Origin of the sequence: Labrys sp. (in: a-proteobacteria) (assembly GCF_047605565.1) — a bacterium.
GTDB lineage: Bacteria > Pseudomonadota > Alphaproteobacteria > Rhizobiales > Labraceae > Labrys > Labrys neptuniae.
Genome location: NZ_JASGFM010000001.1, coordinates 393,651 through 438,933 on the forward strand (window position 1 = coordinate 393,651; position 45,283 = coordinate 438,933).

General features: G+C 63.8%; 44 protein-coding genes and 1 riboswitch. Of the genes, 24 read left to right on the forward strand and 20 right to left on the reverse strand.

The annotated features are described in order from the left end of the window. Nucleotides 1-91 precede the first annotated feature (91 nt). Together QM672_RS01885 and QM672_RS01890 are read right to left on the reverse strand one after the other, a co-directional pair. Nucleotides 92-1,012, reverse strand: coding sequence for a 4-(cytidine 5'-diphospho)-2-C-methyl-D-erythritol kinase (locus tag QM672_RS01885; protein WP_367624237.1), 921 nt, complete (start codon nt 1,010-1,012; stop codon nt 92-94). Next, on the reverse strand, nt 1,002-3,131 hold the full coding sequence (locus QM672_RS01890) for a tetratricopeptide repeat protein (protein ID WP_415080461.1): 2,130 nt from the start codon (nt 3,129-3,131) through the stop codon (nt 1,002-1,004). Before QM672_RS01890 ends, QM672_RS01885 begins: the two co-directional genes overlap by 11 nt. Nucleotides 3,132-3,318: 187 nt before the next feature. On the opposite strand from QM672_RS01890, the gene QM672_RS01895 reads away from it, so the two are divergent. Both QM672_RS01895 and QM672_RS01900 read left to right on the forward strand, forming a co-directional pair. Next, complete coding sequence (locus QM672_RS01895; protein ID WP_415080462.1) at nt 3,319-4,635, forward strand: MFS transporter; 1,317 nt, start codon at nt 3,319-3,321, stop codon at nt 4,633-4,635. Nucleotides 4,636-4,823: 188 nt separating this feature from the next. Beyond that, entirely contained in the window at nt 4,824-6,641 is a 1,818-nt protein-coding gene (locus tag QM672_RS01900; RefSeq protein WP_415080463.1) for a tetratricopeptide repeat protein, read from the forward strand. A gap of 40 nt (nt 6,642-6,681) precedes the next feature. On the opposite strand, the gene QM672_RS01905 is transcribed toward QM672_RS01900, so the two are convergent. Continuing rightward, nucleotides 6,682-7,896, reverse strand: a complete 1,215-nt coding sequence (locus tag QM672_RS01905; RefSeq protein ID WP_415080464.1) for an N-acetylglucosamine-6-phosphate deacetylase — start codon at nt 7,894-7,896, stop codon at nt 6,682-6,684. Between the two features lie 80 nt (nt 7,897-7,976). Here QM672_RS01905 and QM672_RS01910 point away from each other — a divergent pair, with 80 nt between their 5' ends. Continuing rightward, on the forward strand, nt 7,977-8,738 hold the full coding sequence (locus tag QM672_RS01910; protein WP_311933813.1) for a DeoR/GlpR family DNA-binding transcription regulator: 762 nt from the start codon (nt 7,977-7,979) through the stop codon (nt 8,736-8,738). A 49-nt stretch (nt 8,739-8,787) separates the two neighbouring features. On the opposite strand, the gene QM672_RS01915 is transcribed toward QM672_RS01910, so the two are convergent. Both QM672_RS01915 and QM672_RS01920 read right to left on the reverse strand, forming a co-directional pair. Further along, nucleotides 8,788-9,156: a hypothetical protein gene (locus QM672_RS01915; RefSeq protein ID WP_311933811.1), complete on the reverse strand. Its 369-nt coding sequence runs from the start codon at nt 9,154-9,156 to the stop codon at nt 8,788-8,790. Between the two features lie 15 nt (nt 9,157-9,171). Then, nucleotides 9,172-10,848 (reverse strand): electron transfer flavoprotein-ubiquinone oxidoreductase, encoded by a 1,677-nt coding sequence (locus QM672_RS01920; RefSeq protein WP_311933809.1) that lies wholly within the window; start codon nt 10,846-10,848, stop codon nt 9,172-9,174. A 455-nt stretch (nt 10,849-11,303) separates the two neighbouring features. On the opposite strand from QM672_RS01920, the gene QM672_RS01925 reads away from it, so the two are divergent. The 11 genes from QM672_RS01925 to QM672_RS01975 all read left to right on the forward strand — a co-directional run bounded on the left by QM672_RS01925 (nt 11,304) and on the right by QM672_RS01975 (nt 21,742). Continuing rightward, entirely contained in the window at nt 11,304-12,320 is a 1,017-nt protein-coding gene (locus QM672_RS01925; RefSeq protein WP_311933808.1) for an SPFH domain-containing protein, read from the forward strand. 78 nt (nt 12,321-12,398) lie between these two features. Next, nucleotides 12,399-13,079: a DUF4178 domain-containing protein gene (locus QM672_RS01930; RefSeq protein WP_415080465.1), complete on the forward strand. Its 681-nt coding sequence runs from the start codon at nt 12,399-12,401 to the stop codon at nt 13,077-13,079. After that, nucleotides 13,079-14,647, forward strand: a complete 1,569-nt coding sequence (locus QM672_RS01935; protein ID WP_415080466.1) for a DUF4178 domain-containing protein — start codon at nt 13,079-13,081, stop codon at nt 14,645-14,647. The genes QM672_RS01930 and QM672_RS01935 overlap by 1 nt, the downstream gene beginning before the upstream one ends. Continuing rightward, on the forward strand, nt 14,644-14,847 hold the full coding sequence (locus QM672_RS01940) for a hypothetical protein (protein WP_311933804.1): 204 nt from the start codon (nt 14,644-14,646) through the stop codon (nt 14,845-14,847). Before QM672_RS01935 ends, QM672_RS01940 begins: the two co-directional genes overlap by 4 nt. Nucleotides 14,848-14,856: 9 nt before the next feature. After that, nucleotides 14,857-15,084, forward strand: coding sequence for a DUF350 domain-containing protein (locus QM672_RS01945; RefSeq protein ID WP_311933802.1), 228 nt, complete (start codon nt 14,857-14,859; stop codon nt 15,082-15,084). Nucleotides 15,085-15,221: 137 nt separating this feature from the next. After that, a complete protein-coding gene (locus tag QM672_RS01950; protein ID WP_367624230.1) occupies nt 15,222-16,730 on the forward strand; it encodes a polyamine aminopropyltransferase in 1,509 nt (502 codons plus the stop codon). Between the two features lie 105 nt (nt 16,731-16,835). Next, on the forward strand, nt 16,836-18,488 hold the full coding sequence (locus tag QM672_RS01955; protein ID WP_415080467.1) for an FAD-dependent oxidoreductase: 1,653 nt from the start codon (nt 16,836-16,838) through the stop codon (nt 18,486-18,488). Nucleotides 18,489-18,514: 26 nt separating this feature from the next. Next, on the forward strand, nt 18,515-18,922 hold the full coding sequence (speD, locus tag QM672_RS01960; RefSeq protein WP_311933796.1) for an adenosylmethionine decarboxylase: 408 nt from the start codon (nt 18,515-18,517) through the stop codon (nt 18,920-18,922). A gap of 59 nt (nt 18,923-18,981) precedes the next feature. Next, nucleotides 18,982-19,371, forward strand: coding sequence for a GntR family transcriptional regulator (locus QM672_RS01965; RefSeq protein ID WP_311933793.1), 390 nt, complete (start codon nt 18,982-18,984; stop codon nt 19,369-19,371). Continuing rightward, complete coding sequence (locus QM672_RS01970; RefSeq protein WP_415080468.1) at nt 19,368-20,261, forward strand: ABC transporter ATP-binding protein; 894 nt, start codon at nt 19,368-19,370, stop codon at nt 20,259-20,261. The genes QM672_RS01965 and QM672_RS01970 overlap by 4 nt, the downstream gene beginning before the upstream one ends. After that, nucleotides 20,258-21,742 carry a hypothetical protein gene (locus QM672_RS01975; protein ID WP_415080469.1) on the forward strand — a complete coding sequence of 495 codons (1,485 nt, stop codon included), beginning with the start codon at nt 20,258-20,260 and terminating at the stop codon, nt 21,740-21,742. Before QM672_RS01970 ends, QM672_RS01975 begins: the two co-directional genes overlap by 4 nt. A gap of 109 nt (nt 21,743-21,851) precedes the next feature. Here QM672_RS01975 and QM672_RS01980 read toward each other — a convergent pair whose 3' ends face one another. From QM672_RS01980 to ctrA, 8 genes are all read right to left on the reverse strand, one after another. Next, nucleotides 21,852-22,253, reverse strand: coding sequence for a hypothetical protein (locus QM672_RS01980; protein WP_311933786.1), 402 nt, complete (start codon nt 22,251-22,253; stop codon nt 21,852-21,854). A 59-nt stretch (nt 22,254-22,312) separates the two neighbouring features. Next, nucleotides 22,313-23,878 carry an aminomethyl-transferring glycine dehydrogenase subunit GcvPB gene (gcvPB, locus tag QM672_RS01985; RefSeq protein ID WP_415080470.1) on the reverse strand — a complete coding sequence of 522 codons (1,566 nt, stop codon included), beginning with the start codon at nt 23,876-23,878 and terminating at the stop codon, nt 22,313-22,315. Further along, on the reverse strand, nt 23,878-25,218 hold the full coding sequence (gcvPA, locus tag QM672_RS01990) for an aminomethyl-transferring glycine dehydrogenase subunit GcvPA (protein ID WP_311933782.1): 1,341 nt from the start codon (nt 25,216-25,218) through the stop codon (nt 23,878-23,880). The genes gcvPB and gcvPA overlap by 1 nt, the downstream gene beginning before the upstream one ends. A 3-nt stretch (nt 25,219-25,221) precedes the next feature. After that, nucleotides 25,222-25,593, reverse strand: coding sequence for a glycine cleavage system protein GcvH (gene gcvH / locus QM672_RS01995; protein WP_394310420.1), 372 nt, complete (start codon nt 25,591-25,593; stop codon nt 25,222-25,224). Nucleotides 25,594-25,840: 247 nt separating this feature from the next. After that, on the reverse strand, nt 25,841-26,992 hold the full coding sequence (gcvT, locus tag QM672_RS02000; RefSeq protein ID WP_415080471.1) for a glycine cleavage system aminomethyltransferase GcvT: 1,152 nt from the start codon (nt 26,990-26,992) through the stop codon (nt 25,841-25,843). A 157-nt stretch (nt 26,993-27,149) separates the two neighbouring features. Beyond that, nucleotides 27,150-27,255, reverse strand: a riboswitch (glycine riboswitch). A gap of 92 nt (nt 27,256-27,347) precedes the next feature. Further along, a complete protein-coding gene (locus tag QM672_RS02005) occupies nt 27,348-27,938 on the reverse strand; it encodes a hypothetical protein (RefSeq protein ID WP_311933778.1) in 591 nt (196 codons plus the stop codon). A 96-nt stretch (nt 27,939-28,034) separates the two neighbouring features. Further along, nucleotides 28,035-28,817, reverse strand: a complete 783-nt coding sequence (locus tag QM672_RS02010; RefSeq protein ID WP_311933776.1) for a 5'-methylthioadenosine/adenosylhomocysteine nucleosidase — start codon at nt 28,815-28,817, stop codon at nt 28,035-28,037. A 165-nt stretch (nt 28,818-28,982) separates the two neighbouring features. Then, complete coding sequence (gene ctrA, locus QM672_RS02015) at nt 28,983-29,684, reverse strand: response regulator transcription factor CtrA (protein WP_105861513.1); 702 nt, start codon at nt 29,682-29,684, stop codon at nt 28,983-28,985. An 853-nt stretch (nt 29,685-30,537) separates the two neighbouring features. On the opposite strand from ctrA, the gene fliJ reads away from it, so the two are divergent. After that, complete coding sequence (gene fliJ, locus QM672_RS02020) at nt 30,538-30,897, forward strand: flagellar export protein FliJ (protein ID WP_105861515.1); 360 nt, start codon at nt 30,538-30,540, stop codon at nt 30,895-30,897. Between the two features lie 157 nt (nt 30,898-31,054). On the opposite strand, the gene QM672_RS02025 is transcribed toward fliJ, so the two are convergent. Genes QM672_RS02025 through chpT form a run of 3 tightly spaced genes read right to left on the reverse strand, consistent with a single transcriptional unit; the run spans nt 31,055 to nt 32,448 of the window. Beyond that, a complete protein-coding gene (locus tag QM672_RS02025) occupies nt 31,055-31,357 on the reverse strand; it encodes a hypothetical protein (protein ID WP_311933774.1) in 303 nt (100 codons plus the stop codon). 55 nt (nt 31,358-31,412) lie between these two features. Beyond that, nucleotides 31,413-31,793 (reverse strand): RidA family protein, encoded by a 381-nt coding sequence (locus QM672_RS02030; RefSeq protein ID WP_311933773.1) that lies wholly within the window; start codon nt 31,791-31,793, stop codon nt 31,413-31,415. Between the two features lie 10 nt (nt 31,794-31,803). Beyond that, entirely contained in the window at nt 31,804-32,448 is a 645-nt protein-coding gene (gene chpT / locus QM672_RS02035) for a histidine phosphotransferase ChpT (protein WP_311933772.1), read from the reverse strand. A gap of 246 nt (nt 32,449-32,694) precedes the next feature. Between chpT and cysQ the strand changes: the two genes are divergently transcribed. From cysQ to QM672_RS02055, 4 genes are all read left to right on the forward strand, one after another. Continuing rightward, the gene (gene cysQ, locus QM672_RS02040; RefSeq protein ID WP_311933770.1) at nt 32,695-33,501 is read left to right on the forward strand and encodes a 3'(2'),5'-bisphosphate nucleotidase CysQ; all 807 of its coding nucleotides are present in this window, start codon (nt 32,695-32,697) and stop codon (nt 33,499-33,501) included. 333 nt (nt 33,502-33,834) lie between these two features. Further along, nucleotides 33,835-34,428: a DUF1134 domain-containing protein gene (locus tag QM672_RS02045; protein ID WP_068286233.1), complete on the forward strand. Its 594-nt coding sequence runs from the start codon at nt 33,835-33,837 to the stop codon at nt 34,426-34,428. 221 nt (nt 34,429-34,649) lie between these two features. Further along, nucleotides 34,650-35,822: a hypothetical protein gene (locus QM672_RS02050; protein WP_311933769.1), complete on the forward strand. Its 1,173-nt coding sequence runs from the start codon at nt 34,650-34,652 to the stop codon at nt 35,820-35,822. Nucleotides 35,823-35,892: 70 nt separating this feature from the next. Continuing rightward, a complete protein-coding gene (locus tag QM672_RS02055) occupies nt 35,893-36,282 on the forward strand; it encodes a VOC family protein (RefSeq protein ID WP_311933767.1) in 390 nt (129 codons plus the stop codon). Between the two features lie 44 nt (nt 36,283-36,326). Here QM672_RS02055 and QM672_RS02060 read toward each other — a convergent pair whose 3' ends face one another. Both QM672_RS02060 and QM672_RS02065 read right to left on the reverse strand, forming a co-directional pair. Continuing rightward, nucleotides 36,327-37,226: a pseudouridine-5'-phosphate glycosidase gene (locus QM672_RS02060; protein ID WP_311933766.1), complete on the reverse strand. Its 900-nt coding sequence runs from the start codon at nt 37,224-37,226 to the stop codon at nt 36,327-36,329. Further along, nucleotides 37,223-38,161 (reverse strand): carbohydrate kinase family protein, encoded by a 939-nt coding sequence (locus tag QM672_RS02065; protein WP_415080472.1) that lies wholly within the window; start codon nt 38,159-38,161, stop codon nt 37,223-37,225. Before QM672_RS02065 ends, QM672_RS02060 begins: the two co-directional genes overlap by 4 nt. Nucleotides 38,162-38,399: 238 nt before the next feature. Between QM672_RS02065 and QM672_RS02070 the strand changes: the two genes are divergently transcribed. The 4 genes from QM672_RS02070 (at nt 38,400) to ftrA (ending at nt 42,466) form a co-directional block, all read left to right on the forward strand. Further along, nucleotides 38,400-39,398: a lytic murein transglycosylase gene (locus QM672_RS02070; protein ID WP_415080473.1), complete on the forward strand. Its 999-nt coding sequence runs from the start codon at nt 38,400-38,402 to the stop codon at nt 39,396-39,398. A gap of 174 nt (nt 39,399-39,572) precedes the next feature. Continuing rightward, complete coding sequence (locus tag QM672_RS02075; RefSeq protein WP_311933761.1) at nt 39,573-40,385, forward strand: transporter substrate-binding domain-containing protein; 813 nt, start codon at nt 39,573-39,575, stop codon at nt 40,383-40,385. A gap of 169 nt (nt 40,386-40,554) precedes the next feature. After that, entirely contained in the window at nt 40,555-41,388 is an 834-nt protein-coding gene (locus QM672_RS02080; RefSeq protein ID WP_415080474.1) for an amino acid ABC transporter permease, read from the forward strand. 70 nt (nt 41,389-41,458) lie between these two features. Continuing rightward, nucleotides 41,459-42,466, forward strand: coding sequence for a transcriptional regulator FtrA (ftrA, locus tag QM672_RS02085; protein WP_415080475.1), 1,008 nt, complete (start codon nt 41,459-41,461; stop codon nt 42,464-42,466). An 18-nt stretch (nt 42,467-42,484) separates the two neighbouring features. Here ftrA and QM672_RS02090 read toward each other — a convergent pair whose 3' ends face one another. Then, the gene (locus QM672_RS02090) at nt 42,485-42,784 is read right to left on the reverse strand and encodes an ArsR/SmtB family transcription factor (protein ID WP_367624215.1); all 300 of its coding nucleotides are present in this window, start codon (nt 42,782-42,784) and stop codon (nt 42,485-42,487) included. A 145-nt stretch (nt 42,785-42,929) separates the two neighbouring features. Between QM672_RS02090 and QM672_RS02095 the strand changes: the two genes are divergently transcribed. After that, entirely contained in the window at nt 42,930-43,994 is a 1,065-nt protein-coding gene (locus QM672_RS02095) for an alkene reductase (protein WP_415080476.1), read from the forward strand. Between the two features lie 78 nt (nt 43,995-44,072). On the opposite strand, the gene QM672_RS02100 is transcribed toward QM672_RS02095, so the two are convergent. Then, the coding region (locus QM672_RS02100; RefSeq protein ID WP_415080477.1) for a peptide chain release factor 3 at nt 44,073-45,283 on the reverse strand (1,211 nt) is incomplete at its 5' end.

Genomic DNA, 45,283 nt, shown 5'->3' on the forward strand with positions numbered 1-45,283 from the left:
AGCGCGTGGCGGGGAGGGCGGACATCTTGTCCGCTCTTGGAAACGCCGCGAAAATGCGGACAAGATGTCCGCGCTCCAAGGGCCGCCGCCCTCAGCCGATGACGGTGTCCACCACCCACCAGCCAGGCCGACGCTCTGCAATCGCCTGTCTTGCTGCAACTGCCGCCTCGGCCGTTTCGAACAGGCCGAACACGGTGGCGCCCGAGCCCGACATGCGGGCGAGGCGGCAGGTGGGCTGGCCGCGCAAGACGGCGAGCGCCTCGCCGATGGCTGGGCGCAGCACAAGCGCCGCCGGTTCGAGATCGTTGCGTCCCCGATCGAGATGGCGGATCAGTGCCGTCGGGCTTTTCTCGCCTTCGATGGCCGCGGCCAGGGAAAGGTCGGGGGAAATGGCCGTCCCCGCGGGAAGGGCGAGGGTTCGGAAGACATCCGCTGTCGGCGTGGCAACACCCGGATTGAGCAGGACGGCGGGCAGAGGGGGCAGGGGAACCGGAGCTGACAGCGTTTCTCCTGCGTCGCGCATCCATCGACCCACCACTTGCAGGCAGACCGGCACGTCGGAGCCCGTGGCGCGGGCAGCGGCCAGGACTTTTTCGTCCGTTAACGGCAGCTCATTGGCGCGGGCGATGAGGCGCAGGGCAGCTGCGGCATCCGAGGAGCCGCCGCCGATGCCGGCTGCCGCCGGCAGGCGCTTGTCGAGCCGGAAATGCCCGAGTGTGAGGCCATCATGCCTCTCGGCGAGCGCCTTGGCTGCCTTGAGTACGAGATTGTCGGCGACCGCGCCGGCCTCCTTCGCGCGAGAACCATAGACTTCCAGGGAGAGGCCGGGGCCCGGCTCGAGACTGAGCTCGTCGGCGATATCGGCAAAGGCGACCAGGCTGTCGAGCAGATGAAAGCCGTCCGCTCGACGCCCCAGCACGGCCAAGGTCAGATTGACCTTGGCACGGGCTTTCTCGTTCAGCCACACAGGCGAGGCTCCCGCCCCGCCGGCCGCCGTGACGTCAGCCGCCATTGCTGTTGGACGGCGAGGCGGGCTTCACGGGTTCCGCCGGCTTGGGAGCATCGGCAGGTTTGGGAGCATCGGCGGGTTTAGGAGCATCGGCGGGTTTGGGCGCATCAGCAGGCTTAGCCGGATCGACGGGCTTGGGAGCCTCCACCGGCTTGGAGGTATCAGTCGGCTTGGAGGTATCAGCCGGCTTTGTTTCGCCTGCGGGCTGGGGATCATCAGCAGGCTTGGTTTGGTCAGCCGGCTTGGGGGCTTCCGTTGGCTTGTCGGCATCGGCCGGCTTTTCGGGCTGTGCATCCGGCGTCTTCGGTGCGTCGGCGGGCTTTGCCTCGTCCGCGGGCTTTGCCTCGTCCGCGGGCTTGGGCGCATCCGGAGACTTGGCCACGTCACTGGCCTTGCTGGCGTCGGCCGAGGCCGTGTCCCGCATGCCGTCCTTCAGCTTCTGCTCGATTTTGGCCTTCTCGTCCGGCTCGGGCTTGGCATCGAGAGCGTGGCGCCACTGGAAGGTCGCCTCCAGCTTGCGCCCGATCTTCCAATAGGCATCGCCGAGATGGTCGTTGATGGTGGGGTCGCTCGGCTTGAGAGAGACCGCGCGCTCGAGCTGCTCGACCGCCTCGTCATATTGGCCAAGCTTGTAATTGGCCCAGCCCAGGCTGTCGACGATATAGCCGTCATCCGGACGCTGATCGACGGCCTTCTTGATCATCTCCATGCCTTCCTGGAGATGCATGCCCTGGTCGATCCAGGAATAGCCCAGATAGTTCAGCACCGAGGGCTGATCGGGGAAGAGCTCCAGCGCCTTCTTGAAGTCGGCCTCGGCCTTGGGCCACTGCTTGATCCGCTCATAGGCGATACCGCGGTAATAGAAGGTGGCCCAGTCATTGCGGGTAGGCTTGCCGATCACGTCGACCGCCTGGGAGAACGCCACGGACGCCTCTTCCCAGCGCTTGCGCTGGTTGAAGATGCCGCCGAGCGAGATGATGGCGTCCAGATCCTGCGGATTGGCCGAAATGATCTTCTTCAGATGCGCCACGCCCTCATCGGTCTTGTCGAGCTCGTCCAGCGTGGTGGCAAGCTCGATTTCGGCGTTGCGCTTGAGTGGCGAGGAGGCGGGCACGCTCTTGAACAGGGTCTCGGCGGTCTGGGGCTGCTTGAGGTCGCTATAAAGTTCGGCGAGGCCGATCAGGGCTGTGGCATTGGCGGGCTCCAGATAGAGCGCCAGGCGATAGAACACCACGGCATAGTCGGCACCGCCCTGCTTGGCGATGCCGGCTGCGACCGAGACCAGGATATCGGCCGCACCCTGCTGGGCCGAGGTCACGGCCGGCCCGATGCGCTTGCCCGCCTTGATGTCGGCGATCAGTGCCGCGACGATCGGCTGGCGAGGCACCTTGGCCGAATAGGCTTCCAGCACCTTGAGCGCGTCGTCCTTCTTGCCGGCGCGCGCCAGTGCGCGGGCATAGGCGTCGACGATGGAGACGGCATTGGCATCGCGCTCATGGGCGTCCTTGAGCCGGGCGATCGCCTCATCGCGCATGCCGGCCATGTCGAGCATCATGCCGGTGGAGAAATTCTTGAAGGTGGAAAAGCCATCATTGGACGAAATGTCGTCGCTGGCCACCACGCCTTTCTTGGTCTGGCCGGCGCCTGCATAGGTCCAGGTCGAGATCAGGGGCGTCGCCAGCTGCAGGATAGGCTTGTCGAGCGTGAAGGCGAGTTCGTCGCGGGCCTTGGTATAGTCCCGCCCCTTCAACGCCCGGATGCCGAGCACGAGATGGGCGATCGGGTTCTTCTTGTCGATCGCCACCACGCGTCGGGCGAAGGTGACGGCCTTGTCCATCTCGCCCGAGGTCAGCAAGGCGATGAAGGTGCGGTTGGTCAACTCCTGCCGAGCCTGTTCGTCCTTGAACAGACCGCTGCTCAGCGCCTTGGCATAGAAGGAGGCCGCATTGTCGTCGTCACGCACATTGGCAGCCAGCCTGCCAGCCAACAGGCTGCCTGAAGCGGAAGTCGGCCTGAATGGACGTTCGAGCGCCTTGGCTGCCAGTGCCGGCGCTATCAGGGTCGTCGAGAGGGCGATCGCCAACAAGGCGGCGGAAAAAGACGTGCGGGAAGACAGGGGCACAGGGAAGAAAACTCCGAATCAGCCGGCCGCCTCGACACAGGCGACGCAGTCGCGAATTATTCGCCGCTACCATGGCTGCTTTGAGGCGAGGGAACAACCCACCCTCCGCGCTAATCTGCCGATTTTGCCGGGCCGTTTGGCCCATCTCCGGTCGGTCGCCGCCGGGCAGCAACCCTGGATAGCACCGGTGCCGGCAGGTATCGATCGCTCCTCCCGGAATGGCCCGGGATCGGTGCTTGACAAGCTGACGCTGGGATACGACCCCTTGGTGATGTCCGCTCCCGCCGCCTATGCGCCCCCCGTGCCCCATGTCGCTCGCGGGTCGGCTGCCTACCGTAAGATCAGTCTCGCTCTCTTCCTCGCCGGTTTCGGTACGTTCTCGCTGATCTATTGCGTGCAGCCCTTGCTGCCGTTGCTGGCCGAGGAATTCCATGTCGGTGCGGCGCAGAGTTCGTTCGCTCTCTCGCTGACCACCGGCGCGCTCGCCTTTGCAATCTTTGCGGCCGCCGCTGTTTCGGAGCGATTCGGTCGGCGCGAACTGATGTTCGCTTCAATCGGTCTTGCCAGCCTGCTCAATCTTGCCGTGGCTGTCACGCCGGGATGGCATGCCATCCTCGCCTTGCGTGCCGTTGAAGGGTTGGCCATTGGCGGTGTACCGGCCATCGCCATCGCCTATCTGGCCGAGGAGATCGAGCCCAATGGCCTGGGTTTTGCCATGGGGCTCTATATCGCCGGCACGGCGCTCGGCGGCATGGCGGGCCGGGTGCTGACCGGCATCCTCGCTGAATTCCTGACCTGGCGCCTTGCCCTGGCGATCGTCGGTCTCGGTGGCCTCGTCCTGGCCCTCGGCTTCGTCCTGCTCCTGCCGCCCTCGCGGCATTTCACGCCGCGCAAGGGTTTCGATCTTCGCTATCACCTCAGGGCATGGGCTTCGCATTTCGGCCGGGAGAGGCCCGGCGTTGTGCTGGCGAAGCCGCTCTTGTTCGCCATCGCCTTTTGCGGCTTCGGCAGTTTCGTGACCGTCTACAACTATGCCGGCTTCCGACTGATGGCGCCGCCCTTCGACCTCAGCCCGACGCAGACAGGCCTGATCTTCACCGTCTATCTGTTCGGCACCGTCTCTTCCTCGCTCGGCGGCATGGCGGCCGACCGGTTGGGGCGGGCGCCGGTGCTGATCGCCGGTCTCCTGACCATGGTTGCCGGTATCGGCCTCACGCTCTCCTCGAGCCTCGCCGGCATCATCGCCGGCATCGCCGTGCTGACGGCGGGCCAGTTCGCCTGCCATGCGGTGGCGAGCGGCTGGGTCGGCCGGCTGGGCGGTGCGAGCAAAGGCCATGCCGCCTCGCTCTACATGCTCGCTTATTATCTCGGCGCCAGCATCGTGGGCTCGAGCGGCGGCTGGTTCTGGACCGTCGGGGGGTGGCCGGCCGTGGTCGGCTTCACGCTGGTGCTGATCGTACTCGCCATCGCATGCGCGGTGCGGCTGATGCGCTCTGGAGGTTGATGGGGGAGCCGTCGGTTCGCAAGCACGCCTGCCTCGAGGCCGGATGCGCGAGACAGCGTCAGGCAAACAAAGGTGTCGACCCGTGCTCGATTGACGGCCATGTTCGGCACGATATGGACATGAGGCGAGCGGTTTTGCCGTCGCCATGTCGACGGCAGATCGAGCCGGGGGCGCCGGGGAGCGGGATCATGAACGCATATCGCCTGATGACCGTGGCTGCGGCGATGTCCCTGTGGCTGGCCGTGCCGGCGGCGGGGGCTCCGAAAGGCGGCTGCGCTTCGGATGACCCGGCCATCGCCATTCCGGCCTGCACCACCGCCATCAACCGCATTGCGGTGACGCCCGGCAGCCAGGCCACCGCCTATCTGCAGCGCGGGCGGGCCTATTACAGGAAGAAGCAGTATGGCCTGGCGATCAACGATCTCGGCGCCTCGATCCGGCATAACGACAAGAGTTATCTGGCCTATGTCTTCCGTGGCCTCAGCTATGCCGAGCTCGGCGACCACAATGCGGCGATCGACGATTACGACAAGGCCATCGCCATCAAGCCGGGATCGGCGGAAGTCTATTTCTACCGCGCCAATTCCCGCTCGGAGCAGGACGATATCGAAAATGCCATTGTCGACTATTCGCGTGCCGTCGATCTCGATCCGCGTATGGGGCCTGCTTTTGCCAATCGAGGCAATCTGCAGCAGCGGCTCGGCCGCCACGACAAGGCCGTCGCCGACTATACCAAGGCGATCGCGCTGAAGCAGGGGGTCTCGCTGGTCTACAGCAATCGCGCCAATTCCTATGTCAACCTCAAGCGCTACGACCTTGCCATGGCCGATTTCGACAAGGCGATCGCGGCCGATGGCGGCAATTTCAATGCCTATAACAACCGGGCGAATCTGCACTACGCCAAAGGCGAGATCGACGAGGCCATTGCCGATGTCAGCAGGGCGATCGCCCTGAATCCCGGCATGGCGGAGTTCCATTCGGGCCGTTGCGCGCTCTATCTGGCCAAGGGCGCGTTGCGGGAGGCCCTGGCGGATTGCGACACGGCCATCGCGGCGCGGCGTGACTATGCCGAGGCCTATCTCAATCGCGGACTGGCGCATTGGCGCCTCGAGGAGCGGGAAGCCGGCCTCTCCGACATGGAAATGGCCTTCTCGATCAATCCGAACCTGCCCAATGTCCAGCGCTATGTGACGGTGTTTCGTGCCTCGAAGGCGGTGCAGCAGGCCGAAGCCGGCAAGAAGGATGCGCCCGCCGCCTCCCAGAAGGCCGCTGCCGAAGGATCGCGGCGGGTTGCGCTGGTCATCGGCAATTCACGCTATGCGACCGTGTCGCAATTGCCCAATCCCAGGCGCGACGCCGACCTCGTCGCCGCGGCCCTGCGAACGGCCGGCGTGCAGGACGTCACGGTCGCCTACGATCTCGGTCGCGCCGGCCTGGTCGAGGCCCTGCGCTCCTTTTCCGCCAAGGCGGACGCCGCCGACTGGGCCATCCTCTATTATGCCGGCCACGGCATGGAGCTGACGGGGCAGAACTACCTCATTCCCGTCGATGCAAGGTTGCAGTCCGATCGCGATGTCCCTGATGAAACCGTCAGCCTGCAGCGCGTCCTGTCGGCGTTGAGCGGCGCGCGCCGTCTGAAGCTGGTGCTGCTGGATGCCTGCCGCAACAATCCCTTTGCCGCGCAGATGGCGATGACGGCCGCAACCCGCTCGGTGGGGCGCGGCCTTTCGCGGGTCGAGCCGTCGGGAGCGACGCTGGTGGTCTATTCGGCCAAGGAGGGCACGGTGGCCGAGGATGGCGACAGCCAGCACAGCGCCTTTGCCGAAGCCTTTGCCAGGCGGGTGGTGGAACCGGGGCTGGAGATCAACAAGGTGTTCCGCTTCGTGACCAGCGATGTGATGTCGCGCACCGCAAACCGGCAGGAGCCCTTCGTCTACGGCTCGCTGCCACCCGAGGATTTCATCTTCACCAGCGCGCAGAACCCGCCATCATCGGCAACGCCGTGACTCCGCCCGCGGCCTGCTGCGGGGCGAGGGCGGTTGGTGCTCAGGCCGCCTGATCGGGCCTCGCATCGGCGACGGGCAGGGGCTCGCCACCGATGAAGACGCGTTCGACCTCGAAATTCTCATCGAGAACCACGATGTCGGCACGCTTGCCCGGCGTCAGGCTGCCGACCTCGCCGGCAATGCCGGTAAGCTCGGCCGGCGTCAGCGAGGCCATGCGGATGATGGCCGGCAGATCCTGGCCGATGGCCTTCGCCATGGTCTTCACCATCCGGTCCATGCCATGCATCGAGCTCGCCAGGCTGCCGTCATCGCCCCGGACGGAATGGCCGTCGCTCCAGACCCAGCTGCCGTCTGCCTGCGATCCGAAGCGGTATTGGCCCGGCGGCATGTCCATGGCGCGGTTCGCATCGGTGACGAGACAGCAGCGCCGAGGCCCGATCAGGCGGAAGGCGAAGCGCAGGAGATCGTCCGAGAGGTGGATGCCGTCGGCGATCACCTCGGTGCTCATCGCCGGGTTGGCGAGGACATACTGCTCCATGCCGGCCTGCATCGGCGTGCCGAAGCGCTTGCGCAGGGAGGCGACCGAGCTCATGGCACACCAGAAATGGTCGACATGGCGCATGCCATGCGTGAAAGCCGCCTCGAGTTCATCCCAGCAGGCGTTGGAATGGCCGCAGGTGATGAAGCAGTCCCGTTCGCGGGCATGATCGAAGAAATCCAGGGCGCCGGGCAATTCGGAGGCGCAGGTGGCGATCTTGATGATTTCTCGGCCGAGGAAATATTCGTATTCCTCCCGCACCGGATCGCGCCGGCCTTCCGGTGCGTGGATGCCGACCTTGTCCGCCGCGAAATAGGGGCCGTAGAAGTGGATGCCGGCTATGCGGGCGCCGTCCGCGGGCGTCCACGAGGCCTGCACGTTTTCGCACGCTTTCACCATCGCATCGAGCTGGGCAAAGGATCCCGTCGTCGTGGTCGGAAAGATCGAGGTCGTGCCGTGCCGGGCATGGGCGATATTGGTCCGCCGCACGGCTTCCACCGTGCCGTCCATATAGTCGGCGCCGGCGCCGCCATGCACGTGGATGTCGACGAAACCCGGCGACAGGTAGCGGCCGCTGAAATCAAGCAGTCCTTTGCCTTCATGCTCGCGAGCATGAGGCTCGATCGTGGCGATCCGGCCGTCCACGCAGCGGATGACGGCGTCTTCGTGAATGGCGTCTTCGAGGATGACATTCCCCTTCAGGAGGAGCTCTTTCATGCTGGATCCATCGGCTGGTGCTGTGATAGGTGTTCATGTATCTACCGATATCGTCATAAACGTGCAATTGAGGAATCGTCATGCCGATCGAATCCACGCCTGACGAACGGCGGGCTTTCGTCCTGTCGCAGTTGGAGGCCAAGGGCAGGCTGTCGACGCAGGAGGTCTCGGCGCATTTCGAGGTATCCGAGGACACCATTCGGCGCGATTTCCGTGACATGGCGGCCGAAGGCCTGATCAAGCGCGTCCACGGCGCTGCCCTGCCGGTCTCGCCGGGAGGCTTGCCCTTCCAGGGGCGCTACAAGATCGCGGCGGCCTTGAAGACGCGCCTGGCCCGGGCGGCGGCTGGGCTCGTGCTGCCGGATCAGGTGGTCCTCATCGACGGCGGCACCACCAATCTCGAAGTGGCCAGACAGCTGCCGCGCGATCTGAGGGCGACCATCGTCACCAACAGTCCACTGGTGGCGACGGCCACGACCGAGCATCCGCATCTGGAGGTCATCCTGCTCGGCGGCGTCTTCGACAAGCGCAGCCAGATGGTCCTGGGTGCGCGCGTGCTCGACCAGCTTTACGCCATCAACGCCGATCTGTGCTTCATCGGCGTGCATGGCATTCATGAGGAATTCGGGTTGACTACCGCCGGCTATGACGAGGCTGCGATCAAGGCCGCGATGATCAAGGCCACTGCCGAGATCGTCGCGGTGGCGACCCCGGATAAGTTCGGTTCTGCGGCAGCACACCATTTCGCTGCGCTGTCGGCGATCGATACGCTCGTCACCGAAGATACGCCCCGCACCCGGGACCTGCTGGAGAAGACGGCCGTGAAGGCGCTCTATGCGTGAGGCGGTACTCGTGGGCGGGGTCTAAAGACCCGCCCCCATTTTTCCTCCGTCAGGCGGCCTGCTTTTTCGACTGGCGGAAGGCTGCGGCCGCCGCACCCAGGGCACCGATACCGGCACCGATCAGGGCGCAATTGATGAGGATGCCGACGAGATCGCTGCGATTGGCGGACGCAATCGCCTGGGCGGCCTGCTCGGCGCCGGCGCCGCCGATCCTCGTATCCATCATGGCGACCATGCCGGGCTCGTTGCATTTGGGCAGGAGCGTATATTTGGCCTCGTCGCTGTCGCCATAGACCTTCTCGATCGCCTGCTCGCAACGCAGCCTGTCGGCCGGAGAAACCCCGGCCGTGCCGAACTGCAGATAGAGGCCGACGCCCAGGAGAACGACCCCGAGGCTGGCGTAAAGAAGCGCCTTCACCCGTAGACGCTCCGCTTACATGTTCGGATAGTTCGGGCCGCCGCCGCCCTCCGGCGTCACCCAGTTGATGTTCTGGGCCGGATCCTTGATGTCGCAGGTCTTGCAGTGCACGCAGTTCTGCGCGTTGATCACGAAGCGCGGATCCTTTTTGGCCGCCTCGTCGCCATAGACCACTTCATAGACACCCGCCGGGCAATAGAGCCGGGCCGGTTCGCCATAGAGCGGCAGGTTCTTTTCGATCGGGACCTTGGGATCCTTCAACGTGAGATGGATCGGCTGGTCCTCCTCGTGATTGGTCGAGGACAGGAACACCGAGGAAAGCTTGTCGAAGGAGAGCTTGCCGTCCGGCTTGGGATAGTCGATCGGCTTGCTCTCGGCGATCGGCTTCAGGGTGGCATAGTCGGGCTTGCCATGTTTGAGGGTGCCGAACAGGGAGAAGCCGAGCTTCTCGTTGAGATGCATGTCGATGCCGCCGAGGATCACGCCGGCGAAGGTGCCGAGCTTGGACCATAGCGGCTTGACGTTGCGCACCTTGTAGAGGTCGCGGCCGATCTCGCTGGAGCGCCAGGCAGCCTCATAGGAGGCGGGCTCGTCATGCGAACGGCCCTCGGCCAGCGCCTTGGAAAGGTGCTCGGCCGCCAGCATGCCCGACAACACGGCATTGTGGCTGCCCTTGATGCGCGGCACGTTGACGAAGCCGGCTGCGCAACCGATCAGGGCGCCACCGGGGAAGGAGAGCTTGGGCACCGACTGGTAGCCGCCCTCGGTGATGGCGCGCGCGCCATAGGCGATCCGCTTGCCGCCCTCGAAGGTCGGGGCGATCAGCGGATGGTGCTTGAAGCGCTGGAACTCGTCGAACGGGGAGAGATAGGGGTTGGTGTAGTTGAGGTGGATGACGAAGCCCACCACCACCTGGTTGTTTTCGAGGTGATAGAGGAAGGAGCCGCCGCCCGTCTTCGAATCCAGCGGCCAGCCGAAGGAATGCTGCACCCGGCCCGGCACGTGCTTGGCCGGATCGATCTGCCAGAGTTCCTTGATGCCGATGCCGAATTTCTGGGGTTCGCGGCCATCGGCCAGATTGTACTTGGCGATCAGCGTCTTGGTCAGGCTGCCGCGGGCCCCCTCGGCGAAGAGGGTGTATTTGCCGTGCAGTTCCATGCCGCGGGTAAAGCCGGATTTGGGCTGGCCGTCGCGGCCGATGCCCATGTCGCCGGTGGCGATGCCCATCACCGCGCCCTTGTCGTCATAGAGCACTTCGGCGGCGGCAAAGCCCGGATAGATCTCGACACCGAGCGCTTCGGCCTGGACTGCCAGCCAGCGGCAGACATTGCCGAGCGAGCCGACGAAATTGCCGTGGTTCGACATCAGCTTGGGCATGCCGAAATTGGGCAGGCGCAGGGCGCCGGACGGGCCGAGATAATAGAACTGGTCCTCGGTGACCTCGGTCACCAGCGGGCGGTCCTCCGCCTCGCGCCATTCGGGCAGCAGCTTGTCGAGGCCGACCGGATCGATCACCGCGCCGGAGAGGATATGGGCGCCGACCTCCGAGCCCTTCTCCACCACCACCACGCTGGTTTCGGGATTGAGCTGCTTGAGATGGATCGCGGCCGCCAGACCGGCAGGTCCGGCGCCGACCACGACGACATCATATTCCATCGCCTCGCGGGGGCCGAGATCGGCACTGTCGGTCATCGAGTAGTCTCCGGTGGTTTGAAAGAGCTTGGAGTGATCGTGCTTTTTTCACGTTTTTGGAATGGGTGCAAACAATGCCGTGACGGTTTCCCAAACTAAGTAACCAATTGGTGCGTTAATGTCACGTTGGGCAGGGCCGTCGGTTCCATTCGCGGGCAGCAGGGTTCGGGATCACGGCATCTTCTCCCATTGCGGGGGGCGACATTTCGCCAGCATGGCCGGCAGCACACGAAAAGACGATATCGATCGCAACGATGCCCTTGATCCGTCACTGATTGTCATATTCTCCCGCAAAAGGCATGGAGGGGTTTCGCCGTTCTCCAAGAAGGCCGGTTCTGCGGCTCTATACTGATGCAGATGATGCTGTCTCTTGGGTTACCCTTTCCCATTGCCACGCGTGCTAGGTAGAGTAGGCTGTGTGCGGCTTGCGATCCGTCGGTATGGAGCATACGGGCATGGGCATTCTGGACTTCATCTCCAAGCAATTTATCGATGTCATCCAGTGGACGGCCGAGGAGCCGGGCCTGTTGGCCTACCGCTTCCCGATGTCCGGCATGGAAATCCAGAACGGCGCCCAGCTCGTGGTGCGCGAGACGCAGAAGGCGGCCTTCTTCAACGAAGGCAAGATCGCCGACATTTTCGGCCCCGGCACCTATACGCTCACCACCCAGACCCTGCCGGTGCTGACCTATCTGAAGAACTGGGACAAGTTCTTCGAATCGCCCTTCAAGTCGGACGTCTATTTCTTCGACACCAAGGACCAGATCGACCGCAAATGGGGCACCACCCAGCCCCTCACCATCCGCGACAAGGAATATGGCCCGATCCGCATCCGCGCCTTCGGGAATTATTCCTATGCGATCGGCGATGTCGGCGCGTTCTGGTCGCGGCTGGTCGGTACGGCCGAGCGCTGCACCTCCGAGATGATCGAGGGGCAGCTTCGCGGTGCCGTGCTCACGGCCATCGCCTCGACGCTCGGCCAGAGCAATGTCGCCTTCATCGACATGGCCGCCAACCAGGAGGCTTTCTCCCAGAAGCTGGCGGAAGCCATCCGCCCGGCGCTGCGTGACTATGGCATCGACGTCAAGAGCTTCTACGTCCAGAGCCTGTCGCTGCCGGAGGAACTCCAGCGTATCCTCGACAAGGCCAGTTCCATGAACATGCTGGGCGATCTCAATCGCTACGCCCAGTTCCAGACGGCCGAATCCATCCCGCTTGCCGCCGAGAATCCGGGCGGCCTGGCAGGAGCAGGGGCAGGGCTCGGCGCCGGCATGGCAATCGGCCAGGCCATGGCACAGGGCTTTGCCAATGCGGCGCCGGCGCAGGCTCCCTCGGCGCCGGCAGCGCCCCCGCAGCCGGCGGAGGATCCGATCCAGCTCCTCGAAAAACTCGGCGGGCTGCTGGCCAAGGGCATCCTTACCCAGCAGGAATTCGACGCCAAGAAGGCCGAACTGCTATCCCGGATCAAATAGACCGGACTTCGCCCTGCTCGCCGCGAAACTCTGCTTGGCCGAACAGGCCGGTCAATCCCGTGATCCATACGAGGCCCAATGCGTAAATTCGCCTGCCCTTCCTGCGGAGCGGATGTCGTGTTCCGGTCGGCGCAGTCGGTCTATGCCGTCTGTGCCTATTGCCAGTCCATGGTGGTGCGCACCGATGTCGACGTGACCTCGCTCGGGGTGATGGCGGCGCTGCCCGACGACATGAGCCCCCTCCAGCTCGGCACCGGCGGTGTGTTCGACGGCCAGTCCTTCACCGTCATCGGGCGCCTGAAGATCGGCTGGAGCGACGGGCTGTGGAACGAATGGCACATGCTGATGGATGACGGCCGGGAAGGCTGGATCGGCGAGGCTCAGGGGTTCTTCTCGGTGAGCCTGGAGGCGGAGGAGAACTCCTGGGGCGGCGTGCGCGAGGCGCTGGAGCGCTGCCGGCCGCTGCTGGAGGGGAACGAGACCGGTGCCGCCGGCATCAGGCCGGGTTTCTCGGTAACGATAAATGGCGTCCAGCTCAGGGCGGTCGACATCAAGCTGGCGACCTGCCTGGGCTCGGAAGGCGAACTGCCTTTCGCCGCACCCAAAGGGCGACGTACCGTGTCGATCGATTGCGTCGGTGCCGATGGCGAATTCGCCACGCTCGAACATGACGGCAAGGAGGCAAGTGCCTATCTCGGCCGTTATCTCGAATGGGACGCCTTGCGCTTCTCCAATCTCAGGCCGCTGGAGGGCTGGTGATGGACGAGCCTCTCGCGCCGCCAGCACCATCGCCGGCCGTACCCGCGCCAAGGCCGCCCGGCCGGCCACGAACCTTTGCCTGCCCCAATTGCGGTGGGGCGGTGACCTTGCGCGCCGTCGGCCAGTCGATCAGCGCCACCTGCAGCCAGTGTTCCTCGCTGATCGACGTCGCCGACGAGAATCTGCGCATCATCCAGAAGGCCCAGGCGGCGCTCGAGCCCTCGGAGGTTCCCATCGGTTCCCGCGGGCGGCTGCAGGACGTCGAGTGGGAGGTCGTCGGCTATATGCGCCGGAGCGATCGCACGGGATATTACGAATGGATCGAATATCTCTTGTTCAACCCCTATCGGGGCTATCGTTTCCTGGTCCGGGAGCAGGGCCACTGGACGCTGGTGAAGATGCTTACCCGCGACGTGCCGGGCGCGGGCAATACCATCGACCTTACGGTCGAGGGGCGGCGCTATGCCTTCTTCAGCAAGGGACAGGCGCTCACCAAATATGTCGCCGGCGAATTCTATTGGCGTGCTTCCACGGCGGACGTCACCGAGACGGCTGATTATATCGCCTCGCCTCACCGGCTGATGGTCGAGAGCAATGACGAGGAGATCATCGTCTCTGAAGGCGTCTATCTCGAACCCAGCCTGGTGGCCGAGGCCTTCAAGCTGCCGCTCGCGGACGAGCGCGACGGGCCCGGCGTCAACCAGCCCAACCCGCACCGGCGCTGGCTGAGGGTGCCGCTCGCAGCGCTCGGAGTGGCGACCTTGTTGCAGTTCGGCTCGCTCGCCCTCTCGCCCGGGCGTCAGGTCGCCTCGCAGACCTTCACCCTGACCTCCGCCGACAAGGGTAAGACCTTCGCCTCCGAACCTTTCCGCCTGGACGGCCGGGGTAATGTCGAGTTCGAGACCAGCGCCGAACTGAAAGACGATTGGCTGGAGCTCGACGTCGCCCTGGTCAATGTCGAGACCAACAGGAGCTATCATGCCTCCCAGGGGCTGGAGAACTACAGCAGCGGGCGGGTCACCGAGCGCACCAGCGAATTGCTGTCGCCGGTGCCGGCAGGCACCTACAAATTGCTGATCGACACCAATGCCGGCCTGTTCACCAAGGTGGCGGAGACCGTGCCGATGGTGGCGCGCGAGGATTACCTGCAGACCTGGTTGCGCAACAATGGCCAGGGCGGCAGCTTCCCCTCCTCGCAGCCCACCATTGCCCCTGCGCCCGCCAATCCTCTGCCTTCGGAGACATTCACCGTCACGGTCCGGCACGCCGTGCCGATCTGGTCGAACTATCTCGGTGCCGTCGGCCTCCTGGCTCTCGGCGCCGGCTTCGGCTTCTTCCGCGACCGGCGCTTCGAGCAGTCGCGCTGGGAGCAGGGCGGCATCGACGAGGAAGCGCCATCGGTGTCCGGCAACCTGGCGGCGGGCGGTTTCGTTGCCGCCGCCGGCAGCAGCAGCTCCGATTCCGGGACCGACAATTGGTGGTCGTCGAGCAGCGACGATGACGACGACAGCGGTGGTTCCTCATCGAGCGACGATTCCAGCAGCAGTTCCAGCAGCGAGGACACGTGAGCAGGATTCAGATGATCTTCGCCGGGGCCGTCGTGTTCGGCATGGCCCTCGGCAATTTCGGCGGTTATTCGCTGGCCAATATGTGGCACGCCAAGCAGACCACCAGTCGCGGCATCAGGAGCAGCGACGATGGCGGCTCCTTCGGCTGGTTCGGCGGCGGCAGAAGCTCCGGCGGTGGCGGCTATTCATATCATAAATAGGGGGCTTTCATGGATGTCTCTGGCCTGATCGAACTGAAATATGTGGTGGCCTCGCTGGTCTATTCCGGCATCGGCCTCATCGTCTTCGTCATCGCCTTCTGGCTGCTCGACCTGCTGACCCCGAAGGTGCAGGTGTGGAAGGAATTATGCGAGAAACGCAACACCGCGATGGCGATCTTCCTGGGTGCGGTGGCGCTCGGCATCGCAATCATCATCGCCTCGGCCATCCATGGCTGAGGGCGTCGATTCTCCTGGGACCGCAGGCGTCTCGCCTGCTCTTGGAAGCGTCGCGACAGGCCGATAGGAAGAGCAGGCGAGACGCCTGCGGTCCGAGGAAGAAGCAGTCTCAACGCAGATTGGTGTAAGGCGCGTACGTGGAAATCCTGCTGCTCTTCTCCGCCTTCGTGATCGCGACCTGCGGGCTGATCTACGAGCTGATCGCCGGCACGCTGGCGAGCTATCTCCTTGGCGATTCCGTCACGCAGTTCTCCACCATCATCGGCACCTATCTCTTCGCCATGGGCGTGGGCTCCTGGCTGTCACGCTATCTCGAGCGCGACCTTCTCGGCCATTTCGTCCGCATCGAGCTGCTGGTCGGGGCGGTCGGCGGCAGTTCGGCCGCTGCCCTCTTCATCCTGTTCGACCATGTCGCCTCCTTCCGCCTCTGGCTCTACTCCCTGGTCGGGGTCATCGGCATCCTGGTCGGCATCGAAATCCCGCTGCTGCTGCGCATCCTGGAAGGACGGCTTGCCTTCAAGGACCTGGTCTCCAAGGTCTTCACCTTCGACTATATCGGTGCGCTCTTCGCCTCCCTGCTGTTTCCGCTGGTGCTGGTGCCCTATCTCGGCCTGATCCGCTCGGCCTTCCTGTTCGGCATCCTCAATACGCTGGTGGCGATCTGGGTGCTCTACGCCATCAAGGCGCCCATCCTCCGCCGCGGCGCGCACAAGGCCGCCGCCTTCGTGGTCCTGGCCGCGCTCGGTGCCGGCTTCGTCTGGTCCGAGCGCATCCAGTCGATTGCGGAGGCGAGCGCCTATCCGGGCACGGTTGTTTACGCCGAATCCACGCCCTATCAGCGCATCGTGGTCACGCGCCAGCAGCGCGACATCCGCCTCTTCCTCAATTCGAACCTGCAATTCTCCTCGCTCGACGAATATCGCTACCACGAGGCCCTGGTGCATCCGGTGATGAGCGCCCTCAAGGCCCCGCGCAGGGTGCTGATCATCGGCGGCGGCGACGGGCTGGCCCTGCGGGAGGTCCTGAAATACCCGGCGGTCGAAGCGGTCACCATGGTCGATCTCGATCCGGCCGTGACGCGCCTGTTCTCGCACAACGAGATGATGACGGGTCTCAATGGCGGCTCGTTGTCCTCGCCCAAGCTGACCCTCATCAACGCCGACGCCTTCCTCTGGCTGCGTGAACAGAAGCCTGCCGAGATGCGCTTCGACGCCGTGATCATCGACCTGCCCGATCCGTCCAATTTCTCGATCGGCAAGCTCTATTCGCTCACCTTCTACCGCCTCCTGAAGTCGGCGGTGAACCAGGACGGCCTGGTGGTGATCCAGAGCACCTCGCCTCTGGTCGCGCGCAAATCCTTCTGGTGCGTCAACAACACGCTGGCAGCGGCCGGCTTCCAGACCGCGGCCTATCACCTCTTCGTGCCGTCCTTCGGGGAATGGGGCTTCATCATCGGCTCCTTCTCACCCTATCGCCCGCCGGACCGCCTGCCTGAGGGGCTGCGCTTCCTTGATCTGCCGACCATGCAGGCGATGTTCCAGTTCCCGCCCGACATGGCCCATGTCGCCACCGCCATCCAGCGCCTCGATGACCAGCCGCTGGTGCGCTATTTCGACGAGGAGTGGGGCAATTACCTCATTTATTGAGATATGGTGTGCCAGTCTTCTCAGCCCCATCGAGGGATGGGGCGGGACCGGTATCCTGGCAGTGGTTCCATGCCGGTCTGAAGACCGGCACACCATGGCGCTGCCATGACCCGGATCAGCCGCAAGCAATTCCTCGCTTTGGGGGCCGCCTCGCTCGGCCTGGCCGGCGCCGGGCTGGTGGGCGGAGACTTGCTGGCGGGCAAGGGGGTGCCGGGCGGCGGCGAGGGCGGTTCCGTGCCCGGGGATCTGGTGGGCGCGTCTTCCCGCATCGGTCACAGGCTGCGGAGCGGCGGCTTCCCGGCGCCGGGAGAGACGCTGAAAACCGGCATCCTCGTCGTCGGTGGCGGCATAGCGGGCCTCGGCGCGGGCTATCGTCTCGCCAAGGCGGGCTATGACGATTTCCTGCTGCTCGACCTCGAGGCTGCTCCCGGCGGCAATGCCGCCAGCGGCCGCAACGAGGTCTGTGCCTTTCCCTGGGGCGCCCACTACGTGCCGCTGCTCACCGAGGAGGCCAGGGCGGTCAGGGCGCTGTTCCAGGATTTCGGCATCATCACCGGCTACGACGCCAAGGGCACGGCCATCTATGACGAATACGCCCTCTGTGCGGATCCTTCGGAGCGGCTCTATCGCTATGGACGCTGGCAGGAAGGCCTGATGCCTGCCATCGGCCTCGATGCCGACGAGGAGGCCGACGGCAAGCGTTTCTTTGCGGCGATGAAGGCGTTTCGCCAGCGCATTGGCAGCGACGGCCGGCGCGCCTTCGCCATTCCGCTCGACCTGAGCTCGCAGGACGCCGATCTGATGGCGCTCGATGGCCTCACCATGGCGGCCTGGATGGAGTGGGAGGGTTATCGCTCGCCGTCCCTGGCCTGGTATGTCGACTATTGCTGCCGCGACGACTACGGCACGCGCTCGCGCGATGTCTCGGCCTGGGCCGGCATCCATTATTTCGCTGCCCGCAATGGCCGTGGCGCCGATGCCGAGGACCAGGGCCTGGTGACCTGGCCGGAGGGCAATGGCTATCTGGCGCGCCGCCTCGCCGATGCGCTCGGCCCGCGCATAAGGACGCGTTCGCTCGCCCATGCCGTCGAAGCGAAAGGCAATGGGGTGGCCGTCGACGTCTGGGACGCGGCTGAAGACAAGGCCCTCCGCATCGAGGCGAAGGCGGCCATCCTGGCGACGCCGCATTTCGTCACGGCGCGGCTGCTGCGCGACCAGAACCTTGCCGCCGGTTTCTCCTACGCGCCCTGGGCCGTCGCCAACATCACGCTGAGCCGCCTGCCCGGCGGCACCGGCGCCAATCTGAGCTGGGACAATGTCGTCTTCGACAGCCCCTTGCTCGGCTATGTCGTCGCCACCCACCAGATCACGCAGATGCGCCCGACCAGGACGGTGCTGACCTATTATTGGCCGATCAGCCACCTGCCGCCCGAGGACGCCCGCCGCGAGGCGCTCGCCCGCTCCCTGGAAGAATGGCAGGCGACCTTCCTGAAGGAACTCCTGGCCGTGCATCCCGAACTCGAAGGCCATGTCGAGCGGGCCGATGTCTGGGTCTGGGGCCATGCCATGATCCGGCCGGTGCCGGGCTTCATCTGGGGCGGCCAGCGGCGGGCCGGGCTGCAGCAGCGGCCGCCCATCTTCACCGCCCATTCCGACATGAGCGGCGTTTCCATCTTCGAGGAAGCCTATACGCATGGCGTGCGTGCGGCGGAGAAGGCCATGGCCTATAGTGGCCATCCTTTCGAAACGGTGCTGTGATGGCGCGGGCAGATCAGGGAAAGCCATTGGCAGCGCAAGCACAAATCTCGGGAGCCGAGCCGGCTCCGCTGATAGATGGGGCCTCCGCCCAGGCCCAGGCCTTTGCCCCCGGCCTGCATCTGCTCATCGATTTCTGGGACTGCCGGGGCCTCACCGATGCCGCGGGCATCGAGCATACCTTGCGCGAGGCCGCGGCCGCCTGCGGCGCCACGGTGCTCGGTGTCAAGCTGCACGGTTTCGGCGACACCGGCGGCCTCACCGGCGTCGCTTTGCTCGCCGAATCCCATATCAGCATCCACACCTGGCCCGAGACAGGCTATGCCGCCCTCGACATCTTCATGTGCGGGCGCTGCGATCCCCGCCGGGCCCTGCCGGTACTGGAAGCTCATTTCGCGCCGAGGCGGGTGAAGGTGAGCGAGCACAACAGGGGCTGAGGCTACCGTTCCTTTTCATGGCGATTGCATGCCGCAAGTGTATTGCTATATTGATACACATGGACGCTTCCGACCTCACCATATTGCCCGGTGCCGCCGAGCCGATCTATCGGCAGATCGCCGGTCAGTTGCGCCGGATGATCGTGAGCGGCCAACTGCAGAAGGGCGCGTCGTTACCCTCCGTCCGGGACGTCGCGGCCTTTCACGCCATCAATCCGATGACGGTGTCGCGTGCCTATTCACTGCTGGAAACCGAAGGGCATCTCGAGCGCCTGCAGGGGCGCGGCATGATCGTCGCGTCGTCGTCCCGGCGTGCCGCCTCGCTCGATCAACGCCTGGGGCTGATCGAACCTCATCTTGTGGAAATGGCGCGTCAGGCGCGCGAACTAGAATTGCCCGGCGACGTCATCTTGCGCCGGCTCGCTGCCTTGCTGGAGGGGAAGGAATGACGGGTTTTGCGTCGATACAGTCGATCCCGGCAGCGACGCCGATACGAGCGGCCGGGCTGAGCAAGTTCTACGGTACGCAGCAGGCCCTTAGCAATGTCGGCCTGCGCATAGAGCCCGGCGAGATCGTCGGGCTCGTCGGGCGAAACGGCGCCGGCAAGTCGACGCTGATCCGGGCCTTGCTTGGCCTGATCGAGGTCGAGGCCGGCATGTCCTGGGTCCTCGGCGAAGCGGCACTGACGATGGGCGACGATGTCAAGGCACGTCTGGCCTATGTTTCACAGACCCCGACTGCACTCGAATGGATGTCGGTCAAGCAGATGATGCACTTCATCGCTCGGCTCTATCCGAGGTTGGATCGAGACTATGTGAACGAGGAACTGAGGCGTGCCCAAATCCCGATTGATCGCAAGCTCTCGGCACTTTCGCCGGGAGAACGTCAACAGGTCGAACTGGTGCGGGCCCTGGCCACCCGTCCAGAGCTTCTGGTCTTGGACGAGCCCGCCTCCGCGCTCGATCCCGCGGCCCGCCGGGACCTTTTGCGCGACATCGTGGGCCGCGCCGGTGAAGGCGGAACAACCGTGCTGTTCTCGACGCATATCGTGTCGGATCTCGAACGTGTGGCGTCGCGTATTTTGTTCCTGCATCAAGGGCGTCTCATCCTGGATGCTCCGGTGGACGATCTCAAGGAATGCGTGGCCCAGGTGGTCGTGCCGTCCCATGCACTGTCGGAAAGCTCCATGGTAGGAGAGCTTCATCGTCGAATTCTGGCCGATGGCGCCATCTCGCTGGTGCTTCGGCGCTCGCCCGCCGAAGACTGGCCCGATTTCGCTCGCCGGGCGGGTGTCAGAGCGCTCGGCATCGAGGATCTCTTCGTGGAGATTGCGCAATGAAGCGGGAGCAGATCTGGCTGAGATCGACGCTGGGGTGCGACCCCACGCTCGGATGCACTTGCCTATTCTGGTTTGTGGCGACCTTCCTCCTGTCCCCATTACTCAGCTTTGGCGATCATGCCTCTGCGCGCATCGTCTTGATTTATCTCGGTTGTTCTGCTGCGTGCTGGTTCTATGCCTTGGAAGCGACCCGTCGCCGCGCGGAAGTAGCGGCTGCCCTCCTCGTTCCTCGCCTCGGCCGCTATGCCGTCGAGGGACTCCTTCTTTTCGCAGCAGCCCAGATCATAGTGCCATCGTTGATCATCGGGCTGGCCCGACGCTCGCCGATCGAGGGACTGGTTTCATGCGCCATCCAGATCAGCGTTATCATGGGAGGATTGATCGCCTTGCGAATGAACCCCAGCAATATGGGGCGATTGCAGGGGTACGGATGGCTTTTCTTCTACATCGCGATAATACTGTTGGGACTAGAAGAGGCGATGTGGGGCGCGAGGATTCCCCATTTCTTCGGATGGGGCGTGACGGTGCTGACAGCATGCCTCATTGCCGCGGCCGCCTGGTTCTACAGGCCCGTCTTGCTGCCCTCAAAACGCGATCCTTCAGTGGCAGCCGAGCATAAAGTAGATACCGTCGTCCGAGCGATAGGGTATATTTTTGTAAATAAACGTCAATTTAGTAAAAATAACGCAACAGTTTATTCTGAAATTACGAGTGTTTTCGGCGGAGATAATTCAGAGTTGAATTCAATTTCAGGGTCAGAGGCATTGCGTTGTCTTTTGTGGAAGGATCTGGAAAACGGTTTTCGATGGTCGCATGTGATGAAGGAGTTTCTGCAGCGTCTGGTGGTCCTCGGACTGATCGGCGGCGTTCTTATAGGTTTTCAGTATCTCTTCGGTGGGGGGATAAAACAGCCTCCGAATCTCATATGGCTCTTTCTCGCCATGTTGAATTCAACCACATTGGAGCAGGCCAAGAAGATTTGGAATTTCAATCATCACGTATCGGCCGATCGCGAGTTGGCCGCAATGGCGCCGGGGTTTGGGGCGGGATATGCGCTAAAGGTCAGATTTCTGAGAGCTGCTATTTCGCCTTCCATTCAGACTCTGATTTTGGACATAGCAAGCATGAATATTTGTGTAATTGTTATGTCTTTTGTATACAAGGACATAATCAAATATGATTCTATATTTTCAATTTTAGTAATTAACGCGACAATGGTTATTTATAATTCCGTGAGAATTCGCATTATGCTGAAAACATTACTTGGCATGTGGGATCCGAATAAGCATGAGGGAGCGTTTCTTAATTTTGTTTCGATACCCTTTGTGCTTCTTATGATGGCGGCATTGGAAATGCCAGGATCGTTCACGGCGGTCATGGCAGGTATTTGCATGTTGGCGGTGTTATATATTACCAAAACAATACGAGATGATTTGCGTGTATATTTTAACTATCCTCATCCATTCTTACCGAGGCATTGACATTGGTGGGGCGGAATAGCCGCTGTCAAAATGTGAATAATTAACGGGTCGCTTCTTGGCGAGACCATATTGACCAAGCGTATATATCGTTCGAGCATATTTTTGGCTGTCACCCCTCCTCCACGCCCATGTCGGCATCGGTGAGATAGACTGTCTCGACCGTCCCCGATGGATGCACGCAATACCAGCTATAGGGGTTCAATTCCTCGTCGGTGATGATCGAGCGGCAGTTCGCGGCTTTCGAAAAATAGATGGCGAAGCGCCGCTCCTCTTCGAGCGAGTCCGGGCCGGGCTGCCAGACTTCGATCAAGAGCGGATAGGTTTCGCTCAGGGGCCGCACGACGACATGGACGTCGAGCGGCGTGTCGCTACCCGCTCCCCAGCTCTCAATCATCTCGTCCTTGGACCTGAAATAGGCGATCGCCCGCTCAGGCCCGAAATAGTGCCGGATGGCGCCTTGGATCGTCTCGATATCGAGGTGGCGGTCGATGAAGAGCTGGAAGAAGCCCATGCCTTGCCCGGTGATGTGAAAATCCCGCCGAGCTTGTGCCCGGCGGGCATGATCGTTTTCTATTCCGCTGCGTCCTTGATCGGCTCCGGGGGCGTCCAGCGCAGCACGGGCTGGCGGGCGGCACGGGTTTCGTCCAGGCGCCGGCGCGGGGCGTGGTAGGGGGCACCGGAGAAGCGCTCGGTCTCGCCACGTTTGGCCGACAGGGCAAGGTCGCGCAGCGTGGCGATGAAGAGGTCGAGCGAGGCCTTGGATTCGCTCTCCGTCGGCTCGATCAGCATGGCGCCATGCACCACGAGGGGGAAATACATCGTCATCGGATGATAGCCCTCGTCGATCATCGCCTTGGCGAAATCGAGCGTGGTCACGCCGGTATCCTTGAGCCAGGTGTCGTCGAACAGCGCCTCGTGCATGCAGGGCTGGTCGCCGAAGGGGGCCGACATCAGATCAGCCAGGCCGGCGCGGATATAGTTGGCGGAGAGCACCGCATCCTCCGAGGCCTGCCGCATGCCGTCGGTGCCATGCGAGAGCATGTAGGTCAGCGCCCGTGTGAACATGCCCATCTGGCCGTGGAAGGCGGTGAGGCGGCCGAAGGGCGTCTCGCCATTCATCACTTCTTCGGCCCGTTCGACCAGCACGCGGGCATTGACGACATAGGGGAACGGCGCAAAGGGCGCGAGCTTGTCGGAGAGCACCACCGGTCCCGCGCCCGGCCCGCCGCCGCCGTGGGGCGTCGAGAAGGTCTTGTGCAAATTGATGTGCATGGCATCGACGCCGAGATCGCCGGGGCGGACCTTGCCGACGATGGCGTTGAAATTGGCGCCGTCGCAGTAGAAATAGGCGCCGGCCTGATGCACCACATCGGCGATGGCGCGCACGTCCCGTTCGAATAGCCCGCAGGTGTTGGGGTTGGTCAGCATGATCGCGGCGACATGCGGCCCCAGCGCCTTCTTGATCTCGGCCGGATCGACGGTGCCGTCTGCGCGCACGGGGATCGATGCCACCGTGAAGCCGATCAGGGCCGCGGTGGCCGGATTGGTGCCATGGGCCGAGTCGGGCACCAGCACGACCTTACGCGTCTCGCCTTCGCCCCTGGCCGCGATGGCCGCCTTGATTGCCATCATGCCGCAGAGCTCGCCATGCGCGCCGGCCTTCGGGCTCATCGCCACCGCCGGCATGCCGGTGAGGGTCTTGAGGTAATGGGCGAGATGATCGATCACAGCCAGAGCGCCGGGCACGGTCGAGATCGGCTGCAGCGGATGGATGTCGGCAAAGCCCGGCAGCCGCGCCACCTTCTCGTTGAGGCGCGGATTGTGCTTCATGGTGCAGGAGCCGAGCGGGAAAAGCCCGGTGTCGATGCCGAAGTTCTTCTGGCTCAGGCGCACGAAATGGCGCATCGCCTCCGGTTCGGCGAAGCCGCGCAGGCCGATCGGATCCTTGCGTTCGAAGGCACCGAGCCTCGGCTCGAAATCCTCGACCTCTTCGACGTCGACGCCGGTCACGTCGATGCGACCGATCTCGAACAGCAAGGCTTCCTCGATGATGAGGGCGCGATTGCCGGTAAAGGTGGGATTGATGGCCTCCGCCCCGTCTCCTGGGGAGGAGGGACGTCCCTGACGGTTCAGCATCAGACCAGCTCCTTCAGGGCGTTCACGAGGGCGGTGCGATCCTCGTCGGTGTTCACTTCGGTGGAGGCAATGATCAGGAGATCCTTCAGCTCGGCATTGGGCGACAGGCGCGAATAGGGCACGCCCCCCAGGATGCCCCGGGCTGCCAGCTTCTCCAGCAGCGAGGCGGCACTGCCTGATACCCGGATGGTGAACTCGTTGAAGAAGCTCTTCTGGATGATCTCGATACCATCAACCTTGGCCAGCATGTCGGCCAGCTTCACCGCATTGGCATGGTTGACGCGGGCGAGCCTGCGTAGGCCCTTCTCGCCGAGCAGTGCCATGTGGATGGTGAAGGCCAGCACGCACAGGCCCGAATTGGTGCAGATGTTCGAGGTCGCCTTGTCGCGGCGGATATGCTGCTCGCGCGTGGAGAGCGTCAGCACGAAACCGCGCCGGCCCTCGGCGTCCACCGTCTGGCCGCACAGGCGCCCCGGCATCTGGCGCACATATTTCTGGCGCGTGGCGAACAGGCCGACATAGGGCCCGCCATAATTGAGGGCATTGCCGATGGACTGGCCTTCACCGACCACGATATCGGCGCCCATTTCGCCCGGCGACTTGACGAGGCCGAGCGAGACCGCCTCGGTGAACACCGCGATCAGCAGGGCGCCGGCCTTGTGGCAGGCCTGTGCGATCGGGGTGAGATCGCGCAGATTGCCGAAGACGTCGGGGTTCTGCACCACCACGCAGGAGGTTTCGCCGTCGATCTCGGCGATCAGATTCTCGCTGCCGTCCACATCGGCGGGCATGGCCACCTCATGGTGGCCGGCCATCTTCGAGATGGTATGCACCACGTCGGTATAATGCGGATGCAGGCCGCCGGAGAGGACCGCCTTGGAGCGTCGGGTGATGCGATGGGCCATCAGCACGGCCTCGGCCGTGCCGGTCGAGCCGTCATACATCGAAGCATTGGCGACTTCCATGCCGGTCAGCAGCGCGACCTGGGTCTGGAATTCGTAGAGATATTGCAGCGTGCCCTGGGCGATCTCGGGCTGATAGGGCGTGTAGGAGGTGAGGAATTCCGAGCGCTGGATCAGATGGTCGACGGTCGCCGGCACATGATGCTTGTAGGCGCCGGCCCCGACGAAGAACGGCACCGAGGACGCCGTCACATTGCGCGAGGCGAAGGCGGTCATGATCTTCTCGACCGCCATTTCGCTCTTGGCATTCGGTAGCACCGGCGGCGCCTTCAGGAGCTTGTCGGCGGGGACGGCGGCGAAGAGATCGTCGATGCCGTTGACGCCGATCTTCGCCAGCATGGCGCTGCGATCCTCGGCGGTCAGGGGTAGATAGCGCATGGATCAGGCTCCGATATGGGCCTTGTAGGCCGCATCGTCCATGAGGGCGTCGAGTTCGGCCGGGTTGGAGAGCTTGATCTTGATGAACCAGCCCTTGCCGAGCGGATCCTCGTTCACGGTGGAAGGCTGATCGGGCAGGGCCTCGTTCACTTCCAGCACCTCGCCGGATACCGGCGCATAGACCTCGCTGGCGGCCTTCACCGATTCCACCACCGCGGCTTCGTCGCCCTGCTTGAGCACCTTGCCGGCGGCGGGAAGCTCGATGAACACCACGTCGCCGAGCTGCGACTGGGCGTAGTCGGTGATGCCGATCGTGGCGACGTCGCCCTCGACGGACACATATTCGTGGTCGCTGGTGAATTTGATCGTCGGCATAGGACTGTCCTCTGGTGGGATCGATTGACAGGAACTAGGAAAGAAAATCGATGAATTCGGCATGGAGTGCGTCGCGCAGCCCCTCACCCGTACCCACTCCCCGCAAATGCGGGGCGAGGGGACGTTGGCGCATTTCATCCTTCTGCACCGTTGATATCTTGCGCGACGCCCAACACACCCCTCGCCCCGTTCTTACGGGGAGAGGGTGCGGGTGAGGGGCAGCGCAGCCGGTCACGTTGAAATCCCTCTACGATCTATGGAAACGGTGCGGGGCGAAGGGGAGCGGCACGACCTCGATCGGCACGTCCTTGCCGCGCAATTCGACGGTGAGGCCGGTACCTACGGCCGACAAAGCAGGGGGCACGTAGCCGATGGCGATGGGCCCGCCCACGGTGGGGCCGAAGCCGCCCGAGGTGACGACGCCGATGGTCTCGCCGGTCTGATTCTTCAAGGCCGCGCCTTCGCGCACGGGCGCGCGGCCCTCCGGCTTGAGACCGACGCGGATGCGAGCGGGGCCTTCCGCGATTTCGCGCTGGATGCGGGACGCACCGGGAAAGCCGCCCTGTTCGCGCCGGCGCTTCTGGATCGACCAGATCAGGCCAGCCTCGATCGGCGAGATGGTCGGATCGAGCTCATGGCCATAGAGGCACAGGCCCGCCTCCAGGCGCAGTGAATCGCGGGCGCCAAGGCCGATCGGCTTGACCCGTTCGTCGGCGAGGAGCGTGCGCCAGAGTGCAACGGCCTTGTCGTTGTGTACCGAGATCTCATAGCCGTCCTCGCCGGTATAGCCCGAGCGCGAGAGGCCGACCGCAATGCCGTCGAAGGTCGAGCGATGGGAAGCCATGAAGGGCATGGCTGCAGCGTCCGGGCAATGATCGGCCAGCACGGCGGCAGCGAGAGGCCCCTGCAGCGCGAGCAGGGCGTAGTCCGCGGCAACGACCAACTGGGCGCTGTCGCCGAGCTGGTCGCGCAACAGGGCAAAATCGGCGTCCTTGCAGCCGGCATTGACCACCAAAGCGAGCTTGCCGTCTTCGGCGGGGTCGGTCGAGCGCGCCACCATCAAATCGTCGAGCGTGCCGCCTTCGTCGTTCAGGAACTGGGTATAGCGCTGGCGGCCGGGGGCGAGATTGAGAATATCGGCCGGCACCAGGGTTTCCAGGGCTGCAGCGACGGCCTCATGGCTGTCGGCGATGAGATAGGCCTGCCCCATATGCGATACGTCGAACAGGCCGGCGGCGTTGCGCGTGTGGTTGTGCTCGGCGATGATTCCGGTGGGGTACTGGACCGGCATGTCGTAGCCGGCAAACGGTACCATGCGCGCGCCGAGGGCGACATGCTCGGCATGAAGGGGTGTCTTCAGGAGCGTTTGCTGATCTGGACTTGCGGCAGGCTCGGCCATGGGTACTCCGGCAAAAGGGTGCACGCCGGACGGATGTCCGGTTGTGCCCCCTCTGTCGCGGTTACCTGAGAGATTTCGCGATTCCGCACCCTGGGGAACCACTTACGCCCTTCGGTGAGCCCGAATGCTCGCACATTCGTGCCGCTTTCCAGAGTTTCGTTCCCCCGCGGTCCGGGTGCCTGAGAGTTTCCGGGGCGGTTGCTCCTTCGGCGCCGGTCCGTGATTCTCAAGAGAATCAGACCGAGCTCTTCCGCGGGGATCGGCCGAATGCCGGGAAGCTATCCCTGGCCTCACCTGTCGTCAACCCAACAGAATGAGGCGCGATGGGAAAAGATCAGAGGAATATAAGACCGGCTCAGCCCCGGCGCTTTTTCTTGGTGACAGTGCCGCCCTTGCCGTCGAAACCGACCACGATGTCATAGGAACTGAGCGGCTGCTCAAGGCCGATGGTGATCGGTGCCGAGGTGTCGACCACCCGGAAACTGCCCGGACCGCCGCCAGGCGTTGCCGCGGCGGAGACGCGGATCACCTTGGTGTAGACGGGCTTCTCGTCGCGGTCGCGGATGGTGATACGCACTGGCGCCGAATAGCCACCGCCGCCGGACGAAGCGACGTGACCCTCCACGCCGACCTTGATGGTGACGGTATTGCCGCTGGCGAGATCGCACTCACGGGCGAAGTTGGTGATCGAGAATTGCGCACTGGGGGGACCGTAGGCCGCCGCGCCGGTGGGAATGTTGATCTGCGGGCACTCGGTGTCGGGGTCGAAATCCACCCGCAGTGGGGCCTGGGATGCGGTCTGCGTGGGTGTCGCCGTTTCCGTCGGCGTGCCATAGACACCGGTAATCATGCTGCTGGTGCAGCCGCCGAGAAGGAGCGCCGGGGCGACCACACCTGCCAACAGGGCGCTACGAGCCGCCCAGACGCCATACTGACTGCCAACCATCGTCACGCTCCGCTGAATGCACGGCGTCCTTATAGCATGCCGTTCAGCTTCGGCCAGTCCGCCGCGGGCCCGCTATGCACAGGCCCTTTGAACCAGTCACCAGTCGGTGCGCTGCAGGAAGCGCCGCAGGATGTGGTGGGAGTAGAAACTGGCGACCGTAGCGAGGAAGGCTGGGAAATCGACATGGGCATTGTCATCGGCGCTGTCGGAGATGGTGCGCAGCACGGCGCAGGGAACGCCGTAGTCATGGCAGATCTGCGCCACGGCTCCGCTTTCCATCTCGATGGCAAAGGCGTCCGGAATGTCGTTTCGCAGGGCCGAGACCGCCGCGTGACCGTTGACGAACTGATCGCCGCTGATGATCAGGCCACGATGCAGGCGGGGAGCAGCGAGAGCGAAGCGTTCGCGGATCTCGGCGGAAAGCTGCGGCAGATCCTCGGCCAGGAAGGCCTCGATCGCTCCCGACAGGCTGTTGCTGATGGCCGCATTGGCGCTAAAGCGGGATATGCCTGTCAGGGGCACCTCGTAGCGCGGGAAGATCGGCCGCGCGTCGAGATCGTGCTGGAGCATGGCGTCGGCCACCACGATATCGCCGACCTTCACCGATCGGGCCGCGCCGCCGGCCACGCCGACATTGAGAATGGCGCCGACCTGGTAGGTATGGATGAGGCCGGCAGCGGCGGTGGCGGCTGCGACCTTACCGACCCGCGAGAGCGTCAGCACGCAGGGGCGGCCGAAGAGATGGCCGCTGTGATAGTCCCTGCCGCCGATGCGCTGCGTCTGCGTGGCGCCATCCTGCTTCATCAGGGCGAAAAGCGCTTCGGCCTCCTGGGCGAGCGGGACGAGAATGCCGAGGGGGGCGGTAGAAGAAACTGTCATGGGGACTTCCGGGGCGGGGCGGTTCAGCGAAGGCGGGAACGGACACCATAGGCCATTCGTTCATCGCCTTGATGTCAAGCCATTCCAAGGTGGTTGCCGGCCTTGCAAAAAGAAAGGCCGGGACTGAGCCCGGCCATCTCATCTCGTTCGTGGGGTTGCGCAGCGTCAGACCGCGATGCGCTCTTCGATCTCGTTGGGCTCGCGCAGCACATAGCCGCGGCCCCAGACGGTCTCGATGTAATTGGTGCCGTTGGTGGCGTTGGCCAGCTTCTTGCGCAGCTTGCAAATGAAGACGTCGATGATCTTCAGTTCCGGCTCGTCCATGCCGCCATAGAGATGGTTGAGGAACATCTCCTTGGTCAGCGTGGTGCCCTTGCGCAGCGAGAGCAACTCGAGCATCTGATATTCCTTGCCAGTCAGATGCACGCGCGAACCATGGACCTCGACCGTCTTGGTGTCGAGATTGACCACGAGGTCGCCGGTGGCGATCACCGACTGGGCATGGCCCTTGGAGCGGCGAACGATGGCGTGGATGCGGGCAACCAGCTCATCCTTGTGGAAAGGCTTGGTCAGGTAGTCGTCGGCGCCGAAGCCGAGGCCCTTCACCTTGTCCTCTATGCCGGCGAGGCCTGACAGAATCAGGATCGGAGTCTTGACCTTGGCCACCCTGAGGGAGCGCAGGACCTCGTAGCCCGACATGTCGGGGAGGTTCAGGTCGAGTAGAATGATGTCGTAATCATAGAGCTTGCCGAGATCGACACCTTCTTCGCCCAGATCCGTCGTGTAGACGTTGAAACTCTCTGACTTGAGCATCAGCTCAATGCTTTGCGCCGTGGCGCTATCGTCTTCGACAAGAAGTACGCGCATCTCAATCCCCCACTGCGGCCTCGGAGGGTCGACCGCCGTCGCGAATGCGCAGACGGCACGGTGAAGTCACCTCGTCGATGATCAACCGCGACGCTACGCAGGCATGGTTAACAAATTGTGATTCTCTCATGCAAGCGAAACTTGAAAACAAGGTCCAAAACTCCCTGTAACACATTGCCTGAAAGACAGATTCGGTGAGCGACAAGCGTCAACATTCACATGAAGAAACTCGCCTAAGCGATTCAACCGACTCACCCATTCGCCGCAGAATTTCGACAAACGTGGCGGTGAGTTCGTTGACCGTTGTTAGGGATCATTAACGAGGCAGGTAAATTAATGGTTACCGTCGGGGCAGCTTCTTAGGGATTCAGAGCGAATCAACAGCTTTCCTCGATCGTGCCGCCCGTGCAGTGGGAGCGGTGCCTGCTTCATCGGCGACGAAAGCGGCTGGACGCTTCACGGTGGAGCCGCGTCATCGAATCCGCCTGCTTCTTCAAGCTGTTAGAAACAAGTGAACGCAGTATTAATTTTGCTGTCCCCGCCTTCTTTGAAGCATAGCTGGGGTCGGATTCGGTAGTCGCGCTGCAACCTTTGGTCCCCAGGATAAATCTTAAGAAAAGAGGCGGGGGCATGGAGAAATGGTGTGCCGACTTGGTAAATCATGGCGTGCGATTTTCTTGACGGTCGACTGTCCCGCCTTGGTTCGCGGCTTTTTTGCGGCGAGTAAGGAAGAATTCACGTCCATGCCGGATGGTGTGGGTCTTCGCTGGGCCGATGGGTCTGGCGATCCGATTGTGCGGCCTGTCCCCATGGTAGGGGCGGCGGGCCGATGCGGCTGATGGAGTAGTGAGTAATGAAGTCGCGCGATACCCTTATTCGTCTCAAGCGCTTCCAGGCAGATGAGAGACGCCGCCAGGTCATCCAGATCGAAACCATGGTGGCCGAGTTCGAACGCATGGCGGGTGAACTCGACCGCGAAATCAAGGCCGAGGAAGCCAAGGCCGGCATCACCGATCCGAGCCATTTCGCCTATCCGACCTATGCCCGCGCAGCTACGGCACGCAGGGATAATCTGCGGGGTTCGGCCGACGATCTGAAGATCAAGCTGGAAGATGCCCGAAGTGCGCTCGCCGATGCCCTGGACGATCTGAAGATGGTCGAGACCCTCGACGATCGCGAAAAGGCCAGCGAGCGCAGCATCGCTGCCCAATAGAGCAAAGCGCGTTCAAGACTGGACGGTTGTTTGCTCTAATTCTTTTTTCGACGCGCCTTTGCGATTCCAGGTGACTCCGCCAAATCGCAAAACGCCATAGAAGTCGAGGTGGGCAAATCCCAGCCAGCCTCGGATTTGGAGACTGCAGGGCCGCCGTTCACTGCTTGGGCGTCGGCGGCTTGGTGCTGGTGCAGCGCAAATCCTTGCGCACGCAGGAGATGCCCGGGGTCGAACACATCGGCTTGCCATTCACCACCGCGCAGATGATGCATTCGTCGGTGATCTCCGTGCAATCGGGATTGCCGGCGACGAAGGACAGCACGCGGTCGTCGGGTGCGATGGGCTGGGAGGGAGCAGGAGGCTCCGGCGGCTTGGCTTGGCTGTCCTGCGCTTGCGACCACTCCTGGCCGACAGTCAGTATGGCGCTAGCCAGACACAGGCGGATCAGCACGCTGCGCATTGAGGCACACTCCCTGCAATCGGCCTTCAAAACAAAGACTTAAAGCAAAATACCGTCAGCCGCGGAACGCGGTGACCTCGATCTCGACTTTGATCTCGGGCTTGATCAGGTCGCAGATCAGCATGGTGGCCGCAGGTCGAATCTCCCCAAAGACCCGGCCGGTGACCGCCATCACGGTCTCCACATGGTCGGTGCTGGTCACATAATAGGTCGCACGTACCACCTGGCTCATGGCAAAACCACCCTCGACCAGCGCCTTTTCGATGGTCGCAAGCGTATTCTCGGTCTGGGCGGCAACGTCGTCAGGCAACGTCATGCTGGCATAGTCATAGCCGGTGGTGCCCGAGACGAAGCACCAGTCGCCTTGCACCACGGCGCGGGAATAGCCGGCGCTGCGTTCGAGCGGGGACCCGGTCGAGATCAGTTTGCGGGGCATGGATGCTTCCTCACACAGGCGCAGCGGTGATGCGCACGCCGCCATCGATCGTCTCGATGGCCACGGACATGCCGGCGGCACGGGCAATCAGCCCGGTGTAATAGGGCTGGATCAGGTGGCTATCGAGCGTGCCGTTTTCGGGCTCGCCCGCCAGAAGGCTGATCAGCCCGGGCGGAATGCGCGAATTGCCGCCAAGCGAGACGACCTCGAAGGTCGGCGCCTCGGGATCGCCGGTGACCTTGGCATTGATCGAGCCGCCACGCGGAATGGTCGTGGTGGCGACCACGAGCAGGTTCAGCAAGAGCTTGACCTTGTTCTTGGGCATGAACTGGCGCGGCGCCGACCAGCTCAGCGTCACCTTCTCGTCCTGGATGAAGCCGCGGGCGACGTTCTCGGCATCGCCGAGGTCGATCGAGGCCCCGGCCGAGCCGGCGGCGCCGAAGGCGATCCGCGCAAACTGCAGGCGGGCCGAGGCGTTCCGGGAGCTCTTCTTGATCAGGTCGAGAGCAAAAGCCTTCATCGAGGCATCGTCCTCGTCCTCGAGGACTTCGAGCCCGTTGACGATAGCGCCCACCGGATTGATCACGTCATGGCAGACGCGAGAGCAGAGCAGGGCGGCCAGATCAAGCGCATCGAGTTGAAAACCAGCGGTCATCGCAGCACCCAGAATAATTCAGGAGAGAAAGGCAAATCGGAAGAGAATCAGGTCTCGAGAACCTGTTTTTCAGATAGACTCTGCGGCGCGGGATGTGAAGGCGCGAGGTGCCAGCATGTCCGTTCCGCCCTGATTGCAACCCTGAGGCGCGCTGGCGAAGGGGGTGCAAAAATGAGCGGCAGACCCAATATTCTTGCGGTACGACGCCAATCAGGACTAAACAGGCCGCTGCTATCGGAGGCCCTTTTGACCCAGACCGCTCAGACTTCACCCTCGCCCCTTTCCAGCCCGGACGCGATTGCGCATGCCTTTGCCGAGATCGCCCGTGAGGCGGGCGCCGCGATCATGCAAGTCTATGCCAAGGGATGCGACGCCCGCATCAAGGACGACCGCTCGCCGGTGACGGAGGCGGACGAAGTGGCGGAGGCGATCATTCTGCGGCGGCTGGCGGATGTCATGCCCGACGTGCCGGTGGTGGCGGAAGAGTGCGCCGCCAAGGGGGTGATTCCGGATGTCGGCAGGCGCTTCATCCTGGTCGATCCGCTCGATGGCACCAAGGAATTCCTCAACCGCAACGGCGAGTTCACCGTCAACATCGCCCTGATCGAAGATGGCAGGCCCGTTGCCGGTTGTGTGTTCGCACCGGCGGTCGACACGCTTTACGCGGGCGGTGATACCGCCTGGCGCGTGCGGGACGGCGCCGAAGAGACGATCTCGACGCGGGCTTACCCCGTCGAGGGGCTGACGGCGCTGTGCAGCCGTTCTCATCCCGACGCCAAGAGCGAAGCCTTTCTGGCCGAATATGCCATTGCGGACCGGCGCGAAGCCGGGTCCTCCTTGAAGTTCTGCCGAGTGGCGGAAGGTGTCGCCGATGTCTATCCGCGCTTCGGGCCGACCATGGAATGGGATGTCGCGGCCGGTCATGCCGTGCTCTCCGCCGCGGGCGGGCAGGTGCTGATGCCCGATGGCGAAGACTTTCTCTATGGCAAGGCCGCTGCCGGCTTCCGCAATGTCGCCTTCGTTGCCTGGGGCCAGGACGCTCCTCGAAGATAACCATGGTCAGGGCCTTGCCTGGTGCTTCGGCCCGATGCCGAGCCGCCGCCTTGCAGCGCCCGCTCCCTTGCCTCAATCCCGCGCAGATGCGGCCATGTTTCCGGGCGTTTTGCCTGCTGGAATCATGTGGTCGTATCGCCAAGGCCTCTTGTGACCCGGTGGCCTCACCGGGACCCGCGCGGACGCGTCGAAACGAAGAACGAGGGCAAGGAGAGCAGCCATTCGGATGCACTTTGCTCTTGGAAGCAATTTGTTAACGCTGATAGGCCACAAAATAGGGCTCACAGAGGCCCAAAACAGGGCTTACAGAGGCCTAAGCCAACGAGGCTCGCGATGAACGATATTCTTCCCCGCCGCAAGGCTCTTACCATGATGGCCGGCATGGCTCTGTCCGCGACCGGCTTCGTCTCTCCTTCCCTGGCGCTTGCACAGTCCGAGCGGCCAGAGCGCATCTCCTCCAACGAACTCGTCAATTCCGGCCACCGTTTCTTCGGCACCGTGTCCAGGGACCTGGCGCTCACCATCCAGAAGGCCGTGGCGCGCTGGGGTGAACCCAATGGCTACATCCTCGGCCAGGAAGGGTCGGGCGCCTTCATCGGCGGGCTTCGCTATGGCGAGGGCACGATGTTCACGCGCAATGTCGGTGACCGCAAGGTCTACTGGCAGGGCCCCTCCGTGGGGTGGGATTTCGGTGGCGACGGCGCGCGCACCATGATGCTGGTCTACAACATGGACCGGATCGACGAGATCTACAGCCGTTTCCCCGGGATCGCCGGTTCGGCCTATATCATCGGCGGTTTCGGCATGACCGCGCTGGGTGACGGCAATATGATGGTGGTGCCCATCAAGTCCGGCGTCGGCGCCCGTCTCGGCATCAATCTAGGCTATCTCAAATTCACGCCGTCGGCCACGTGGAATCCCTTCTGATCCCGCACTACTGTGCGGCATCCGAAGGCAGTTTCTTGTGCTCGTCCCGGCAGGGAAACACGGATACCAATGCTGCGGTCAGATCATCTATATAAACCGTACGCAATGGACGCCGGCCGGACATCAAAGTGCGATTTTAAGCACGCTGTGCGTTTTCATCCTGCATTGTCGTCGAATTGACGTATAGTACGGCGAAGATATCGCCGTACTGAGACACTGCCGTGCTTGATTATGCGATTGCCTTTTTCCTCGGAGGAGCGCTCGCTGCCTTGGCCGCATTGGCCATGGTGCCTGCGATCTGGGGACGTGCGCGTCGCTTGATCCGTCGTGAAATGGAAACGGCGTTGCCCCTGTCGATGGCGCAGGTGCGGGCTGCCCAGGATCATGTCCGGGCGGAAGCGGCCATGCGGCACCGTCGCCTCGAACAGAAAACGGAGCATGAGCGGGCTCGGCGGCATCAGCTGATGGCCGACTATGGCCGTCAGAGTGAAAGGCTGCGCCGGCTCGAGGCCCTGCTCGGAGCCGATGCCGCAAGGCTTGGTCAGTTGGAAGATGGTGCGGCCAATGGCCAGCGCGACGTGCTTGCCGCCCAGCAGGAGGTTTCGGCGCTGAAGGCGGAGCTGGCGGCGGCGCGAGTGACCATTGCGCTGCGCGATGACGAGGCCCTCGATCACGGCCGCGAGCTTGCCACGGCGCAGGAAAGCAATGACGGCCTGCGCATCGAATTGGTCGCTCTTCGTACCAAGCTCGATGCGGCGGAGGATGGTGCGGTTCTGCATCAGCACGAATTGCAGGAGGCGCTGGAACTGGCCTCCGGCAAGGATGACCGCCTCGCCACCCAGTCAATCGAGCTGATGCGGCGCGACACTGCGATCGCCGCACTCGAGGCGCGGACAGCCTCGCTGCAGCGCGAATTGCAGGCGATGGCAGGCAAGAGGCAGGCAGCCGAAACCGAGCGATCTGACAGCCTGGTCCGGCTTTCGGACTGGGAGGCGGATCTGCGCCGCAAGGATGCCCTGCTGGCCGAACGCGATGCCCGGCTGGCCCTGGCCGCCGGACGGGAGGCCGAACTGATCGCCGAGCTCAACCGCCTGCGCCGCAGTGCGGAACCGAGCGCCGCCGAGGAAGAAATCGGCGCTCTGAAGATCGAGCGGGCCCGGCTGCAGGCCGAGCTTGCTGCTCTTCGCGAGGAAGCCCATGAATCCTGGCTGCGCATCGAGGCCGACAACAGCCTCCTGCGTCGCGAAATGGCGCAGGTCGCTGCCGAAATCGCCCGCGAGGCGGCAACCCGCCGGGCCGTTGGCGTGGTACCCGGGCCGGAGCGCCAGGCGGCGAACGATCCGGCTGCGCAGGACCAGGCGGCACAGGCAGGCCAGGAAGCCCGGCCGCGCTGACCACGCTCTCAACGCATTTCGACGCTATGGCTGGCATGGCAAGGCAGAGGGCCGTCTACAGGAGCGAGCCATGACCAAGCTGAACGGCATCGTGCCGTGCCTGACCATCGATGGTGCCAAGGCCGCCATCGACTTCTACAAGGACGCCTTCGGTGCCGAGGAGGTCAGCCGCGCCGATCACGAGGATGGCAAGCGGCTGATGCACGCCCATATCCGCATCAATGGCTGCGACGTGATGATGTGGGACCTGTTTCCGGAATTCGGCATGGCCACCACGCCGCCGCATGGCGTGACCATCCATATCGAGGTCGACGACGCCGACCGATGGTGGCAGCGCGCTCTCGATCGTGGTGCCACCGTCGCAATGCCGATCCAGGACATGTTCTGGGGCAGCCGTTACGGGCAGCTCAAGGATCCCTTCGGCCATACCTGGTCGATCGGCGCGCCGCTCAAGCCGTAGAATGACGGGAGCATTTGTCGCTCCCGCCAAGGACCGGGATGGTGTTACAGCGCGGCTGCGATCTTCGCCGCCAGGCGCGCATTGTTCTCCACCAAGGCGATATTGGCGATCAGGCTGCGACCCTCGGTGAGGTCGAGCATGCGCGAGAGCAGGAAAGGTGTGAGAGCCTTGCCGGAAATGCCCATGGCATCGGCTTCGTCCACGGCCGCTTCGATGGCAGGATTGATTTCGTTGGCGGCGATCTCGTCGGCGAGCGGGATCGGGTTGCCCACCAGCACGCCGCCGTCGAGGCGCAGTTCCGCGCGGGCTCGGATCAGGGCGGCAATGTCGGCGGGATCGTCGAGGCGCATGGGTGCCGCCAGGCCGCTCTTGCGGCTCCAGAAGGCGGGGAATTCGTCGGAGCCGTAGCCGACGACCGGCACGCCGAGCGTCTCCAGGGTCTCCAGCGTCTTCGGAAGATCGAGGATGGCCTTGGCGCCGGCGCAGACGACGCAGACCGGCGTGCGCGCCAGTTCCTGCAGGTCGGCCGAGATGTCGTAGGTCTTCTCGACGCCGCGATGCACGCCGCCGATGCCGCCCGTTGCGAAGACGCGGATACCGGCCCGGTCGGCGGCGATCATGGTGGCGGCCACGGTGGTGGAACCGTTCTTGCCCGTGGCGATAGCATAGCCGAGGTCGGCACGGCTGAGCTTCAGGAAGCCCGTGGCCTGGCCCATGGCTTCGAGCTGGCTGTCTTCGAGCCCGGCATGAATGACGCCGTCGAGCACGGCGATGGTTGCCGGCTCGGCGCCTCCGGCCCTGACGGCGGCCTCGACCTTGCGGGCCGTCTCGACATTCTGGGGCCAGGGCATGCCGTGGGTGATGATGGTGGATTCCAGCGCGACGACCGGCTTGCCGGCCTTGAGGGCGGCTGCGACGGCGGCGGAATGGGTAATGGACGTCATGATGCTATCGTTTCGGTTGGTTGAGAATGGTTGTAGCGGGCCAGCACGGCCTGCATGGACAGGTCGGCGCGTACGGTTTGGGGCGATTCGACCGTGAGGGCTGCCGCAGCCATGGCGCAACGCGCTGCCGCGAGAAAGGTGTCGCCGGCGGCAAGGCGTGCCAGCGTGGCGCCGGCCAGCGCGTCGCCGGCACCGTTGACGTTGGTCGGGCGGGATGGAAGCGCAGCGATGGCGGAGACCTGTCCCCCATCCCAGGCGAGGGCTCCGCGTGGGCCGAGCGTGAGCAACCCGCGTGGCACCGGGCCTGCCGCGAGCCTTGCAGCCAGGGCTTCCGCTTCCTCCGCGCTGCCGAGCAGGGCACGTGCCTCGTAGAGATTGAGGAAGAGGATGTCGATCGCCGCCAGGATGGGCACGAGCTTGGCGAGCTTCTGCACAGAAACGGGCACGCAGGCGAGGGGCCGGGGTCCCTTCGCCTGCGCCACTGCCTGCAATACGGCTGGCGGCAAGTTGGCATCGGCGAAAACGAACCCTGTCGCAGGGAAGGCTGCGATACGGGCGGCGATGGTGTCGGGCTCGATCCGGTCGAAGATCGCCATGTCGGCGAGACCGATCACCAACTCACCCTCGCCGCTGAAGATGGCGGTGTAGGAGGCGGTGGTGGCTCCGGCGTCCAGCGTGACGGCGCTCATGTCGATGCCGGCCCGGCTGCTCTCCTCGACGACGCGGCGGCCTTCCAGATCGTCGCCGACCAGCGAGACGAGACCGACATCGATGCCCAGGCGCGCGAGATTCTCAGCCACGTTGCGGGCGACACCGCCCAGGCTGGTGCGCATCGAGCCGATGTTCGAGGTATAGAGGCGTTCCTTCGCATCGGCGGTCTCGCCGACACGGTCGATGACGCAGCCCCCTGCACACAGAACGGGACGATAGGCCATGGCTCCTCGCGACGGACCCATAGGTCCGAAAACGCATCCCGTGCCACAGATTCGCGCCCGCAACAATGCGACGCTCCGCCGGTTGCCGCTTTCCCTCTTGCGTCACGCCGCGATTGCCGTCATGAGGAACCTGCCTTCCAAGCGCATCTCGGGCAGGCCTTGCTCTTTCCCGGCAACCGCCACATTTTGCGCATTCTTGTTTGGCTTTTGTGGCTTTTCTTCCCTCCGAGATGGTTTCATGCGCACTGCCCCCCTGCTTGCTGCCCTGTTGCTGATGGCCTCGCCCGCCCTGGCCCAGACGGAGCCGCAACCTTCGTCGCCTCAGGTCCAGCCACAGCCTCAAGCTCAACCGCAGCCTCAAGGCCAGCCTGGGCCTCAAGCCCAGCCGCAACCCGAGGCGCAGCCCGCCGCCCAGCCGCAGCCCCAAGCCCAGCCACAGGGGCAAGCCCAGCCACAGGGGCAGGCCCAGCCGCAGCCCCAGCCTCAAGTCCAGGCCTGCACCACGCCGACCGATCCCGCCGGCTTCCCGGCCTGGCTCGACAACTTCAAGAAGGATGCTGCGGCCAGGGGCATCGGCGCCCAGGGCATGGCCGCCCTGGAAGGCGTCACCTACGATCCCAAGGTCATCGGGCTCGACCGCGCCCAGCGGAAGACCTTTTCGCAGACCTTCGAGGAGTTCTCCGGCCGCATGGTCAATGCCTACCGCATCAAGCGCGGCAAGCAGGTGATCAAGAAATACCAGGCGGTATTCGACAAAGCTGAGGCCGAGTATGGCGTGCAGGCGCCGATCATCGCGTCGCTGTGGGCCCTCGAGACCGATTTTGGCGCCAATGTCGGCAAGTTCGAGAGCATCCGCTCGCTGGCGACGCTCTCCTTCGACTGCCGGCGCGGCGACAAGTTCCGCCCCGAACTGATTGCTGCCCTCACCATCGTCGACAAGGGCGACGTGCCGCTGCACGAAATGCGCGGCGCCTGGGCGGGTGAGATCGGCCAGGTCCAGTTCATGCCGACCTCCTATCTCAAGCATGCGGTGGATTTCGACGGCGATGGCCATAAGGATCTGGTCAAGAGCCAGGCCGACGTGATCGGCTCGGTTGCCAAGTTCCTGTCTGGCCGTTGGCAGCGCGGCGCCGGCTGGAACCCCGGCGAGCCGAATTTCGATGCCCTCAAGGCCTGGAACGGCAGCGAGCTCTATCGCAAGACGGTGGCGCTGCTTGCCACCAAGATCGCGGAATAAAAGTGGAGCGCGGGCTTCTAGCCCGCTCTTTCCCTTCACCTACGAGCCGCCGCAAGGGCGGACAGGATGTCCGCGCTCCGGCCTTTTCCATGTGGGGACCGCGAAAATCCCCTGTTCGGCATGAAACCCGCGTGGCAAGGTTGCGGCTTGAGCCTGCCACACCGGAGTTTCCCGATGCTTCGCCGCACCTTTCTCGCCCTCGGGGCCATCGCCGCCATGGCCGTTCCCCTTGGATTGGCCCAGGGACCGGCCGAGGCCCAGACGCTGCCCGATCTCAAGGGCCGCACCATCGTCGCCGTCACCGAGAACGCCTATTTTCCGCTGAACTTCACCGATCCGAAGACGGGGCAGGGCATCGGCTGGGAATATGATGCGATCAACGAGATCGGCAAGCGCCTCAATGCCAAGATCGAATGGAAGACCTCGTCCTGGGACGCCATGATTCAGGCGGTGCAGAACGGCCAGTTCGACATCGGCATGGATGGCATTTCCATCACCGACGAGCGCAAGAAGCAGATCGCCTTTACCGACCCCTATATGGTGTCCGAGCAGTTTATGCTGGTGCGGGCCGACGAGAAGCGCTTCACGGACTCCAAGAGCTTCGCGACTGACGACAAGCTGTTCGTCGGCGCCCAGTCCGGCACGACCAATTTCTTCGTCTCGGTCACCGATCTGCTCGGCGGCAATGACAAGAGCCCGCGCCTCAAGCTGTTCGAGACCTTCGGGGCTTCGGTGCAGGCGCTCAAATCGGGCGACGTCGACACGGTGCTGATGGACAAGGCCGGCGCCGAGGGCAACATCGCCGCCTCGCCCGACAGCTTCAAGATCGTCGGCAACGGCCTTGGCCATGACGAATTCGGCTTCATCCTCAAGCAGGGCTCCGACCTCATCGGGCCGGTCAATGCCGCCCTGGCCGCGATGAAGGCGGACGGGACGACCAAGGCGCTCGATAAGAAGTGGTTCTTCGACTACAAGACCGCGAACTGAGCCGGGATCGGCCACCCTCTGCCATGGCGTCATTGCGAGCGGAGCGAAGCAATCCAGTTTTCTGCGGGCGGCGAAGCCTGGGTTGCTTCGCGCCGTTCGCAATGATGAAATTGTCCGTCGCTTCGCCCCTTGAGCCGCCTGCCTTACTTCCGGATCTTCCTGCCTTCATATGACGACGCCTCACGCGCCACCGCCGCCGCCCTCCTTCCTGTCGAAAGTGCCCTGGTGGCTGGTGATCCTCATCGTGCTGGGGACCGCCGTCCTGATCGGCGGCCTGGCCAGCGAGCAATATCGCATCATCTTCGGCGTGGTGGGGCAGGGGCTCTTCGTCACCATCCGGGTCACGGTGATCGCCTTCGCCGCTTCGCTGGTGCTCGGCACCATTCTCGCGCTCGGGCTGGTGTCGCAGTCGCGCTGGCTGGGCGAGGGGCTCAAGGCCTATGTCGAGATCATGCGCGGCGTGCCCATGATCGTGCTGCTCTATTACATCGCCTTTGCAGTCGGCCCGGCTTTGATCGAAGGCTATGTCGCGCTGTTCGGCTCGGCCATCGCCGCCGGCTTCATGCCTGAGATCACCATCCGCGATTTCAGCTTCGAGTGGCGGGCGATCTTCGCGCTGACCCTGGCCTATTCGGCCTTCATCGCCGAGATCGTGCGCGGCGGTATCCAGTCCATACCGGCCGGACAGTTCGAGGCGGCCCAGGCCCTCGGCCTGACGCGCTTCAAGACCATGCGCCTCATCGTGCTGCCACAGGCCTTCAAGACGATGACGCCGCCGCTCGGCAACGACCTCGTCTCCATGCTGAAGGATTCCTCGCTGGTGTCCGTGCTCGGCATCGCCGACATCACCCAGAACGGCAAGACCTATACGGCCTCGACCTTCCGCTTCTTCGAGACCTATACGGTGGTGGCCTTCTTCTATCTCACGATGACCATCGGCCTGACCCTCCTGGTGCGCCGGCTGGAGCAGCGCATGCGCCGCAACGAGGTACGGCAGGATTGAGGGGTAGCGGAGGGTCGATCTCCAGATCGCCCCTCCAAGGAGGTTGAAACCGACAATCCCTTGCGCCGCCATGGCCGAACTGCAACACTCCGTCAAGATCATGCCAGGCACCTCTTCCCTCAGCGGTCCCTTCGTGGCCGTGCTCGTCTATGATGGCCTCTGCACCTTCGAGTTCGGGGTGGCCTATGAGGTGTTCGGCCTGCCGCGTCCGGAGATGGGGCCCTCCTGGTATCGCTATGCCACCTGCGGCATCGAGCCGGGGCCACTTCATGCGGCGGGTGGGCTGATGGTCGAGCCGCATCACGGCCTGGAATTGCTGGAGAAGGCCGATCTCATCATCGTGCCGGGCTGGCGCGGTATCGGCAGCCCCGTACCGGCGAACCTCGTCGACAGCCTCAAGCTCGCACATCGGCGCGGCGCCCGCCTGATGTCGCTGTGCTCGGGCATTGCCGTGCTGGCCGCCTGCGGCCTGCTCGATGGTCGGGAGGCGACGACGCATTGGCGTTATGCGGCCGATATCGGCGCGCGCCATCCCAGCATCGCGCTCGATCCGGACCGGCTCTATGTCGACCTCGGCGACGTGCTCACCGCCGCCGGGAGCGCCGCCGCCCTCGATCTCTGCCTGCATGTGATCCGGCGCGATTTCGGCCCGGATGCCGCCAACACGGTGGCGCGTCGCCTGGTGGTGCCTCCGCATCGCGACGGCGGCCAGGCCCAGTTCATCGAGCGGCCGGTGCCGCGTGAGCGCGAATCAGCCCGGTTGGCTCCCTTGATCGATTGGCTGCGCCAGAATTTGGCCGCCCCCCACCGCATCGAGACGATTGCGGCCCGTTCCGGCATGAGCCAGCGCACCTTCCAGCGCCGCTTCGAGGAGACGACGGGGCTGCCGCCGGGTGAATGGCTGGTGGCCGAGCGCGTGCGGCTGGCCCGCGAGCAGCTCGAGCGCAATCTCGGCGCCTCGCTCGGCGACATTGCCGCAAGCTGCGGCTTCAATTCGCTGGAGACGATGCGCCATCATTTCCGGCGCCGTGTGGGCGTCAGCCCTGCCGCCTACCGGGCGCGCTTCTGCTCGGAATAACTGTTCCGGACAAGAAATTTAGTCGGCAAACTTCAGTACGGACTGCAGCAATCCCGGGAACTTTTCCTCGATATCAGGGCGCAGGGCCACGAAGCAGCGCGTGCCTTCCTTGCGGTGGCTGACGATGCCGGCCTCGCGCAATTGCTTGATGTGATGGCTCAGGGTTGAGTTGGCGACCTGGCAATCGAATTCCGTCGATCCCTTCTCGCCTTCCGCGAGCAGCGTGGTGACGATGTGCAGTCGCACCGGATCACCGAGGGCGGCCAGAACGCCGATCAGATTGATGTCGTTCACATCGGGGTGAGGGTGTTGTTTCATGCGTTCTTCTACCTATATTCGACGAACATCGAACTTTGAAACTCTAACGCCTCGGTGAGCCGACCACCAGTTAAGTCTGTGTAAGCCAGGTGCAGGAGTGTCAATCGATCGTTCAGAAAAGTCATTTGGAACAAGGTTTCTTTCAATGCCCTCGCTGCTCGACCCTATTCGCATCGGCGCGCTCGACCTGCCCAACCGCGTCATCATGGCCCCCTTGACCCGCACCCGGGCCAGCGAGGGTCGTGTGCCCAATACGCTGATGCGCGACTATTACGTCCAGCGCGCCTCGGCCGGCCTGATCCTGACCGAAGCCACCGCCGTCACGCCGATGGGAGTCGGCTATCCCGACACGCCCGGCATCTGGTCGCGCGAACAGGTCGAGGGCTGGAAGGTCATCACCAAGGCCGTGCACGAGGCCGGCGGGCGCATCGCCCTGCAGCTCTGGCATGTCGGTCGCATTTCCGATCCGGTCTACCTCGACGGGGCCCTGCCGGTGGCCCCGAGCGCCATCGCACCCAACGGCCATGTCAGCCTCATCAGGCCTGAAAAGTCCTATGTCACGCCACGCGCACTCGAACTCGACGAGATTCCCGCCATCGTCGAGGCCTACCGCCAGGGCGCGGCCAATGCCAAGGAAGCCGGCTTCGACGGCGTCGAGATCCACGGAGCCAACGGCTATCTGCTTGACCAGTTCCTGCAGGATTCCACCAACAAGCGCACCGACGCCTATGGCGGTTCGATCGAGAACCGCGCGCGGCTGATGCTCGAGGTCACCGACGCAGTGATTTCGGTCTGGGGTGCCGATCGCGTCGGCATGCATCTGGCTCCGCGCGGCGATTCGCATTCGATGGGCGATTCCGATGCGCCGGCCCTGTTCGGCTATGTCGCCCGGCAATTGGATGCCCGCGGGATCGCCTTCATCTGCGCCCGCGAATATTCCGATGGCTCCAGCGTCGCCCCGGTGATCCGCAGCAATTTCAAGGGCGTGTTCATCGCCAATGAGAAGCTGACGGCCGAAAGCGCCGAGGCCCTGGTCGAGAGCGGCGCAGCCGATGCGGCAGCCTTCGGCAAGCTCTTCATTTCCAATCCGGACCTGCCCAAGCGACTGTCGCTTGGCGCTCCGCTCACCCCCTGGAACGCCGCGACCTTCTACGCCAAGGGCGCCGAGGGCTATACGGACTATCCGGCGCTGGAAGAAGTACCTGCGTGACGGAGGGCTTCTCAGCTCCATCTGCGTATTGATGGAGCGAGACCAGCCTGGGCGGCTCTGCAGAGCCGCCCCTCAGATTTACTTCGCCTTCTTCACGTCCTTGATGTCGGCGAACACGATGGCCGGCGACCGTTCGCCCTGATAGCGCAGGTCGAAGGCGGATTTGGCCATGAACACCGGATCGCCGTCGAGATCGTCGGCGATCGAGAAATTGTGGGAAGTAAGGAAGCTGTCGAGCTCTTGCTTCGTCGGTGCCGAGACCCAGCGTGCCAGCGCGAATTCGGATGGTTCGAAGCGGATCTCAAGCCCATATTCGGCGGCGAGCCGGCCCTGCAGCACGTCGAGCTGCAGGGCGCCGACCACGCCGACCAGGGCCGGCGAGCCGTCGCGCGGGCGGAACACCTGCACAACGCCTTCCTCGGCGAGGTCCTGCAGGGCGTCCTTGAGCTTCTTGGCCTTCATGGCGTCGGGCAGGCGCACCCGGCGCAGGATTTCCGGGGCAAAGCTCGGCACGCCGAGAAAGGCGATCTCCTCGCGCTCGGTGAGCGTGTCGCCGATGCGCAATGCGCCGTGGTTGGGAATGCCGACCACGTCGCCGGCATAGGCCTCCTCGGCCAAAGCGCGATCCTGGGCGAAGAAGAATTGCGGCGCGTTGAGGCTCATCGACTTGCCGGTGCGGACCTGCTTCACCTTCATGCCGCGCGTCAGCTTGCCCGAGCACAGCCGCACGAAGGCGATGCGGTCGCGGTGATTGGGATCCATGTTGGCCTGGATCTTGAAGACGAAGGCGGAGAGATTGTCCTCCGTCGCTTCGACCATGCGGGTGGCCGCTGCCTGGTCGCGCGGCTGGGGCGCATAGTCGCCCAGGCCCTTGAGCAGGTCGCCCACGCCGAAATTCTTGATGGCCGAGCCAAAGAACACCGGGGTCATGTGGCCTTCGCGGAAGGCGGCGAGATCGAACTCGCCGCAGGCCTCCTGCACCAGTGCGATTTCCTCGGAGGCCGCCTCGGCATCGATCGAGGGCACGGCGCGGGCCAGTGCTGCGGCATCGCCAGCCTCGACCGGAATCGGCGCGGTGTCCTTGTCGAGCAGGCGGACATGGCTGGCCGCGAGGTCATAGGTGCCGGCGAAGTCACGGCCGCGGCCGAGCGGCCAGGTCATCGGCACGGTAGAGAGGGCGAGGGTCTTCTCGATCTCGTCGAGCAGTTCGAAGGGATCGCGGCCCTCGCGGTCCATCTTGTTGATGAAGGTGACGATGGGAATGTCGCGCAGGCGGCAGACCTCGAACA

What these genes read in the sequence shown, in the direction of transcription:
- QM672_RS01885 (WP_367624237.1), bottom strand. Translation starts at nt 1,012, where the DNA reads ATGGCGGCTGACGTCACGGCGGCCGGCGGGGCGGGAGCCTCGCCTGTG.
- QM672_RS01900 (WP_415080463.1), top strand. Translation starts at nt 4,824, where the DNA reads ATGAACGCATATCGCCTGATGACCGTGGCTGCGGCGATGTCCCTGTGG.
- QM672_RS01905 (WP_415080464.1), bottom strand. Translation starts at nt 7,896, where the DNA reads ATGAAAGAGCTCCTCCTGAAGGGGAATGTCATCCTCGAAGACGCCATT.
- QM672_RS01910 (WP_311933813.1), top strand. Translation starts at nt 7,977, where the DNA reads ATGCCGATCGAATCCACGCCTGACGAACGGCGGGCTTTCGTCCTGTCG.
- QM672_RS01920 (WP_311933809.1), bottom strand. Translation starts at nt 10,848, where the DNA reads ATGACCGACAGTGCCGATCTCGGCCCCCGCGAGGCGATGGAATATGAT.
- QM672_RS01925 (WP_311933808.1), top strand. Translation starts at nt 11,304, where the DNA reads ATGGGCATTCTGGACTTCATCTCCAAGCAATTTATCGATGTCATCCAG.
- QM672_RS01930 (WP_415080465.1), top strand. Translation starts at nt 12,399, where the DNA reads ATGCGTAAATTCGCCTGCCCTTCCTGCGGAGCGGATGTCGTGTTCCGG.
- QM672_RS01935 (WP_415080466.1), top strand. Translation starts at nt 13,079, where the DNA reads ATGGACGAGCCTCTCGCGCCGCCAGCACCATCGCCGGCCGTACCCGCG.
- QM672_RS01945 (WP_311933802.1), top strand. Translation starts at nt 14,857, where the DNA reads ATGGATGTCTCTGGCCTGATCGAACTGAAATATGTGGTGGCCTCGCTG.
- QM672_RS01955 (WP_415080467.1), top strand. Translation starts at nt 16,836, where the DNA reads ATGACCCGGATCAGCCGCAAGCAATTCCTCGCTTTGGGGGCCGCCTCG.
- QM672_RS01965 (WP_311933793.1), top strand. Translation starts at nt 18,982, where the DNA reads ATGGACGCTTCCGACCTCACCATATTGCCCGGTGCCGCCGAGCCGATC.
- QM672_RS01970 (WP_415080468.1), top strand. Translation starts at nt 19,368, where the DNA reads ATGACGGGTTTTGCGTCGATACAGTCGATCCCGGCAGCGACGCCGATA.
- QM672_RS01975 (WP_415080469.1), top strand. Translation starts at nt 20,258, where the DNA reads ATGAAGCGGGAGCAGATCTGGCTGAGATCGACGCTGGGGTGCGACCCC.
- QM672_RS01980 (WP_311933786.1), bottom strand. Translation starts at nt 22,253, where the DNA reads ATGGGCTTCTTCCAGCTCTTCATCGACCGCCACCTCGATATCGAGACG.
- gcvPB (WP_415080470.1), bottom strand. Translation starts at nt 23,878, where the DNA reads ATGCTGAACCGTCAGGGACGTCCCTCCTCCCCAGGAGACGGGGCGGAG.
- gcvPA (WP_311933782.1), bottom strand. Translation starts at nt 25,218, where the DNA reads ATGCGCTATCTACCCCTGACCGCCGAGGATCGCAGCGCCATGCTGGCG.
- gcvH (WP_394310420.1), bottom strand. Translation starts at nt 25,593, where the DNA reads ATGCCGACGATCAAATTCACCAGCGACCACGAATATGTGTCCGTCGAG.
- gcvT (WP_415080471.1), bottom strand. Translation starts at nt 26,992, where the DNA reads ATGGCCGAGCCTGCCGCAAGTCCAGATCAGCAAACGCTCCTGAAGACA.
- QM672_RS02005 (WP_311933778.1), bottom strand. Translation starts at nt 27,938, where the DNA reads ATGGTTGGCAGTCAGTATGGCGTCTGGGCGGCTCGTAGCGCCCTGTTG.
- QM672_RS02010 (WP_311933776.1), bottom strand. Translation starts at nt 28,817, where the DNA reads ATGACAGTTTCTTCTACCGCCCCCCTCGGCATTCTCGTCCCGCTCGCC.
- ctrA (WP_105861513.1), bottom strand. Translation starts at nt 29,684, where the DNA reads ATGCGCGTACTTCTTGTCGAAGACGATAGCGCCACGGCGCAAAGCATT.
- fliJ (WP_105861515.1), top strand. Translation starts at nt 30,538, where the DNA reads ATGAAGTCGCGCGATACCCTTATTCGTCTCAAGCGCTTCCAGGCAGAT.
- QM672_RS02025 (WP_311933774.1), bottom strand. Translation starts at nt 31,357, where the DNA reads ATGCGCAGCGTGCTGATCCGCCTGTGTCTGGCTAGCGCCATACTGACT.
- QM672_RS02030 (WP_311933773.1), bottom strand. Translation starts at nt 31,793, where the DNA reads ATGCCCCGCAAACTGATCTCGACCGGGTCCCCGCTCGAACGCAGCGCC.
- chpT (WP_311933772.1), bottom strand. Translation starts at nt 32,448, where the DNA reads ATGACCGCTGGTTTTCAACTCGATGCGCTTGATCTGGCCGCCCTGCTC.
- QM672_RS02045 (WP_068286233.1), top strand. Translation starts at nt 33,835, where the DNA reads ATGAACGATATTCTTCCCCGCCGCAAGGCTCTTACCATGATGGCCGGC.
- QM672_RS02055 (WP_311933767.1), top strand. Translation starts at nt 35,893, where the DNA reads ATGACCAAGCTGAACGGCATCGTGCCGTGCCTGACCATCGATGGTGCC.
- QM672_RS02060 (WP_311933766.1), bottom strand. Translation starts at nt 37,226, where the DNA reads ATGACGTCCATTACCCATTCCGCCGCCGTCGCAGCCGCCCTCAAGGCC.
- QM672_RS02065 (WP_415080472.1), bottom strand. Translation starts at nt 38,161, where the DNA reads ATGGCCTATCGTCCCGTTCTGTGTGCAGGGGGCTGCGTCATCGACCGT.
- QM672_RS02070 (WP_415080473.1), top strand. Translation starts at nt 38,400, where the DNA reads ATGCGCACTGCCCCCCTGCTTGCTGCCCTGTTGCTGATGGCCTCGCCC.
- QM672_RS02075 (WP_311933761.1), top strand. Translation starts at nt 39,573, where the DNA reads ATGCTTCGCCGCACCTTTCTCGCCCTCGGGGCCATCGCCGCCATGGCC.
- QM672_RS02080 (WP_415080474.1), top strand. Translation starts at nt 40,555, where the DNA reads ATGACGACGCCTCACGCGCCACCGCCGCCGCCCTCCTTCCTGTCGAAA.
- ftrA (WP_415080475.1), top strand. Translation starts at nt 41,459, where the DNA reads ATGGCCGAACTGCAACACTCCGTCAAGATCATGCCAGGCACCTCTTCC.
- QM672_RS02090 (WP_367624215.1), bottom strand. Translation starts at nt 42,784, where the DNA reads ATGAAACAACACCCTCACCCCGATGTGAACGACATCAATCTGATCGGC.
- QM672_RS02095 (WP_415080476.1), top strand. Translation starts at nt 42,930, where the DNA reads ATGCCCTCGCTGCTCGACCCTATTCGCATCGGCGCGCTCGACCTGCCC.